The sequence below is a fragment of the Novosphingobium sp. CF614 genome (genome assembly GCF_900113255.1).
Classification (GTDB): Bacteria; Pseudomonadota; Alphaproteobacteria; order Sphingomonadales; family Sphingomonadaceae; genus Novosphingobium.
On the sequence record NZ_FOOR01000022.1, the window covers coordinates 1 to 43,733 of the forward strand.

Consider the following 43,733-nt stretch of genomic DNA (forward strand, 5'->3'; position numbering starts at 1 on the left):
TATCCATCGCAACATATGCCATAGAATGTTCCACGGCTCGTCTCCCATGCATGAGGATAGGACCAGTTACAGGTCAACCCTCGATACTGCATGCCGGAGACGAGCTACCTACTGCGAACATGGCGTCTCAGCTATTCTCGTCCGGTCGCATGAGTTCGCGCACGAAGCCGATCAGTCCGGTCTGGCGTGCGCGGCGCATCCGTTCGGCCTCGAGGATCTTGGTCACTTTTTCGAAGCAGGTCCGGATATCGTCATTGACCACCACATAGTCGTAGCCGTCCCAGTGGCTGATCTCCGAACGGGCGCGTTCCATGCGTCCGGCGATCACTTCGGGGCTGTCGGTGCCGCGCCCGGTCAGGCGGCGGCGCAGTTCATCGATGCTGGGGGGCAGCAGGAATACGCGCACCACGTCGCGTTCCAGCTTCTGGTAGAGCTGCTGGGTGCCTTGCCAGTCGATGTCGAAGAGATAGTCCAGTCCCTCCTTGAGGCCGGCCTTCACTTGCGCCTTGGGCGTGCCGTAGCAATGGCCGAAGACTTGCGCCCATTCGAGGAATTCTTCCTCCCCCACCATGCGATCGAATTCGGCCTGGCTGACGAAGTGATAGTCCTTGCCGTCAACTTCGCCCGGGCGCGGCGGGCGGGTCGTCACGGAAACCGAGATGCAGATATGCGGATCATGCTCGAGCAGCATGCGCGAGATCGTCGTCTTGCCCGCGCCCGAGGGGGAGGACATGATGAACATCAGGCCGCGCCGGGCGAGCGTGCCGGTGGCTTCCGGCGAAGGGCCCTGCGAAGGAACGGGCGAGGGGGCGGACTTGGGCATGCATACCCGATGGCGGGCCGGGCCGATCAAATCAACCCGGACCCACTCGCGGCATGTGGGAAAATAGCGGTCGAAGCGGCCGGTTCAGTCCGCTTCGCCCTTCCTGGCCATGTCATCGAGCCTGGCCTCGCCCTCGCGCTTGGCGTCGCGCGCCTTGGCGCGGTCATAGAGCGTCTTGGCGACGAGCGCCCCGCCGACCAGGATGGCGCCGGGCACGGAGCGCAGCGCCATGCGCGCGAGCGCGCCGTGTACCAGGGTTTCGCTCCAGGTGCGGCCCTTCAGGATCTTGCGGGCCTTGTTGGGTGCGTAAGTGCGCCCGAGGAATGCCCGTTCGACCGCGTGGCGGGCAAGGATGGACCCGCCGCGCAGGGCAATGTCGGCGATGGCGAGATTGGTCGCGATGTTGGGGCTGGGGCCGTGCAATTGATCCGCCAGGGCCTGGGTCCCGGCCTTTTTCCCGGCTTGCTTCGCGGGCAAATCGTCCCCCGGGCCGGATTCGTCGGGGCCAAATTCGTCAGGGCTGGGCCCGGTCACTTCTTCTTGCCGAAATCCACCGAGACGACGTTCGAGCCGTCTTCGCTGGGAACGACGCGCGAAGCCAGGTCCCGATCCACCTGGTCGTTGCCGACGGGCCCTGCGATCTCATCTTCCCCATCGTCGGCCATGGCCTGGAACTGCAGGCCGAAGTCGACCGCCGGATCGACGAAGGCGGTGATCGCGGAGAACGGAATGTTCAGTTTTGCCGGCATTTGGTTGAAGCTGAGACCGACCGAGAAACCTTGATCCGATACCGAGAGATCCCAGAACTTGTTCTGCAGGACGATCGTCATCTCATCGGGAAAACGGGCCTTCAGGTCCGCCGGAATGTTCACGCCGGGGGCGGCGGTCTTGAAGGTTATATAGAAGTGATGGCTTCCCGGAAGCACGCCGTTGGCGGCTTCCACTTGGCCGAGCACGCGCCCGACCACGGCGCGCAAGGCTTCCTGCACGATTTCATCGTAGGGGATCAGGCTGTCTGGCGTTGTATCGTTCATCGCGCCCTAGGTGCGCATCGTTCAAGGGACGGTCAAGCCGTTACGGCAGTGAATTTACGTCGTTTCGATCGTTTTACCAAGGAAATCGACGTGCGTTCACCAGGCACGCCTGCTTGCGAGCCCCAGACCGAGCATGGACCAAGCATGGACCAAGCATGGACCAAGCATGGACCAAGCATGGACCGCGCGCGATTGATTCCCGCACGCACAGGTCTATAGGCGCTTGCCATGCGTACCGCTTCGATCGCCCGCAAGACTCATGAAACCGACATTTCCGTCGAAGTGAACCTCGATGGTTGCGGGACTTACGACGTCTCCACCGGCATCGGCTTCCTCGATCACATGATCGAGCAGTTCTCGCGCCATTCGCTGATCGACATCCGCTGCCGGATCGTCGGCGACCTGCACGTAGACCAGCATCACACCACCGAGGACAGCGCCATCGCCATCGGCCAGGCCATAGCCCAGGCGCTGGGCGACAAGGCGGGGATCGGCCGCTACGGTTCCGCCTATTCGCCGATGGACGAGGCGCTCGTGCGCGTTGCGCTCGATATTTCCGGGCGGCCCTATTTCGTGTGGAAGGCCGATTTCACCCAGGAGAAACTGGGCGAGCTCGATACCGAGCTGGTCGAGCATTGGTTCCATTCCATCGGCCAGGCGGTGGGCATCACGCTGCACGTCGAGCTGCTCTACGGCACCAACAACCATCACGTCTGCGAGGCGATCTTCAAGGGCTTTGCCCGCGCCATGCGCAGTGCGGTCGAACGCGATCCGCGCAAGGGCGGGGCGATCCCTTCGACCAAGGGCCAACTCGGGGGCTGAGGCGCGCAGCATGGCGGAAGTCCTGGCCTTGATCGACTACGGCGCCGGCAACCTCCATTCGGTTGCCAACGCGCTCAAGGCGGCGGGCGCGCCCGATGTGGCGGTGACGGCCGATCCCGAGGTGGTGCGCGCGGCGGACCGCATCGTCCTTCCCGGCGTCGGCTCGTTCAAGGCCTGTGCTGAGGGGCTCTGGAGCATTCCCGGGATGGTCGCGGCGATGACCGAACGCGTCCACGTCGGCGGCGCGCCGTTCCTGGGCATTTGCGTCGGCATGCAACTGCTCGCCACGCGCGGGCTGGAACATGGCGTGACCGAGGGCCTGGACTGGATCGCGGGCGAAGTGCGGCTGATCGAGCGTACCGATCCCGCCATCAAGATCCCGCACATGGGTTGGAACGATGTCGCGCTCGGCCGCAATGATCCGGCCTGCGGCCTGGTCGAGCCGGGCGAGGCCTATTTCCTGCATTCCTACCACTTCGCGCCGGAGGATGGCCGCACCGTGGCGGCGATGACCGACCACGGCGGCGGCTTGGTCGCGGCGGTGGGCCGGGACAACGTGGTGGGCGTGCAGTTCCACCCGGAGAAGAGCCAGGCCTACGGCCTTTCGCTGTTGGCGCGGTTTCTGGAGTGGAAGCCGTGATCGCCACGCGGCCCCGCAATCCCAAACTCCGTCGCCATCCCGGTGATGGGAATCTGGAATGGGAGATTTTCGCAATGACCCTCTGCGCCGGGCCGGCCCTGGCATGATCGTATTTCCCGCCATCGACCTCAAGCAGGGCCAGGTCGTGCGTCTTGCCGAAGGCGACATGGCGCGGGCCACCGTCTATGGCGACAACCCGGCCGCGCAGGCCCTGCTGTTCGCCGAAGCCGGCTCGCAGTTCCTCCACGTCGTCGATCTGGATGGCTCCTTCGCGGGACGGGCCGAGAACCGCGAGGCGGTGGAGGCGATTATCGAGGTCTTCCCCGGCCATGTGCAGCTTGGCGGCGGCATCCGCACGCCGGAGGCGGTCGCGGGCTGGTTCGATCTGGGGGTGTCGCGCATCGTCATGGGCACCGCCGCGCTCAAGGACCCGCGGTTCGTCAAGGACATGGCGCGCGAATATCCCGGCGGCATCGTCGTTGCGGTGGACGCGCGCGACGGCATGGTCGCGACCGAGGGCTGGGCGGAAGTGTCGGACGTCTCGATCGTCGACATGGCGCGCCGGTTCGAGGACGCGGGCGTCGCCAGCCTGCTGTTCACCGACATCGGCCGCGACGGCCTGCTCAAGGGCTGCAACATCGATGCGACCGTGGAACTGGCCCGCCGGACCGACCTGCCGGTGATCGCCTCGGGCGGGGTGAAGGGCCTGGACGACATCCGCATGCTGGCGCTCCATGCCCAGGACGGGATTGAGGGCGTGATTACCGGGCGGGCGCTTTACGACGGGCGGCTTGACCTTGCCGCCGCGATCGCGATGGCGGCGAAATCATGACCGTCCGCGTCCGCGTCATTCCCTGTCTCGACGTTGCCAATGGCCGCGTCGTCAAGGGCGTGAACTTCGTCGACCTCAAGGATGCCGGCGATCCGGTCGAACAGGCGCGGGCCTATGATGCGGCTGGGGCGGACGAGCTGTGTTTCCTCGACATCTCGGCCAGCCACGAAGGGCGCGGAACCCTGCTCGATATCGTCCAGCGTACCGCCGAGGTCTGCTTCATGCCGCTCACCGTCGGCGGCGGGGTGCGGACGGTGGAAGACGCGCGGGCGCTGCTGCTGGCCGGGGCCGACAAGGTCGCGGTCAATTCGGCCGCGGTCTCGCGCCCGGAAGTGGTGGCGGACATTGCCGGGAAATTCGGCTCTCAGTGTATCGTCGCCTCGGTCGATGCGCGGCGCACGGCGCCGGGCAAGTGGGAAATCTTCACCCACGGCGGCCGCAAGGCGACCGGGATCGACGCGCTGGAGCATGCGGTGAAACTGGCCGCTTACGGGGCCGGAGAACTGCTTGTCACCTCGATGGATGGCGACGGCACCCAGAACGGCTACGACCTTGAGCTCACGCGCGCGATCGCCGATGCGGTTTCGGTTCCGGTGATCGCCTCGGGCGGGGTCGGCACGCTCGATCACCTTGTCGCCGGTGTCACCCGGGGGCACGCCAGCGCGGTGCTGGCCGCCTCGATCTTCCACTTCGGCAAGCATTCGATCGCAGAGGCGCATTCGGCCTTGCGCGCCGCCGGATTGCCCGCGCGGGGATAGGCTCCCGGGAACAGGCGGAGTCCCGAGGGAAACGATCGGCGATCCATCTGATCCGTATCGGGACACTCGCGTAACCGCCCTTGCCGCGGTGCGGCGATCGGTCGATCGTTCATGCGAAGCCTCGATTCGCAGGAGATCCCCTTGCTCCTCCTCAGATATCTGCCGGCCATGGTGCCGGCCCTCCTCGTGGCTGTCCCGGCTCATGCGTCGGGAGGCACGCCACTTCCCGAACCCAGCAGCTTGTTCCTGCTGGGCATGGGTATCGTCGGTGTGATCGTCGGCCGCCGGTTCTCGTCCAAGGACAGCCAGGACTGATTCGATAGGTTCCCTTGACCGGAACCCACGCCCTCGCCCTTCCATGGGCCCGGGGCGCGCGGCATGGTTCGCACTTTCTAGCGCGGGATGTGCCCAGGCAGAGGCGGATCCCGCTCTATTTGTTATTTGTTTTCCGCATTTTGCGAGTTGTCCGGTGATGCCACCCGACTTCAGAATGCTCTAGCCGCGCCGTTTCCTCAGCCACAGGATCGACCAGTCGCCGTTGACCATGCGCGCGGCCAGTCGCATGCCCGCCTTGCGGCAGGCGGCACGCACTGCCGCTTCCTGCGTCTCCAGCAAGCCGGCCAGCAGCAGGTGCCCGCCTGGAACCAGCGCCGCGCCGAAGTCCGCCGCCAGCGCGACGAGCGGGGCGGCCAGGATGTTCGCCATGATGAGGTCATAGGGTCCGCGCGCGGTGAGCAGCGGGTGGTCCATGCCATCGGCCACCGTCATCACCAGCTCTCCGCCGCGCGGCCCCATGGCGACGTTGTTGGCCTTGGCATTGGCTTCGACGACTCCGGGGCAGACGGCGTCGATGTCGCTCGCGGTCGCCAGCGCGCGCGGCCATAGCGCCAGCGCCGCGAAGGCCAGCAGCCCGGTGCCGGTGCCGATATCGGCGCAATTGCGCACCATCACGCCGCGCGCCTTCATATGGGTGAGCATGGCAAGGCATCCGGCGGTGGTCGCATGCTGGCCGGTGCCGAAGGCCTGGCTGGCGGGAATCGCGAAATCGATCACGCCCGGCTCGTCGCTGGCGGGATGATCGGGCGTATGGACATGGAAACGACCGGCGCGAATCGGTTCGAGTCCCTGCTGGCTTACGACCAGCCAGTCCGCCTCGGGCAGTTCCTCGATCTCGAAGCGCGGAGGCGCGCCGGCGAACAGCGCGGCGATCGCCGCCTCGTCGGTTGGTGTCGGCTCGTGGGTGAGCCAGGCTTCCAGCCGCCAGTCCTCGGGGCGATTCTCGGCGATCTCGCTGCCCGACAGGACGATCTCGGGATCCCAGTCGAGCGCGTCCTCGTGCGCGACCAGCGCGGCCTGGATCACCGGGCGCGGCGCCAGGGCGGTCATTTTCCAGCTCACGGGCGCGGTTCCGTCGCTTCAAGATCGAGCCGGGCGGCGAAGCGCTGCCGCGCCGCTTCGGCATAGTCGCGGCAGGCCGAGGCATTGACGAGGGGGGCCTTGCCGGCGAAGCGATCCATCATGTCGCTGGCGGCCGGGTGCGGCGTCAGCAGCAGGTCGCACGGAAGTGCGCCGATTCGCACCAGGCCCAGGCGTACCTGGGCGATGCGGTCCCGGTGGTCGGAAAAACGGTAGGCGTCGGCCGAGATCGTGGACGCGCTGTCGGCATAGGCGATCATCCGGCAGCTGAAGTCCGGGGTGCAGGACTGCCAGGTCCAGCTGGTCGAGCCGGGGGCATGGACGGGGGTGGCGTGGACGGTGATGGCGATGCGCCCGACAACGAGGCTGTTGCCCTCGGCCAGTACGCGGTCGACCACAGTGGGCTCGAACCCGTGGATGGAGCCGTATTGCGGATCGGCGGGGTCTGGCTGCCCGGATCGCAGGACCGCCGCCGCCGGGACGAGCGCGGCGACTTTGGCGCCTGTCGCGCGCCGCAGCGCGGCCAGCGCGCCGACATGGTCGAAATGCTCGTGGCTGGAGACGATCCAGCGCACGTCCTCGGGCCGGAAGCCCAGCTTGCGGATATTGTCCAGCACCAGTCCAGCCGCCTCGGCCGGGCCGCCGTCGATCAGCACGTGGCCGTCGTCCCCGGTAATCAGGATCGCCGTGATGCCGCAGGTGCCGACATACCATGTATTGCCGAATATCTGCGCGGGCGGCGCCGGGTCGGACCATCCGTCATGGCCAGCGCAGGCTTCCGCAAGCTGCCGGCTGGAAGGCGGGGCGGCGGCTGGGGCGGGGGTCGGGGCAGCGGTTGGGGCAGGGGGCGGAGTGGTGTCGGCCGCCGTGGGCCCCGCGGTCAGCAAGGCGGCCAGGAACATGGTCCGGAATATGCGAGTCATGTCTCCGCTTTAGTCCTGGCCGGCAAGATAGGCCAGCAGTGCCGCACGATCTCGCGTTGCGGAACTTGCACCAGTCGGCGATTTGGCTAAGGGGACTTCGACGAGGGCAGTCTGCCGCGCTGCCGCAGGCAAGGGATTCGCAAGAGCATGGCAACCGCTAGCACCAGGAACCGACCGCTTTCGCCCCACCTCCAGATCTGGCGCTGGGGCCCGCACATGTTCGTTTCGATCCTGCACCGCTTGACCGGTGACGGCATGGCCTTCGCCGGGCTCGGTGTGCTGCTGTGGTGGCTTGGCGCTCTCGCCGGCGGCCCCAAGTCCTACGAGACTTTCGCCTGGGCGATGACGACGCCGGTCGGCTATATCGTCCTGGTCGGTATTTCCTGGGCTTTCTTCACGCATATGATGAGCGGCCTCAGGCACTTCGCGCTGGACGTTGGCGCCGGCTTCGAGTTGAACACCAACCGCTTCTGGTCGATCCTCTCGCCGATCCTGGGCGTGGCGCTCACCGCCGCGTTCTGGGCGCTGCTGCTGCTTCGCTGAAGGTAAGGGAAACATGGGTAACGGAACTTCGATCGGCCGCGTGCGCGGCCTCGGCTCGGCGAAGACGGGCGCGCACCACTGGCTGCTCCAGCGCTTCACCGCCATCGGCAACCTGCTGCTGGTGCTGTGGCTGGCGGTCTCGCTCGTGCTTCTGCCCGACTTCGGCTATGCCTCCGTCGCCGAATGGATCGCCCGGCCGATTCCGGCCACGGCGATGGCGCTGCTCGTCGTCTCCACGTTCTGGCACGCTCGGCTCGGCCTGCAAGTGCTGATCGAGGACTATGTTCACGAACATGGCAACAAGTTCGCCTGCATCGCCGCGCTGAACCTTGCCGCCTTCGCCGGCGCCGCCTTCGGCGTCTTCTGCGTCGTCCGCCTCGCGCTGGGAGCCCACGCCTGATGTCCCAAAATTCCTCGGGCCCTGCCTACAAGATCATCGATCACACTTATGATACCGTCGTCGTCGGCGCCGGCGGCTCGGGCCTGCGCGCGACGATGGGCTCGGCCGAAGCCGGCCTGAAGACCGCGTGCATCACCAAGGTCTTCCCGACGCGGTCGCACACGGTGGCGGCGCAGGGCGGCATCGCGGCTTCGCTGTGCAACAACACGCCCGATCACTGGACCTGGCACATGTACGACACCGTCAAGGGGTCCGACTGGCTGGGCGACCAGGACGCCATCGAATACATGGTGCGCGAAGCCCCGCAGGCGGTCTACGAACTGGAGCACGCCGGCGTGCCCTTCAGCCGCAATGCCGACGGCACGATCTATCAGCGCCCGTTCGGCGGCCACATGCAGAACATGGGTGAAGGCCCGCCGGTGCAGCGCACTTGCGCGGCGGCGGACCGTACTGGCCATGCCATGCTGCACGCGCTCTACCAGCAGAGCCTGAAGTACGCCGCGGACTTCTACATCGAATACTTCGCGATCGATCTCATCATGGAAGGCGGCAAGTGCGTCGGCGTGATCGCGCTGTGCCTTGACGACGGCTCGATCCACCGCTTCCGCTCGCAGGCCGTGGTGCTGGCGACCGGCGGCTACGGGCGCTGCTACTTCACCGCCACTTCGGCGCATACCTGCACTGGCGACGGCGGCGGCATGGTGCTGCGCGCGGGGCTGCCGCTGCAGGACATGGAGTTCGTGCAGTTCCACCCCACCGGCATCTACGGCGCCGGCGTGCTCATCACCGAAGGCGCGCGCGGGGAGGGCGGCTACCTCACCAATTCCGAGGGCGAGCGTTTCATGGAACGCTATGCGCCCTCCGCGAAGGACCTCGCCTCGCGCGATGTCGTCAGCCGCTCGATGGCCATGGAAATCCGTGAAGGTCGCGGCGTCGGCCCGAACAAGGACCATATCTACCTGCACCTCGATCACATCGATCCCAAGGTGCTGGCCGAGCGCCTGCCGGGCATTACCGAAAGCGGCAAGATCTTCGCCGGCGTCGACCTGACCCGCCAGCCGCTGCCGGTGGTCCCCACCGTCCACTACAACATGGGCGGCATTCCGACGAACTACCACGGCGAAGTCGTCACCATCGGGGCAGACGGCAATCCGGAAACGGTCGTCCCTGGCCTGTTCGCGGTTGGCGAGGCGGCCTGCGTTTCGGTTCACGGCGCCAACCGCCTCGGCTCGAACTCGCTGATCGACCTCGTGGTGTTCGGCCGCGCCACCGGCCACCGTCTCAAGGAACTGCTCGAACCCGGCGCCAAGCAGCCCGAACTGCCGAAGGATTCGGCCGACCTGGCGCTTACCCGCCTCGATCATTTCCGTAATGCGAAGGGCGGCTCGCCCACGGCCGAGGTCCGCGTCGAGATGCAGCGCACGATGTCGCAGCATGCCGCCGTATTCCGCACCGACGAGCTTATGGTCGAAGGCAAGGACAAGCTCGCCAGGACTTATGCGCGCATGCAGGACATCAACGTGTCCGATCGCGGCCTGATCTGGAACTCCGACCTCATCGAGACGATGGAGCTGGACAACCTCATCTCGCAGGCCAGCGTCACCCTGCACGGCGCCCAGAACCGCAAGGAAAGCCGCGGCGCCCACGCGCACGAGGACTTCCCGAGCCGCGACGACACGAACTGGATGAAGCACACCGCCGCGTGGTTCAACGGCTGGGGCGGCAAGGGCGGCGAAGTGCGCCTGGACTACCGCCCGGTGCACGAATACACGCTGACGGACGATGTGGAGTACATCAAGCCGAAGGCGCGGGTCTATTGAGGCGGCGAGGCCAAGCGTGTCCGGCGCCTTGGCCTCGCATCATGGTCCTGCAAGGTAATTATCGTCTCCCTGTCGGCAACATTACGTCTTCGCTCTGCATCGATCTTACTCTAGACATGTCTGGAGCAGAGGACGGCAGCCAGGGAAGGACATGCGATGCGCGCCACCCCCCCATTCGATTTCGCGCTGGGCGAATCCGCGGAAATGATCCGCGAGACCGTGTCGCGCTTTGCCGACGAGCGGATCGCGCCGCTGGCCGCCAGGGTCGATGCCGAGGACTGGTTCCCGCGCGCGCTGTGGCCGGCGATGGGCGAACTGGGGCTGCACGGGATTACCGTGGAGGAGGAATGGGGCGGTATCGGCCTCGGCTATCTTGAACACGTCATCGCCGTGGAGGAGGTCAGCCGCGTCTCGGCCTCGGTGGGCCTCAGCTATGGGGCGCATTCGAACTTGTGCGTCAACCAGATCCGCCGCTGGGGCAGCGATGCGCAGAAGGCCAAGTACCTTCCCCGGCTGATCTCGGGCGAACATCTCGGCAGCCTCGCGATGTCGGAGGCGGGGGCGGGCTCGGACGTGGTGGGCATGAAGCTGAAGGCCGATGGGGTTGCCGGCGGCTTCCGCCTCGACGGCACCAAGTTCTGGATCACCAACGGGACTTATGCCGATACCCTGGTGGTCTACGCTAGGACCGGAGAAGGCTCGAAAGGGATCACCGCCTTCCTGATCGAGAAAGGCATGGCGGGATTCTCGATCGGCCAGAAGATCGACAAGATGGGCATGCGCGGCTCGCCCACGTGCGAGCTGGTGTTCGACGATTGCTTCGTGCCGGAAGAAAACGTCATGGGCCCGCTGCACGGCGGCGTGGGCGTGCTGATGAGTGGGCTCGACTATGAGCGGGTGGTGCTGGCCGGGCTGCAGCTGGGGATCATGCAGGCCTGCCTCGACACGGTGATTCCCTATGTTCGCGAGCGGAAGCAGTTCGGCCGGCCCATCGGCGGATTCCAGCTGATGCAGGCCAAGGTCGCGGACATGTACGTCGCGCTGCAATCGGCGCGTGCCTATGTCTATGCGGTGGCCCGGGCCTGCGATGCCGGACGGACCACACGCTTCGACGCCGCCGGCGCGATCCTGCTCGCCAGCGAAAGCGCCTTTCGCGTCGCGGGAGAGGCCGTGCAGGCGCTGGGCGGCGCCGGGTATACCAAGGACTGGCCGGTCGAGCGCTATTTGCGCGATGCCAAGCTGCTGGATATCGGCGCGGGCACCAACGAGATCCGCCGCATGCTGATCGGGCGGGAACTCATCGGCGCCGGCTGAGCACGCTCAGGCCTGGATCGCCGTGCTGCCGTCGCGATCAGAGTGGCCTGCCGCAGGCTTGGTTTGGAAGAGCAAGGCCGGGTTCGGCAAGAAAGCTCTGATCCGTCAGCGTTTCCATGAATGCCCCGAGCGTGTCGACATCGGATGTCCGTATCGCGGCGAAGGCTGCGTGCGCCTGGATGGCATCGCTGATCGTGGTGGCCGAACCGTCGTGCAGGTAGGGCGCTGTCACGCCGAGGTTGCGCAAGCTCGGCGTGCGGAACTTGCCTGTGTCGGAACGGTCGCCCGAGACTTCGGCGAGGCCGGCATCGGTGGACGGCGGCACATTCTCCGGCGCGATCCGGTGATAGGCTGCGTCGGTCAAATCGGGGCCGGCATGGCAGGAAGCGCAATCCCGCTGGAAGATCTGCAGACCTTGCCGAGCCAGCGGTGTCATCGCGTCGACGTTGCCGCGAACGAACCGATCGTAGGGTGAGTCCCGCGAGACCAGGGTTCGCTCGAAGGCGGCAATCGCCTTGGCGACATGGAGATAGTCGATCATGCCGCGATCGCCGGGGAAGGCGCGGCGGAACATCTCGACATAGCAGGGATCGCGCTCCAGCCGCCGGGCGATCTCGGCCTCGTGGTCTTTCATGCCCATCTCGATCGGATGTTCGCCAAACACCGGTACGGCGATCTGCGCTTCCAGGCTGGTCTGGCGCGGATCGGCCCAGGTCAGTCTGGGAAACCACGCGACATTGGCAAGGCCCGGCACATTGCGACGTCCGGGATCGTCGAGCGCGCCAGGATGCGCGCGGTTGCCGTCGGCAAAGCCGTGCTTCTGCTCGTGGCAGGTAGCGCAGGACATGGTGCCGTTCACGGAAAGATCGGCATCGTAGAACAGCCGGCGGCCCAACTCGACCTTGTCCCGCATCATCGGATTGTCCGTTGGGACCGGCGGATTGCCGTGCAAGGTTCCAGCCGCCGCCGCGATACCGAAGAGCACGACGGCGATACCGGCAAGAACCGCAATGCAGCGTTTCATGCGCCGGTCAGGGAAGTCGGGTTACGAGCAGCGGCATGCTGTTCGAAGCATTCGCCGAGATCTGCAGGACATAGCGCCCCGGTGTGAGAGCGAAGTCCACCATCTTGCGAATGCCCGAGCAATCCGGACCATGGCCATGCGCGCTGGAGGGGACGGCCTTGCCGCCATGCGCCAGATCGATCCAGGCCGCCGATCCCAGCGCGATCCGATAGGTTCCCGGTTCCTTGATGTTCAATGCATAGAGGCCGCCGAAACTGACCGATCCGCCCGGCTTTTCAGGTCGAAAAGCATAGCGGATATCGGGCGTGGGAGAAAGGCCGGCATCGATCGCATGGCCGGGGGCAATCCGCGCACCCCCGAGTTTGGAGAAATCGGTTCCCGCTTTCAATCCGGTGCGGTCCGGCCATGCCGCGAGTTCCGCAGGCAAGGCGGCCGCGCCGTTCGGACATGCGGATTGATCTTGGTTTTCCAGTGCCTGCACATCCGCGCCCGGCACCGTCATGGTGAGCGCGACAAGCCCCATTGCCACTGACAATCGCAAACTGATTACCCCCCTTTTCGGGATTCGAGACAAACTATATACAAAGAAATATAGTGAGTCGCCAGACCGGTGATCGCATAAATTTCAGGGGGTAGTTCATGCGTCTATCGACCGCACTTGCGGCCAGTCTTTCCTGCATCCTCGCAACGCCGGCATTGGCGCAGGATGACGGTGCACCGGGCAAAAGCGATACGTTCACCCTGGGCCAGATCATCGTCACGACGCCATCTGAAAAGGGGCCGACGATCAGCACCTCGACGCTCGATGCAGAGGCCATCCGCCTGTTCCAGCGAGGCAGCCTGGACGATGCCGCGAACCTCATGCCGGGCGTTTCGGCCTCCAACAGCGGCGGGTCGCGCAACGAGCGACTGATCTACGTGCGCGGGTTCGACCGTTTCCAGGTGCCGCTCTCGATCGATGGCATCCGCGTCTACCTGCCTGCCGACGGCCGGCTCGACTACGGCCGCTTTCTTACCGCCGACATCGCGCAAGTGCAGGTCGCGAAAGGCTATGCCTCCGTGCTCGATGGCCCAGGCGCGATGGGCGGCGCGGTGAACCTCGTGACTCGCAAGCCGACGGAACCGCTGGAAGCCGAAGCGCGCGGCACGCTGACCCTCGGCCGGGATGCCGAATACACCGGCTACAACCTCTTCGCTCTGCTCGGAACCCGGCACGACGCGTGGTACGCGCAGGCTAGCTACACCCGCAATTTCCAGGATCACTGGGATCTGCCGGACGGCTACACCCCCGTGACCGGATCGGCCGAGGACGGTGGGCATCGCGGTTTCTCGCGCGCGGGCGATTGGCGTCTCAATGCCAAGCTAGGCTTCACCCCCAACGCCACCGACGAATATTCGCTCAGCTACACCCGGCAGGAAGGTTCCAAGAACGCGCCCTTGCACGTCATCGACAGTGCCTCCACCCAGCGCAACTGGACCTGGCCTTACTGGAACATAGACAGCATCTATTTCCTGTCGACCACCGCACTCGGCGACCAGGCCACACTCAAGACGCGCGTTTACCGCAACGGCTTCGACAATCTGCTGCGGGCGTTCGACGATGCCGCTCAGACGACGCAGACGAAGGGCCGCGCCTTCAACAGTTATTATGCCGACACCGCCTGGGGCGGATCGGCGCAGTTGGAGGTGAAAGTGAGCGATGCCGATCAGCTTAGCCTCGCCGCGCATTACCGGCGCGACAAACACACTGAATGGCAGCAGAGCTTCCCCTCCGGCTCCACCGAACCGAAGCAGACCAGCATCGAGGACACTTACAGCATCGCCGCCGAAAACCGCCTGACGCTGACGCCTGAGCTTTCGCTGGCCGCCGGGGCCAGTTTCGACTGGCGCGATCTAAAGCGGGCCGAAGACTACGCCAGCGGGGCACTCATCGCATATCCGCTGTACAACGGTAGCGCCTTCAATGCGCAAGGCCAACTGGTCTGGAGGCCCGATGCCGAAATCAGCCTGCACGCCGGCATCTCGTCACGCGCGCGCTTTCCGACCCTGTTCGAGCGGTTCAGCTCGCGCTTCGGCGGCGCGGTCTCCAATCCGGCGCTCAAGGCCGAGCGGGCGACGAATTACGAAATCGGTGGCACGCACGATTTTGGGCCGCTCCATGCCGAAGCTACGGTATTCTATTCGCACCTGGACGACGTGATCGTGTCCTTCCCGTTCCTTTACCAGGGGCAGTCGGTCAGCCAGAGTCGCAATCTCGGCAGCGGCGACTATTACGGTGCGGAACTCTCGCTGACGGTGCGGGTCGGCAACTCGCTGAATCTTGGCGGCAATTACACTTATACCCATCGTGATCTCAAGGATCCCTCCAACACCGCCTTCGAGCCGACCGGAGTGCCGACGCACAAGGCGTTCGTCTGGGCCGACTGGGCGCCCATGGATGGACTGCACATCCTGCCCAATGCCGACATCGCCTCAAGCCGCTGGACGGTGAACACGGCGGGCACGCTCTACTACCGCACGGGCAGCTATGTGCTGGCCAACCTGACCGTGAACTACGAACTGCGCGAAGGGATCGAGGTCGGCGCGGGCGCGCGCAACCTGTTTGACGACTATTACGTGCTCGCGGACGGCTTCCCTGAGCCTGGGCGCAGCTTCTTCCTGAGCTTCCGGTACGGATTCTGACAGCAGCAAGCGGGGCTCTGGTTCCCTTCTCTACGTCATCAATTGCGCGCCGTCGAAGGCGCAAGCACAACCGCCCTGGATTGCCGCACCGCCCACGGCGGCTCACAATGACGAAAGGAACGGATCTATCTTAGGAACCGTCGTGCGGGGATGAGCCGCTATGCACTATCCTTCGACGTTAAAATCCTTGAACGCCCTGGCCTCGGGGGCAGGCCCGTTTCACCAGGAGAAGCGGGCTCGTCACACCAGCTTGCCGGGATTGAGCAGCCCCTGCGGATCGAGCGCGTGCTTGACGGCGCGCAGCATCGAGAGCGCGACCGGATCGCCGAGCCGCGCCAGTTCCTCGCGTTTGAGCTGGCCGATGCCGTGCTCGGCGGAGATCGAACCACCCCATTGGGTGACGAGGTCATGCACGCGCCGGCTGATCGCCTTGCCTTCGTTCTGCTGCCAGGCAAGCCCGTCGGCCACGTCCGGGGCGATGATATGGTAGTGGACGTTGCCGTCGCCCAGGTGCCCGAACGCGACCGCTTCGGTGCCCGGCCACTCCGCCTCGATCATCGGTGCGGTGGCCTCGACGAATTCCGGCATCTTCTCGACCGGGACGGAGATGTCGTGCTGGACCGCCGGTCCACGCTCGCGTTCGGCGGGGGCCACCGATTCCCGCAGCAGCCAGAAGGCCTCGGCCTGCGCCTCGCTGGCGGACATCGCCGCGTCTTCGAGCAGGCCCTTCTCGAAGGCTTCCGCCATCATCGCCTCGCAGCGCTCGCGCAAGGTGGCGACCGTGGAACGATCGGCGACGACTTCGATCAGGGCATACCACGCGTGGCTTCCCGCCAGCGGCGATCGCGCCGCGGGCAAGTGATGCAGGACGGCTTCGAGGCTGGCCCGCGGCATCACCTCGAAGCCTTCGAGCGCATCGCCCGCCATATCCTCGCAGTGGAGCAACAGGGCGCGGGCCGCTCCGAGCGAGGGGATGCCCGCCCAGATCACCACCCGCTCGGCGACCGCCGGCAGCAGCTTGAGCGTGGCGGCGGTGACGATGCCCAGGGTGCCTTCCGAGCCGATCAGCAATTGCTTGAGGTCGAAGCCGCGATTGTCCTTCTTGAGCGGGGTCAGCGTCGAGAACACCTGCCCGTCGGCCAGCACTGCCTCCAGCCCGAGCACGAGCGCGCGCATCGAGCCGTGGCGCAGGACCTGCGAGCCGCCGGCATTGGTGGAGATGAGCCCGCCCACGGTCGCCGAACCCTTGCCGCCCAGGGTCAGCGGAAAGCGCAGATCCCGGGCTTCGACCGCTTCGTGCAGGGTCTGGAGGACCACGCCGGCCTCGCAAGTGACCCGGCGCGCCTCGCCGTCGATCTCGCGGATCGCGTTCATCCGCCGCAGGGAGAGCAGCACCGCATCGCCCGATTCGTCGGGCGTCGCTCCGCCGGACATGCCGCTGTTGCCGCCCTGGGGGACGATCGGCACGCCGTGCGCGGCGCAGAGGCGGACGAGCTCGGCGAGTTCCCCGGTGCTGCCCGGCGATGCCATGGCGCAGGCGCGCCCGGTGAAGCGGCCGCGCCAATCGGTGAGCCAGGGGGCGATCAGGTCGGGATCGCGCGTCAGGCCGCGCGGCCCGAGGCGAGCGGCGGCTTCGTCGAGAAAGGCGGCGGAAGTGGTCATCCCCGAAGCTATGGCACAGCCGGCGACCGGTTTCATCCTCCAGCTTCAGAATTGGAGGCTGGCAATAGCAGGCCGGCAGGCGCAGGCCGGCAGGCGCGGGTGGGCGGTTTGCCGAGTTAAGCGGTGGTTCAAGGTCTTGCGGTAAGGGAACAGGTTCGCCATGGCTGCGTTCCGGGGAACCGCTCCAGTATGAATTTCGTTTCGGCATTGCTCTATCCGATTGCCCTGCTGCTTCCGGCGGCGAGCGGGATCGAGAGCGATTCGAGGGCGGACGCGGCGATGGAACGGGCCGGGGCGCCGCAAGCCTATGCCTGGCCCGCGATGCCGCCGCGGGTGCCGATGCCGGGCTGGCCTGTCGCGACAGGAGCATTCCAGAACGGGGAGCCCGAGGCGGGTTGGCAAGTGCGCATCGAACAGCGCATGCAGATTCGCATTACGCCGCGCGCCTCGTTGCCGATGCCGCCGGACATGTTCGTCGGCATACCCGATGACGACTTCGGCGTGCACTTCAGCGAGCGCAAGATCGGGAACTGCCTGTCGATCGCGGAGATCGGCGGTGTCCAGCCCGATCGCGGCACGCGCCTGTTGCTCTACATGCGGGACCGGCGGCTGGTGGCCGCCGAACTGGAGCGTTCATGCCGCGCGCGGGATTTCTATTCCGGGTTCTACCTCGCGCGGACCCCGGACGGGCAGCTGTGCATCGATCGCGACACCCTGCTTTCGCGCAGCGGAATGAACTGCAAGCTGACGCGTATCCGCCAGCTTGTCGAAAGCGATCGCTGAGCGGTTGATCGCCGGCAGGGCGAGCCGGGCCGGAATTCCTTGACTTTGGCGCCCTTTCGCGCAAAGGGCGCGCTGTCGCGCAAACGGTAAGCGACGGGGCGTCAAGTCCCGTCCCGGACCAGTTTGGCGCAGATACCCTGAATCTTCCGGAAAATCTTTCGCCTATGAGCTTTGCCGACCTCGGCCTGTCTGATGAATTGCTGCAAGCGGTCGAGACCGCGGGCTATACGGAGCCGACTCCGATCCAGGAGCAGGCGATCCCGTCGGTCCTGATGATGAAGGACCTTATCGGCATCGCCCAGACCGGCACCGGTAAGACCGCCAGCTTCGTGCTGCCGATGATCGATATCCTTGCGCACGGCCGCCGGCGGGCGCTGATGCCGCGTTCGCTGATCCTGGAGCCGACTCGCGAACTGGCGGCGCAAGTCGCCGAGAATTTCGAGAAGTACGGCAAGAACCACGATCTGAAGATGGTGCTGCTGATCGGCGGCGTGCAGATGGGCGATCAGCTCAAGGCCTTGTCCGAGGGCGTCGACGTGCTGATCGCCACGCCGGGCCGCCTGATGGACCTGTTCGAGCGCGGCAAGATCCTGCTCACCGGCTGCGAGATGCTCGTCATCGACGAAGCGGACCGCATGCTCGACATGGGCTTCATTCCGGACATCGAGAACATCTGCTCGAAGCTGCCGACCAATCGGCAGACGCTGCTGTTTTCGGCGACGATGCCGCCGCCGATCAAGAAGCTGGCCGACCGCTTCCTTTCGAACCCGAAATACATCGAGGCTGCACGGCCGGCGACGGCCAATGTCAACATCGCCCAGCACAAGGTCGCGGTGCCGGCCAGGAAGAAGCGCGAGGTGCTGCGTCAGTTGCTGCGCACCGACAACGTGTCGACCGCGATCGTCTTCTGCAATCGCAAGACCACCGTGCGCGAACTGGCCAAGAGCCTCAAGGGCCACGGTTTTGCCGCCGGCGAGATTCACGGCGACATGGACCAGTCCTCGCGCATTGCCGAGCTTGACCGCTTCAAGGCCGGCGACATCAACATCCTGGTCGCGTCCGACGTCGCTGCGCGCGGGCTCGACGTGAAGGGCGTGTCCCACGTCTTCAACTTCGACACGCCCTGGCACCCGGACGACTACATCCACCGCATCGGCCGCACCGGGCGTGCCGGCGCCACCGGCCGCGCGTTCACTTTCGTCGCGCCCGAGGATGCCGAGGCGATCGCCAATGTCGAGAAGCTGACCGGCGGCAAGATCCCGGTCTATGCCCTGGCGCTCGATGATGCCGGTGAGGAGCGGATCGAACGGCCGGGCCGGGAAGACGAGCCCCAACCCAGACGGGGAGGGCGCGAAAAGCGACAGGAGCGCACCGAACGCGCGCCCCGCCGCGAAGCGCCCGTCAAAGAATCACCCCGCGAAGCGCGAGTCGAGGAACCACGCAGCGAAGCGCGCGTCGAAGAGCCGCGCCGCGAGACGCGTGCCGAAGAGCCACGTCGCGAACGCCGCCCGCGCCGGTCCGAACCGGCGCCTGTAGGCGAGGGCTGGAACGGTCCGGTTCCCGACTTCCTGAGTGTTTCCGCGCTTGCCTGAATTCGGGGGCCTGAATTCGGGGGCCTGAATTTAGGGGCCTGAATTCGGGCGCGCTCAAATCCGCTGGCGTCGCTGGGCAGGACGCGGCGCGGCGGCCGCGCGCCGGGCGGAGGTGGGTTGTGCGGTAAGCGGAATTCCATGCGGATTGGTCGCGGCGTGCCGCATCAGCAGGTGCGCCACCGCGCCGCGATCCACCCCGCGCGAGAAATGGAAGCCCTGGCCAAGTTCGCATCCCAGTTTCCGCAGCCGGGCAGCCTGCTCGGCCGTCTCCACGCCCTCCGCCGTGACCGCCGCGCCAAGCTTGCGGGCGATGGCGACCAGGCCGGCAATGATCGTCCCGCTGACATCGTCTTCGGGGAGCCTGGCGGTGAAGGACTGGTCGATCTTGATGAAGTCGACCGGAAGGTCCAGCAGATGGGTCAGCGATGCGAAGCCGGTGCCGAAGTCGTCGAGCGCGATGCGCACGCCGTTTTCCCGGAGCGCCGTCACCGCGTCGATCACCGGCCTGTCGCGATGGCCGATGTAGACGGTCTCGGTCACTTCCAGGACGAGGCGGTCGAACAGCGAGTCATCGACGAATATTTCGTTCAACGCGGCCTGCAACCGCCCGCCTCGCAAGTCCACGGCGGTGACGTTGACGCTGACGTGGCCGAAATCGATTCCCAGGTTGAGCCAGCTTCGCATGTCGTCACAGACTACCGAGAACATGCGGTGCGTCAGTACGGACGCGATGCGCGCATCGCTCGTCGCTTCGGCGAAGGTGGCGGCGGACAGGATGTCTCCAGTGGGCGAAGTCATCCGGCAGAGCGCTTCCAGGCCGACGATCCGCTGATCGTCCAGGCGAACGATCGGCTGATACCAGGCATCGATGCGACCTTCCTTGAGCGCCGCGTCGAGGCTTTCTATCGATGAGAGCCGGGCGGCCATCCGCGTATCGATGCCGGGCCGATAACGCATGAAGCCGCCGCGATTGGTTTCCTTGGCATGGTAGAGTGCAAGATCGGCGTAGCGGTGCACGAGGTTGGGACTGTTTTCACCTCCCGCCACCACCGCCGCGCCCATGGTGGCTTCGGGGACGATCGAAAAAAGCTTGAAATCGATCGGGGGGGCAAGGACATCGTATACCGCGTGGGCCGTCCGCGTAAGGTCCCGCAGCCGCTCGGGATCCTTTATCAGGATGACGAATTCGTCTCCGCCGATACGGAACGCGCTGTCCGGGATGGCGAACCGGGCAAGGCGGGAGGCCACTTCCTGCAGCAGCCTGTCGCCCGCGCTGTGACCGAAAGTGTCGTTGATCGTCTTCAGATTGTCGAGATCGATCACCAGCAGCGCCCAACTGCCGGGTTCCTCGCAGTTCAAGTGGGCCAGGGCCCTGGCGAAGCTGCCGCGGTTGGGCAATCGCGTCAGCGCGTCGGTATTCGCGCGGTGCTCGCGATCGGTCACGCGCTGGTGGCGCGCGAATGCCAGATCGGACAAGTGAAGGCATATGTCCACCATCTGGCGCTCTTCGTCCGTGGGGCCGCGCGGCTCCCGGAAATAAAGCGCGAACGTGGCAAGGACGATGCCCGATGCGTCGACCAGCGGCGATGACCAGCAAGCCTTGAGCCCCTGGGCGAGCACCGCTTGCTGGAAGGCGGGGAATGGCGTCCAGCGCGGATCGGTCGCTATGTCGGTTACCGCGACGGGCTGGCCGATATAGGCGGCCGTTCCGCAGGAACCGACGTTGGGGCCGATCGCCAGGTTGTCCAGCGATCGCGAATAGGCTTCGGACAAGCTTGGCGCGGACAGGGAACGAACCGTGCCGCTTCGATCGACGGTCAGGACCGAGCAGACAACGCCCTGAAAGCGCGCTTCGATCTGCAGGCAGATGTGATCCATCACTTCTGCCAGAGATGCGCCTTTCGCAATCAATTCAAGTATCGCTACCTTGAATTTGAGCACGCCTCATCCAATCCGTTTTGACGGTATAGGCGATGCATCCTAAAGGACCGAGGTTAATCGACTCCTTAGATAGTCCCGTATCTTTGAACGATACGGCGCGAAAAAGCATGTCGTCTGACGATTCCCACCAGCCTGGCAGCGGTTGTATCGTGGGTGGACGCCCGTCCGATCAGGCCGGGCGTCCTAATTTCAGGCCGGGTTCACGGCCCGCCGCCGGTCAGAATCCGGCGGAAAGCGAGAACAGCACCGTCGATCCCGCGATCGAGGAGCCGTCCTTGGTCGAGGAGAAGTTGGGCTGCAGGTAAGCGGCATCCGACTTCGAGATATCGGTGTCCACATAGGCCACGCCCAGCGTCACCGGCCCAAGCGCGAGATCGGCGCCGAGCATCCAGTCCAGGTATTCGCCGGTCGGCGCGACGCTGGTGCCGTTGGGGCCCAGGCCCGGGTTGCCGTTCGAATAGCCGAGGTGCGCCTTCAACGTGATCGGAGTGCTCGGCACCCCGCCGCTGAGGTCGGTCCACAAGTAGAGGTTGTCCTGCTTCTGGCCTGCGCTCTCGGGAGTGTTAGAGAAGTTGCCCAGCGCTTCCTGCTTGGGGGCGTAGGCGACGCCGACCAGCGCCTTGACCGGGCCCAGGGTGCCGGATGCCTTCACGTAGGGCTCGGCGAAGTCGGTGGTGTCGGCACCGCCCGGATACATATACCAGGTCAGGCCCACGTCGAGCGTCACGCCGCTCGCCACTTCGGTGGAATAGCCGCCGTAGAGGTCGAGTTCCATGTTGGAGCCGCCGAACGTGCCCCAGCCGGCAAGGTTCGAGGCCCAGGTGCCGGCATAGAAGCCGCTGGCGTGCGTGACGGAGAGGCCGGCCTGCACGGCCATTTCCTTGTCGGACTGCGAAACGCCGCGAAAGCGGTAGTCGGAAACCAGGGCTGCACTGCCCGCGACGGTGAATTCGTCCGGTGCTTCCTCCTGCGCCAGCGCGGGGCTGGAAAAGGCGAGGCACATGGCGGCAAGTCCGGCCCCAAGACAGGAACGGCCGGAGAGAAGACGAGTTTTCATTATCGGAACACCCTCATGATGCTGTGGCAAGTTGTCGTGCCGTGTTGCTGTGGTTGTCTGTTCCGTCCTGCGGCCGGAATGCCGGGCGCCGCTGCGTGGCGCGCCCGTTTCATGCCGGCCTTCACCCGATACGGACGCCACTTGTCCGCGGGCTTGCGGCTTGGTGACGAAGTGTTGCCGAAAGTCGAAGATGCCGCCGATACAAGGCCGGGCGGATGCGCAAGGCATCCGCCCGGCAGGTGCGGAAACCGGATGTGAGGGTATCCGGCTTCCAGGCGAAGTTGTCAGTCGATCGCAGGCAAGGCGCGCAGGATCGTCTCGGACCCGGTGACGCGATCCCGGCGCCCCGATTGGCGGCGGCGTGCGATCCACTCGGAAAGGGTTTCCGCGGTGGTGTGGTCCATCGCCTTGACGCGGTTGAGGTCGAGGTGGACCGGCCGGTGGTCGGGCTGCTTTTCCAGCACCGCGTTCAACCGCGTGAGGCCGACGAAAGTCGCGGCCCCGTCCAGCTCGACGCGGGTTTCCTCGTCCTCTTGATGTTCACGCACCTTGAGGCGCAAGTGCCTGAAGTGCGGCAGCAGTTCCACCACCGAGAGCGCCAGGCCGACGAGAACGCCGGTCAGCAGGTCGGCCGTAAGCACCAGCACGAAAGTCACCGCCCAGATTATCGCCGGCAAGTGGCCATGCGCCTTGAACAGGTGCCGAACGTGCTTGAGGCTGACCAGGCGCCAGCCGGTCACCACCAGGACGCCGCCCAGCGCCGCCATCGGCACTTCGCGCAGCAGCCACGGCAGCAGCGCCACGAAGCCGAGGATCCACACGCCGTGCAGGATCGTCGAGAGCCGGGTCCTGGCCCCCGCCTGCACGTTTGCAGAACTGCGCACGATGACGCCGGTCATCGGCAGGGCGCCGAACAGGCCGCACAGCAAGTTGCCGACGCCCTGCGCGCCCAGCTCCTTGTCGTACTTCGTGCGCACGCCGTCGTGCATGCGGTCGACCGCGGCGGCGGAGAGCAGTGTTTCGGCGCTGGCGATGAAAGCGATGGCGAGCGCGGCGACGATCAGCGAGGGGCTCGCCAGCGGCGCGAACCATTCCAGGCTCGTGGGCAGGGCGAAGGCGGCGCCGATCGATTCGGGCACCTGGATCCGCGCTACGTCGAGGCCGGTGCCCCAGGCGGCCACGGTCGCCGCGACGACGCCGAGCAGGGCACCGGGAACGAGCGCCATCGATTTCGGCCGCAGCTTTTCCCATCCCAGCATGACCGCGATGGTCAATACGCCGAGCGCGAGGGCGAATTCGGTCGCGGCGATATTGCCGAAGTCGAGGCCCAGGATGCGCGCGGGGATCATGGCCATATTATCGAGGCCGCTGGACAGCGGCTTCTCGTCGAACAGGATGTGGAACTGTCCGATCACGATCAGCGCGCCGATGCCCGCGAGCATGCCGTGGACCACCGCCGGGCTGATCGCGCGGAACAGGCCACCCAGCTTCAGGGCGCCGGCGATGACCTGGAACAGCCCGGCCAGCAGCAGCACCGGGCCAAGCGCCTCCAGGCCGTTTTCGCGCACGAACTCGAAGACGATGACGGCGAGACCGGCGGCGGGACCGCTGACCTGGAGCGGCGAGCCGGCCAGCAGGCCGACCACAATGCCGCCGATGATTCCGGTGACGAGCCCCTTTTCCGGCGGCACGCCAGAGGCGATGGCGATGCCCATGCATAGCGGCATCGCCACCAGGAACACGACGATGGAGGCGGTGAAGTCACGCCCGAAATGCGCGAAGGGGCCGCTTCGTTCCAGGCCCTCGGCGGCACGCGTGCTTGCGCCCGTACTTGCCATGGCCCCGCTCATTCGGCGGCCTCGGCATATTCAACGGCAATCCGGACGCGGGGGGAAACCGCGACCGGCAGATCCCGATCCTCGCGCAGCGGCACGAATTCGCCGGTGTCGCCGTGAAGTCCGAGCACCTGGCCGGCATGGATGTCCACGAACCAGCCGTGCAGTGTCATCTCACCGCGCGCGACCGCGGCGGCCACCGCCGGGTGCGTGCGCAAGTGGCTGATCTGGGTGATGATGTTCTCAAGGCTGATCGCGCGGACGCGCTCCTTGTCGCCGAGGTCGCCGTGGCAGGTGCTCACGACATGCTCGGCCGCCGCGCCGTGGCGCAGCCAGGCCGCCACGTTGGGCATGGCTTCGAGGCCGGCGGGATCGCTGAGCGCCTTCATCGCGCCGCAGTCCGAATGGCCGCAGACGATGATGTCGCGCACGCCCAATGCGATCACGGCGTATTCGACCGTGGAGGTCACGCCGCCGTTCATGGTCGAATAGGGGGGGACGATGTTGCCCGCGTTGCGGCACACGAACAGGTCGCCGGGCTGTGCCTGCATGATCTGTTCGGGCACGATGCGCGAATCCGCGCAGGAAATCATCAGCGCCTTGGGCGCCTGCCCATGCGCGGTGAGTTTGCCAAAAAGCTCACCATGGGCGGGGAAAATCGACTTCTCGAAATGGAAGACGCGGCCGATCAGCTCGTTCACCTTGGTCACCTTTCTCATGGTCTGTGTGTCCCGGCGGCTCACGGCCGCCGGGCATGACCAAGAGCTAGGTGTTCCGATTGTCCCTCGTTCGTCGCGAACGTGACGAAGTTTTGCTGCGGCGCAGCGAAACTTCAGTCCGCCGTGAGCGGCAGCCGGATCGTGGCGCGGAGGCCGCCTTGCGGCCGGTTGCGCAAGTCGAGCGTGCCGTTCTCCATGCGCACCGCCTTGCGCACGATCGGCAGGCCAAGGCCCATGCCCGCGGTATCGCGCGTCCGCGCCGTATCGAGCCGGACGAACGGCTGGAGGGCGTCGGCGATGCGGTCTTCGGGAATGCCGGGGCCGTCGTCCTCGACGATGATTTCCGCCGCGCCGCCGTCCCGGCGCACGAAGACCCTGGCATTGCCGCCGTAGTGGACCGCGTTCTCGATCAGGTTCGACAGCGCCCGGCGGATCGCAACCGGCCGGGCCCGGACTTCGAGGCTGGAAGCACCCGAATAGGCCACGTCGGCGCCGTGGTCCGCCGCGGTATCGACGAGCGTTTCGGCCATGACCGCGATGTCTATGCGTTCGGCGGGGATGTTGCGCCCGTCACTGTCGACATAGGCCTGAATCGATTCGAGCAGCATGCGCATCTCGTCGATGTCGTGCGAAAGGCCTTCGCGCACTTCGGGATCGACGCTGTCGTCGTCGAGGCGGAGGCGCATGCGCGAAAGCGGGGTCTTGAGGTCATGGCCGATCGCCAGCATGGTCTGGGTGCGGTCCACCAGCGACTGGTGGATGCGCTGCTGCATTTCGTTGAGCGCGCGGATCAGGCTGCGCAGTTCGTCGGGGCCGCGTTCGGGCACCGGTTGCGGTGGTTCGGAACCCAGGTGCCGGGTGGCGCCGATCAGGTTGCGCAAGGGCTTGAGCGTGGTGCGCAGCAGCACCCAGGCCAGCACGATCAGCAGCAGCGTGGGCAGCAGCAGGCTGGCGACGCGTCCCACCGTCAGTTTCCAGGCGGCGTTGGCATGGGTATGAAAACGCACGACGCTGCGGTCCGAAAGCCGGATCGATCCGCCGATGTTCCCCGCGCCGGGAAGCTCCTCCAGGTGCAGTTCAAGGTCGCCGAGGGCCAGTTCCGGTTCGATCTCGACCACCTGGGCGCGCAGATTGGCAAGGCCGAGCGACCCCCGCTTGCGTTCTCCTGGTGCCACCCAGTCCAGGGTGAAGCGCCTGGTGCTCAATGCCTCCGCCATGGCATCGCGCGCACGCGGTTCGGCGCGTTCCAGCGTGCGCCGGGCAAGCACCAGGTTCTCGGCAATGCGCTCGGCATCGTCACGTCGCAGTTTGAACGAATTCACGCGATCGAACAGGAACGAATTGGCTGTGACATCAACGATGATGACCAGCAGCAGCACGGCCAGCAGCCGTTCGGGCAACCCCAGGCGCCGAAACAGGGAAACAAGCCCGCCGGCAGCCATCAGGTGCGCGTCACTTCCGCCTTGAACATGTATCCGACGCCTCGCACGGTGATGATCGGCGATTCGCTGCCTTCGGCCTGCAGCTTGCGGCGCAGGCGGCTTACCAGCACATCGATGCTGCGGTCGGAACTGTCGCCGATGCGCGAACGGGATAGCTCCATCAGCCGCTCGCGCCCCAGCACGCGCTGCGGATAGCCGAGAAAGGTCGAAAGCAGATCGAATTCGGCGCCGGTAAGGTCAATGATCGCCCCGCTTGGCGAGCGCAGCTCCCGGCGCGCCAGCGAGACCTGCCAGCCCGCGAAGAATATCGCGTCCGGCGCCCGGCCGTCCGCCGCGATCTCGCCGCCGTTGTCGTAGCCGCCGCCCCGCCGCAGGACGGCACTGACACGCGCCGCCAGCTCGCGCGTGCTGAACGGCTTGGCGAGGTAGTCATCGGCGCCAAGCTCCAGCCCCAGCACGCGGTCTTCCTCGCTGCCACGCGCGCTGACGAATATCACCGGCACGTCGCTTTCGCGTCGCAGCCGGCGGAACAGATCGAAGCCGCTGGTTCCGGGAAGCATGATGTCGAGCACGACGAGCTGGACGGCGGTTTCCCGCAGGGTGACCCACATTTCCGCGCCGGTCGCGGCCGTGAGCACGTTGAAGCCGCTCTGGCGGAGGGCCCGCGCCGTGAGCGTCCGCAACGCGCCGTCGTCCTCGACAAGAAGGATAGTGGGGGGGGCGGTCATCATGTCGTGGGGGAATCTGAACCGGGGGGCGACTGTCATCGTCTCTTGGCTGTCATTGCGGTGATATAGGTACTTGGGCGCGATCCGGCAATCCAGATGGTCGCGAACGGGCGGCGTCGCGGCGCGCCGGCGGGGAATCAGCCACCGGCGAGCCGTTCGCCGCGGACTTGCGCGACCGCCTTGAGCAGTCCGGCGGCCTCGGCCGGGGCAAGGCCGCTGGTGATCGAGCCGCCGTTCACGTCCTTGAAGCGCAGCCGCCAGGGGGCGCGGCTGTCCGGCCGGTAGGCGGCGGCGATCTCCTGCATGGCGCGGTCCGGAATCTCGAACACGAAGCGCGCGTACCTGTTGCAGGATATCTCGGCGGCGTCGACGCCGGGGCAATCGTCTTGCCATTGTTCGGCAACGACGAGGCCGGCCCGCTGGAGGCGGCCGTCGACGCGGTAGTTCACGCCGACCATCTCGCGCGCGGCGCTATCGTAGACCAGCTCGTGCCAGACCTGCCAGCGCACCGCTCCGCTTTCGCGATCGACCAGCGCCCGCAGATGAACGTCGCTGGCGTGGGCGCCTTCGATCCGGCGCCCGCGATCCCAGGCCTTCTGGGTCGAGACGACGATGTGCGGTTCGAGCACCTCGTCGTCCACCCGGATGCGGTCGACCACTTCGGCGGGCGTGAGTTTCGCGAGTCCGCGCGGCAATTCGTCATAGGCGGCCGCGGAGCCGGTCCAGCCGAGGGCCAGGCAGGCCGCCACCAGTCCGCGCCAGGGCATTTTCACCGCGCCGTCTCCCGGGGCGCTGTCCCGTCGGCCTCGGTCCGGGCCAGCAGCTCGCGGCTGGTCTCATCCGCCTGGGCCTGGCGATGGCGGCAGACGCGGCCCTTGCCCGGATCAGGATGGCACGCGGCATTCGCGGTTTTGCGCGCCTGGTTTGCGGGGGCTGCGGGAAGCGAGGGATGCCCCTTGAGGTGTCTGATCGTATCGGAAGCATAGGCCGCATCCGGTGCTGCGGCCGGACCGGAAAGCGTGGCGAGGGCGAGAAGAAACGCGGAAATCATTGATGTCTCCAATCTGGCATCGTGATGTGGCTAGATTGGGGAGCCTTCGTTTCCCACCTTCTGCGAAACGGTGACGAAGTGTTGCCAGTGTCGTTGCGAGGCGGCGAACCGGGGGCAAGCGTTCCGACCGTGCAATTCGGATCGGTGGGTTGCGCGGCAAAATGGATGGACCCGGTTCGGCATGAAGAGCCTGGGGGGAAGGATCGCCTTATGCGATCGTCCGCAAAGATACGTTTGCTGACACTGCCGGGCCCTGATATTCGCGGTGGGATGAGAGGCCTGCGTCTCCAGATCCTGATTCTCTTCGCGGTGCTCTGCGCAGCGCTGCATGCGCCTGCCATGGCGCATGCCGGCCATGACGAGCATGGGGAGAGCGGCGCCCTGGTGGTGGATGCCGATCAGGCCCCAATGGATCAGGCCCCAGTGGATCAAGCCGGCGCTGACGACGGATCTTCGCGGGATTCGTCCTCCGATGCATCACAGGAATTCTTCCACCATCACCATTGCCCCATGGCGATGACCGCGGAATGCGCGCAAGGCGCCGATGATGTCCTGGCGAACCGCGACATGCTTCGCCCGGGCGAAGCGGCGGTTCTCGTCTCGCGGACCTCGGCGCCGCCGGTGGAGCCGCCCCTAGCCTGAAACGCGCCGCGTTGGCGGGAGGATGATCCCGCCACGATACCTCACGCGTTTCGGGAGCAATTTCATGTCTTTGACAATGCGCACCGGCATTCTGGCCGGGTTGCTGCTGGCCTTGCCGGCGGCTGCGGGCGCCGAATCCATAAGCCTCGAGGAGGCCGTTCGCCGGGCCGTCGCGGCATCGCCCGCGCTTGCGGCTGGAGAAGCCGGTATCCGATCGGCACGAGCGGGGCGGAGCCAGGCCGATGCCCGTCCCAATCCCGTCCTGTCGGTGGAAGCGGAGAATATCGCCGGCACCGGCGCCTATGACGTGTTCCGGCAGGCCGAAACGACGGTGACGTATTCCCAGACCATCGAGCGCGGCGGCAAGCGCGATGCGCGCATCGCCTATGCCGAACGCGATGTCGCGGTTGCCGAGGCATCGGCGCGGCAGGCCCGGCTCGACCTTGCCGAAGCGGTGCAGCGCACTTTCATCGACTTGCAGGTCGCGGGGGAAGTCCTGTGGCTGGCGCAGCGGCGCCTGGAGACGGAACGCGCGATGCAGGCCGAAGCCTTGCGCCGGGTGCGCGGCTACAAGGATCCGCTGTTCGTGGAAACCCGCGCCGATGCCCGCGTGGCCCACGCCCGGCTGGCGCTCGACGAGGCCGGCGCCCGCCGCGATGCCGTGCGGGCCAGGCTCGCCTCGTTCTGGGGCGGCAAGCCGGAAGACCTCGAGGTCCCGCGCGGGATCGAGAAGCCGGACGAGCACGATCACCAGCTGGCCAGCGCCGACAGCGCCCTGGTTTCCGCATCGGTGGAACGGGCGCGGGCCGCAGTCGCGGTGGAGCAGGCGCGCGGGGTGCAGGACTACACCGTGAGCGGCGGCGTCCGGCACTTGCGGCAGAGCGGCGACGTCGCGCTGGTGGCCGGGATTTCGATCCCGCTCGGCCGCTTCGACCGCAACCGGGGCAATATCGAGCGGGCCCAGGCCGAACGGCAGCGGATCGAACTGGCAGCCGAGGCGGCCCGTCTCGATCGCCTGCGCCAGCTGGCCTCGCTGCGGGCTGACGCGGAAGCCGCCCGGATGCGCGCCGATGGCATCATGCAGGATGTCTATCCCAAGGCTACGCACGCGCTTCAGCAGGTGCGCGAAGGCTACAATCGCGGCGGCTTCCGCTTCGCCGACGTGCAGGATGCCGCCGACGCCATCATCGAAATCCAGTCGCAGTGGGTCGAAGCGATGACCCGCTACCGCGATGTTCTGTCCCAGATCGATCGGCTGACCGGGCGCTTCGAGGCCCTCGCCGGAGAGGAAATGCCATGAGGAATATCCGTAACGCCGCCGCGATCGCGCTGCTCGCCCTTGTCGTTCCGCTGGCCGCCTGCGGGTCCGACCCGGTGCCGGCGGAGCACGGGGAAGAGGCGGCCGAAGTCGAAAAGGGCCCGCACGGCGGGCGCCTGCTCAAGGACGGCGATTTCGTCCTTGAAGTAACGATCTTCGAGACCGGGCAGGAACCGCAGTTCCGCGTCTATGCCACGCGCGGGGCCACGCGCGGGGGCGAGCCGGTCGATCCGGGGACCGTGCGGCTGGCGATGACGCTGCGGCGGCTGGGAGGCGAGGTGGATACGTTCGCGTTCAAGCCCGAGGGCAAGTTCCTGGCCGGGCAAGGCACGGTGGAGGAACCGCACAGCTTCGACGTGGAAGTCCTCGCGCTCGAGAACGGAAGGCGTCACGCCTGGAAATACGCCAGCCCCGAAGGACGCACGCGCATCGCGGCCGCAGCGGCGAAGGCGGGCGGGATCGAGATCGCGGCCGCCGGCCCGGCCACGATCGGCGAGACGCGCGAGCTGTTCGGCACCGTCGAACTGGCGCCATCGGCGCGTTCGGAAATCCGGGGGCAATTCCCGGGGCGCATCGTCAGCGTGACCAAGGCGGTGGGCGACTATGTCCGGCGCGGCGAACTGCTCGCCCGGATCGAATCGAGCGAAAGCCTGCAAGTCTACCCGGTGCACGCCACCGTCACCGGCGTGGTGGCCGAGCGCGGCGGCAATCCCGGCGACGTGACGGGCGACAGGGCACTCTACGTCATCACCGATCCCAGGCTGACTTCGGTTGTCTTCAACATCTTCCCCAAGGACCTGGCGGCGATCCGGCCCGGCATGCGGGTGGAGATCGAGGCCATGGACGGCACCCCGATCGCCGCCAGCCGGCTGGGCGACTACCTGCCCGAAGGCAATGCCGAGGCGGGGACCGCGCTGGTCCGCGCGCCGGTTTCCAATCGTGCGGGCTGGCTGCGCGCCGGCATGGCGCTGCGCGGGAAAGTGACGGTGAACGCGGTGCCGGTTCCGCTCGCGGTGCGCACCGAAGCCATCCAGTCCTTTCGCGACTTCAAGGTGGTCTTCGCCAATTACGGGCAGGACTACGAAGTGCGGATGCTCGAACTGGGCCGTTCCTCGCCCGAATGGACCGAAGTGCGGGGCGGCCTGAAACCGGGCACGCCTTATGTGACCAAGGGTTCCTTCCTGGTTCGCGCCGACATCGAAAAGTCGGGCGCGAGCCACGATCACTGAGCGGGAGGGGATAGATCATGCTTGCCCGCATCATCGGCTTTTCGATCCGCCAGCGCTGGTTCGTGCTGGCGGCGGCCACCCTGCTGTGCGCCATCGGCGTGTGGAGCGCGGTGAAGTTGCCGATCGACGCCGTGCCGGACATCACCAATGTCCAGGTCCAGATCAACACCGAGGCGGAAGGCTATTCCCCGCTCGAATCCGAACAGCGCGTCACCTTTCCGATCGAAACCGCCATCGCCGGCATCCCCGGTCTTTCCTACACCCGTTCGATCTCGCGCTATGGCCTGAGCCAGGTCACCGTGGTGTTCGACGACGGCACCGACACGTATTTCGCGCGCCAGCAGGTCAACGAGCGATTGCAGGCGGTCAGGTCGCAGCTGCCGGCCGGGATCGAGCCCCAGATGGGGCCGATCGCCACCGGGCTGGGCGAAATCTTCATGTTCGCCATCGAACCGAAGCCGGGAGGCGCCAGGCCCGACGGCAGCCCCTGGACGGCGACCGACCTCAGGACCTTGTCCGACTGGGTGGTGCGCCCGCAGATGCGCGCCATTCCCGGCGTGGCCGAAGTCAACACCATCGGCGGCTACGAACGGCAGTACCACGTCACGCCCAATCCGGCGCAGCTGGCGGCGCTCGACTTGTCGCTGAACGATCTGGTCGAGGCGCTGGAGCGCAACAACGCCAATCGCGGCGCCGGCTATGTCGAGCGTGGCGGCGAGCAGATCCTGATCCGGGTGCCGGGGCAGGCCGCCAACGAAGGCGACCTGTCGCGGATCGTGGTGGCCACGCGCGGCGACGTGCCGATCCTTGTGGGGGACCTGGCGGAAGTCGTGATCGGATCGCAGCTGCGTACCGGGGCCGCGACCGAGAACGGCAAGGAAATCGTGCTTGGCACCATTTTCATGCGCACCGGCGAAAACCCCCGGGTGGTCGCGCAGGCGGCGGCGGAAAAGCTCAGGCAGGTGACCGCTTCGCTTCCCGCCGGGGTGGTCGCGCATCCGCTCTACGATCGCACCGAACTGGTCGACCGGACGATCGCGACGGTCGAGAAGAACCTGGCCGAAGGCGCGCTGCTCGTGGTCGTGGTGCTGTTCCTCCTGCTCGGCAATTTCCACGCCGCGCTCATCACCGCGGCGGTCATCCCCATCGCGATGCTGATGACCCTGACGGGCATGCTCGCCACGCGGACGTCGGCCAACCTGATGAGCCTGGGGGCGCTCGATTTCGGGCTGATCGTGGACGGGGCGGTCATCATCGTCGAGAACTGCCTGAGGCGGCTTGGCGAGGCGCAGCATCGCGCCGGGCGCCTGCTCGACCGGGACGAGCGCTTCGGTCTGGTCGCCAAGGCCGGCGCCGAAGTCATCCGGCCCTCGATCTTCGGCATCGTCATCATCACGGCGGTCTACCTGCCGATCTTCGCCCTGGAAGGGATCGAGGGGAAGACCTTCCATCCCATGGCGATCACCGTGGTGCTGGCGCTGACGGCGGCGCTGCTGCTGTCGCTGACGCTGGTGCCGGCGGCGGTGGCACTGTTCGTCACCGGCAAGGTGGAGGAGAAGGAAAACCGCGTCATGCGCTGGATCGGCGCGGGCTATGCGCCGCTGCTCGACAAAGTGCTGACGCGGCCGAAACGGGCACTGGCGATCGCCGTGCTGCTTGTCGCGGCGAGCGGCGCCGGCGCCACGCGCCTGGGTTCGGAATTCATTCCCAACCTCGATGAAGGCGACATCGCCATGCATGCGCTGCGCATCCCGGGAACCAGCCTGAGCCAGGCGGTGCGGATGCAGGAGGCGCTGGAGAAGCGCATCCGACAATTCCCGGAAGTGGAACGGGTCTTCGCGAAGATCGGCACCGCCGATGTCGCGACCGACCCGATGCCGCCCTCGGTCGCGGACAACTTCATCATGCTCAAGGATCGGAGCCGGTGGCCCGATCCCCGCAAGCCGCGCGTCCAGCTCGTGGCCGAACTCGACAAGGCGGTATCGGAGATCCCCGGCAACAACTATGAATTCACCCAGCCGGTGCAGATGCGCATGAACGAGCTGATCGCGGGGGTCCGCGCCGACGTGGCGATCAAGCTGTTCGGCGACGATCTCGATCAGCTGCTCGAAAGCGGCGATGCCGTCAACGACGTGGCGGCGTCCATTGCGGGCGCGCAGGACGTGAAGCTGGAACAGGTCACCGGCCTGCCGATGCTCTCGGTCACGCCGCGCCGCGACATGCTGGCGCGCTACGGCATCAGCATGGCCGATGTCCAGGATGCCGTCGCCACCGCCACCGGCGGCAGCAAGGCCGGCGAGGTGTTCGAAGGCGATCGGCGTTTCGCCGTCGTCGTGCGCCTGCCCGAAGCCTTGCGCACCAATCTCGATGCGCTCGGCAACCTGCCGGTGCGGGTGGCCGGCGGCACGGCGGTGCCGCTGGCGCAGCTGGCCGATATCGCGCTCGCGGCCGGACCCAACCAGGTCAGCCGCGAGAACGGCAAGCGCCGCGCGGTCATCACCGCCAATGTGCGCGGGCGCGATCTGGGCTCGTTCATGGCCGAACTGCGCGAAAAGGTGGCTGGCGAGGTGGCGCTTCCGGCGGGGTACTACATCGAATACGGCGGCACTTTCGAACAGCTCCAGTCCGCCAGGACGCGGCTGGCGATCGTGGTGCCGCTGGTGCTGGTGCTGATCTTCGGGCTGCTGTTCACCTTGTTCGGATCGATGAAGGACGCCGCGATCGTCTTTTCCGGCGTGCCGCTCGCCCTTACCGGCGGCGTGGCGGCTTTGGCACTGCGGGGGATTCCGATGTCGATTTCGGCGGGCATAGGGTTCATCGCGCTGTCCGGGGTGGCGGTGCTCAACGGCGTGGTCATGCTGTCCTTCATTCGCGAACTGCGGGAGCGCGGCGCCGGATTGCTGGAAGCGGTGCGCGAAGGCGCGCTCACCCGCCTGAGGCCGGTCATGATGACTGCGCTGGTGGCATCGCTCGGCTTCGTGCCCATGGCGCTGAATGTCGGCGCTGGATCGGAAGTCCAGCGCCCCCTGGCGACGGTGGTGATCGGCGGCATCATCTCCTCGACGATCCTGACCCTGCTGGTGCTGCCCGCGCTATACGCGCTGGTCCACCGGCGCGAGGAGGAGGTGGAGGGGCGGCTCGAAACACCCGAAGCTAACGGTTGCTCATCCTAGCTGTCTGGTTGCGACACATCATTGGCATAATAAAGGATGCGGTCTACTTCAGCGACGAGAACCTGCTGGTTTGCGGGAGGCTTGGAGAGGCGCAATAATTGCTTGCCGGATTCTGGGCAGGCTCGGCTGTGGCGGCAGCCTGGCGATTCTTTTCCCCCCTTTGGCCTGCTTGAGCCGAAGGAACTGAAGGAAAGCAAAGGCGAGCATGGACACCAGCGCGTGTCGGTGCAGGCCTTTTCATGACCGGCCTTCGAAGTGGTCGAGGCCCAGATCTTCAAGCATGGCTTTTCGTCTTTGGAGAACCGAGCACGGCAGGAACCCCAAGGCGAGCGACCGGGCTGACTTCCTCGAACTGGTGTCAGAGTGCTTAGACGCTCTGAGAGGGAAAAAGCCGGGGAGCGGCTACGACACAGCAAGCTGGTCGATTGATTGCGCACCAATCAGTCACTTTTAGGATGGTGGGTGTTTAGAAGGGCTTGGTCGCAGCCTGAGTAGAATTTCTCGCGTTTCCAAGTGCATGGAAATGAAATTGGCTCCCCGAGTAGGATTCGAACCTACGGCCATTCGATTAACAGTCGAATGCTCTACCGCTGAGCTATCGGGGAGCAGCCTTGCGATGTCTCCACCGTTGGGCAGGGGTGCGCCTATAGCAGTGCCGCCGTGATTGGCAACCCCCGTTGCGGTGGAAAATTCCACCAAGTTCCTTCCTTCCCGTGGGCGAGGGGGTCAGACTTGGAACTGCTCGGCGAAGATGCGTTCTTCCAGCGTGAAGCCGGGGTCGAACAGCAGCGTCAGTTCCTTCTCGGGCGTGGCGACGATGCGGACCGTGGATACGTCGCGCACTTCCTTCTGGTCGGCGACGGCGGCGACCGGGCGCTTGCCGGGTTCGCGGACGCGGAATTCGACTTCCGCGCTTTCGGGCAGGATCGCCCCTTTCCACCGGCGCGGGCGGAAGGGGCTGAGCGGTGTCAGCGCCAGCATGCGGCAGCCCAGCGGCAGGATCGGCCCGTTGGCCGACAGGTTGTAGGCGGTGGAGCCGACCGGGGTGGCGATCAGGATGCCGTCGCCGGCCAGTTCCTCCATGCGCACTTTCCCGTTGATGCGCACTTCCAGCTTGGCGGTCTGGCGCGTTTCGCGCAGCAGCGAGACTTCGTTGATCGCGTAATAGCTGAATTCCCTGCCGTCCTGCGTGGTCGCGTGCATGCACAGCGGGCGGACCGGTACGCGGTGGGCTTCGGCCACGCGCCGGGCGATGGGAACGCGCCCGTGCGCCTGGGCATCATCGTGCTGCCCGTTCATCAGGAAGCCGACCGTTCCCAGATTCATGCCGTAGACCGGCTTGAGTTCCTGCCAGTCCAGCATTTCGTGCAGGACATGGAGCAGGAATCCGTCGCCGCCCAGCACCACCAGCACATCGGCATCCTGCGGCGAGACCCACGGATGCGAATCCCGCAGCACCTGCGCACCGGCCTGCGCCTTGACGCTGTCCGACACGATGAGAGCCAGCTTCGGATCGTCGCTCATCAAATCTCCGGGCCACCGTGGATCTTTTGCGGCTGGGCTGTCGAATTTTGAACGGTTTGGCAAGGCCTTTGGGCTAAAGCCCTGGGCATGGGCGCATCACAGCAAGAACATGTTCAGAGCCATCCCAAAGGGATCGAGGATCGACTGACCGGCATTCCGGGGATCGAGGCGGTGCACGATCGCATGGCCGATTGGCGATCCGATCCCGCCATCGCGCCCCGCCATGCCCATGTCCATGCGATGATGCTGGGACTGCGCCGCCTCGACACCATCAACGCGGCATATGGCGCGGCGGCCGGGGATGGCGCGCTGGAGGAAGTGGCGGCCCGTATTGCTCACTTCGCGGCGGATGAACTCGACGGGCCCTGGCAGCTCGCAAGGGCGGGCGGCGGGCGCTTCCTGCTCGTTGCCAACGAAGCCTGCAGCCGCGAGCGCTGGCAGCTGGTCGCGGATCAGCTTGCCGACCTGATCGCGCGCCCGATCGCGGTGCCTTTGGGAATACTGCGACTGTCCCCGCGCGTGGCACTGATCCGGGCGCTGACCGACGAAAGCGTGGAATCCATGCTGGATCGCCTCGGGCATGCCTTGCAGCAGGCGAGCGAGCAGCAGGGCGAGCGACTGGCCTGGGCGGACGGCGAAGTGACCCCGCCGGGGCGATCGAGCGCGCAGCTCGAGGCGGACCTGCTGGTCGCGATCGATCGCGACGAGATCGAGATCCTGTTTCAACCGCAGTTCAGCCTTGCAGACGACGCGCTGACGGGGGCAGAGGCCCTGGCGCGCTGGAATCATCCCGAACTCGGCCGGATCGGTGCCGGCGCCCTGTTCGCCATCGCCGAGCGCGCCGACCATATCGGGCCGCTTTCGCGTCACATCGCCCGCAAGGCGCTGTGGGCCGCGTGCGAGTGGCCGGGCGAACTGCGTCTTTCCATCAACGTCACCCCCGCCGATCTCGCCTTCGGCAGCTACGTGCGCCAGATGCTCGACCTCGTGCGGGAGAGCGGCTTCCCGCCGCGCCGCCTGACCTTGGAGGTGACCGAGCAGGCGCTTATCAGCGACGTCGCGCTGGCGGCGCAGACAATGGCCGAATTTTCCGCGCAGGGCATCCGCATCGCCCTCGACGACTTCGGGGCGGGGTTCTGCAACTTCCGCTACCTCAAGGTGCTGCCGATGCATTACCTCAAGCTCGACCGTTCGATGATCGAGGGGGTGGCCAGCGACAAGCGCGACGTGGCGGTGCTGCGTGCGATCGTGGCGATGGCGGCGGCGCTGGATCTCCAGGTGATCGCGGAAGGGATCGAGGACGAGGGGCAGCGCGCGGTCGCGGCCCATGAGGGCTGCGCATATTACCAGGGCTTCCTGCGCGCGCAGCCGATGAGCGCGGCGATGTTCGCCAAGCTGGCGGCGGCTTGACGGTTCAGCGCGGAACGATACGTCGGACGACACGGGGAATGCGGCCGTCGGGCCAGCATATTTTCGCCGCCTGCGCCCGCGAGGGCTTGTCCACGCGGGTGAGCCGGCCGTGCTCTTCCATGAACCGTACCGCTTCGCCAGGCGAAGGCAGTGCGAGACCATCGGCTTCGACGGTGGCCACCGCCGCCTCGTCGCACCAGGCGGGCAGGCGTTTCATGGCCGCCGCGTGCGCCCCGCTGCCGCGATAGGCGCGCATCGCCTCCCGCGTTTCCCAGTGCGAGACGGTCCAGAACGTCCATTTCCAGTTGGACGCAAGGTAGCCGCCGGTAAAGCCCGGCATGCCCTCCAGCTGCGCCGTGCTCGCATTGGCATGGCGCAGAAATGCGGGCAGGAACCAGAACCGGCGCAGCTTGAGGCGGGTAAGCGAAACGATGGCCATCTATGCTCACCTTTCAGGACGGCATTGGCGAGCCGGGGGCAATCAACTCATGCCAACCGTCTCATGCCTTGACCTTTTCCGTCGTCTATCAGCTGGCCTTGCGCGCCACAACCGATAGCCCCTTGGTCAGCTGGAACAGGCCGTTGAGGCGGCTCTTGGGGTCGCCCCAGGCGCGGGTCAGGACCAGCTTGTTGTCGGGACGCAGCTTGACGGTGCCCTGCAACCGCTCGGCATAGGCGATGAGGCCCATGGGATTGGGGAAACTGTCGTTGTGGAAGCTGACCAGCGCGCCGCGCGGGCCGACGTCGATCTTGGCGATATGCGCCTCGATCGCCTGGCGCTTGATCTCGATAAGCCTGACGAGATTGGCGGTTGCGTCGGGCAGGGGGCCGAAGCGATCGATCATCTCTGCCGATAGCGATTCTATCTCCGCCTGGCTGTCGGCGTCGTTGAGGCGGCGATAGAGCGCCATGCGCACCGCGAGGTCGGGCACGTATTCCTCGGGGATCATGATCGGAGCCTCGACCGTGATCTGCGGGGAAAGGCCCGAGGTGTTCTTCTCCAGGCCGACACCGCCGGCGCGCGCGGCCATGATCGCGTCTTCCAGCATCGACTGGTAGAGTTCGAAGCCGACTTCGCGGATATGGCCGGACTGCTCGTCGCCCAGGAGGTTGCCCGCGCCGCGAATGTCGAGGTCGTGGCTGGCGAGCTGGAACCCCGCGCCCAGCGAATCGAGATCGCCCAGCACCTTGAGCCGCTTCTCCGCGACTTCGGAAAGCTGGGTGTTGGCCGGCGTCGTCAGATAGGCATAGGCGCGCAGCTTGGCGCGACCGACGCGGCCGCGCAGCTGGTAGAGCTGGGCCAGGCCGAAGCGGTCCGCGCGGTGGATGATGATCGTGTTGGCGCGCGGGATGTCCAGGCCGGATTCGACGATCGTGGTTGAAAGCAGGACTTCGTACCGGCCTTCGTAGAAGGCGCTCATCCGCTCTTCCACTTCGCCGGCGCCCATCTGGCCGTGCGCGGTGATGACCTTCACTTCGGGCACGTGCTTGTGGAGCCACTGTTCGACGTCGGGCATGTCGGCGATGCGGGGCACGACGATGAAGCTCTGGCCGCCGCGATGGTGCTCGCGCAGCAGGGCCTCGCGCATGACCATGTCGTCCCATTCCATCACGTAAGTGCGGACGGCCAGGCGGTCTACCGGCGGGGTCTGGATGGTCGACAGTTCGCGCAGCCCCGACATCGCCATTTGCAGGGTGCGCGGGATCGGCGTGGCCGTGAGCGTCAGGACGTGGACGTCGGCGCGAAGCTGCTTGAGCCGTTCCTTGTGGTTGACGCCGAAGCGCTGCTCCTCGTCGACGATGACGAGCCCGAGGCGCTTGAAGCTGACGCTCTTGGCCAGGATCGCGTGGGTGCCGCAGACCACGTCGACGGTGCCGCTGGCAAGGCCGTCGCGCGTGGCCCTGGCTTCCTTTTCGGGGACGAGGCGCGAGAGCCGGCCGACGTTGAGCGGGAAGCTGGCGAACCGCTCGGCGAAACCGGCGTAGTGCTGGCGGGCGAGCAGGGTGGTCGGCGCGACCACGGCGACCTGCTGTCCGGCCATGGCGGCGACGAAGGCGGCGCGCAGCGCCACTTCGGTCTTGCCGAAGCCGACATCGCCGCAGACCAGGCGGTCCATCGGCTTGCCTTCGGACAAGTCGCCCAGCACATCGGAAATGGCCGCTTCCTGGTCCTCGGTTTCTTGCCAGGGGAAACGGTCGACGAACTGGTCATAGGCCGAACTTTCGGGCAGCAGCACCGGGGCCTGGCGCAAGGCGCGCGCGGCGGCGGTCTTCATCAACTCGCCGGCGATTTCGTTGATGCGCTCCTTGAGGCGGGCGCGGCGCTTCTGCCAGGCCTCGCCGCCCAGCTTGTCGAGCGCCACGCCCTCGCTCTCGGAGCCATAGCGCGAGAGGACGTCGAGGTTCTCGACCGGGATGTAGAGCTTGTCGCCGCCCGCGTATGTCAGCATCACGCAGTCGTGCGGCGACTGGCCGACCGGGATCGACTGCAAGCCTTCGTAGCGACCGATGCCGTGATCCATGTGGACGATCAGGTCGCCCGGGGTCAGCGCCGCCAGTTCGGCAAGGAAGGCGTCGGAATCCTTCTTGCGCTTCTTGCGGCGCACGAGACGGTCGCCGAGAATGTCCTGCTCGGTAAGAACCTCTATCGCGTCGTTCGCGAAACCGGTTTCGAGCGGCAATACCAGCGCGGCGGAGCGTCCCTGCACGGCCAGGCCAAGCGCTTCCTGCCAGGTATCGGCCAGGCGGGGTTCGGGTCCTTTCGCTTCCCCCAGGATCGAGACGAGCCGGGCGCGGCTACCGACGGAATAAGCGGCGAGGATCGGTTTGCGTCCGCCCTTGCCGATCGCGTGGAGGTGCTTGGCGGCGGCTTCGTAGGCATTGTCGCCGCGGGCGCGTTCCGGCGCGAAATCGCGGCCATTGGCGAAGCCGAAGTCGATGACCTTGGCGCTCTCCGGCTGGGCGAAGGGATCGGCGCGGTGGACCGGGAAGCTGGCCAGCGTCCGCTCGAACTCCTGGTCGCCGAGATACAGGGCATCGACGGCGAGCGGGCGGTAGCTGCCGGCCTTCTGACCGGAAGTCTCGACGCGCGCCTTGTGGTAGTCGGCAATATCGCCGAGCCGTTCCTGCGCCGCGCCGATGGCGGATGTGTCCGCAATGAGAAGATCGTCCTTGGCAAGGTGATCGAACAGGGTGACCAGCCGTTCCTCGAACAAGGGCAGCCAGTGTTCCATGCCGGCAAGGCGCCGCCCGTCGCTGACCGCCTGATAGATCGGATCGGCGGTGGCGCCTGCACCGAATATCTCGCGGTAGCGGCCCCGGAAGCGCTTGACCGTTTCCTCGTCGAGCAGGGCCTCGCTGGCGGGCAGCAGCAGGTGCTCGGGAATCGTGCCGGTCGAACGCTGGGTGCCGGTGTCGAACAGGCGCAGCGTTTCCAGTTCGTCTCCGAAGAAATCGAGCCGCAGGCCCGCGTCGAGGCCGGAAGGCACGATATCGAAGATCGAACCGCGCACCGCGAATTCGCCGGCATCGATGGCGGTATCGCTGCGCTGGTAGCCCTGGCGGCGCAGCAGGGCGATCAGGCTTTCGTGGCCGATCTCCATGCCCGGCTTGATGCTGCGCACCGATTCGCGGATGCGAAACGGCGTCAGGACGCGCTGAAGAATCGCGTTCGCGGTGGTGACGAGCAGTTGCGGGCCGCTTCGCTTCGCTTGCAGCCGGTACAGCGCGGCGAGCCGCTGGGCGCTGACCGACAGCGCCGGGCTCGCGCGGTCATAGGGCAGGCAGTCCCACGCCGGGAATTCGATCACGTCGAGTTCGGGCGCGAAGAACCGGGCCGCCTCGGCGATCGCGCTCATCGCGGCGTCGTTGTCGGCGATGAAGACGGCGCGGCCTTTCGCCGCGCGGGCAAGATCGGCCATGACCAGCGGCTGGCTGCCGCGTGCCACCGAAGCCAGTGTCACCGGCGTCCTGGCGGAAAGGATGCGTTGGATGGCGTTTGGGACGAAGGACATCGTCAACGCGGAATCTCCACGTAATCCAGCAATTTCATCCGCTCCATCAGGGCACCCTGGAAGCGTTCCGGCACGATCTGGGTGCCCAGCGCCCAGGCCATGACATCAACGTCCTCCTCCTCCAGCAAGTCCTCGAACCAGCGGATGTCCTCTTCGGACCAGGCTTGGTGGAAGCGGTCGAAGAAGCAGCCGATCATATAGTCGGCCTCCCGCGTGCCGCGATGCCAGGCGCGGAACTTGAGGCGGGCGAGGCGGGGAGGGAGTTCGGACATGGCCGCGCGCGGTAAGCCAGCACGCGCGGCATGGCAAGCCGCCGCCGAGCGCGCTAAGAGCCTCACCATGCGGCCCGATGCGCTCAATTCGCTGTTCGTGGAAATCGACGCGCTCGACGGTGTCGGGCCGAAACTGCGCCGGCCGCTGGAAAAGCTCGGCCTCGCGCGGATCAAGGATCTCGCCTATCACTTGCCGGACCGCTTCGTGGAACGGCGCGCCGTCGCCAACCTGGACGAAGCGAGCGTGGGCGAGAACATCATCGTGGCGCTGACGGTGCGCGAGCATCGCGCTTCTTCCGGACGCGGCCCGTTCCGCGTCGTGACCGAGGATGCGATCGGCAATTACTGCACCCTGACTTACTTCGGCCGGGCGTCCTACACCGCGAAGAAGCAGCTTCCGGCAGGCGAGCGCCGCTGGATCGCCGGACGGCTCGACCAGTACGGGCAGATGCTCCAGATCGTACATCCCGAGCATGTCTCGGAAGACGCCTCCACCCCGCTCGGGCAGCTGCGCGAGGCGGTCTATCCGCTGTCGGAGGGCCTGACCCAGGGCCGCGTCGCCGCGCTGGTGCAGCAGGCGCTCAAGGCATTGCCCGAACTTCCCGAGTGGATCGAACCAGGCCTGCTCGCGCGCATGAAGTGGCCGGACTGGCGCGAGGCCTTGCGTGAGGCGCACAAGGGCACGCATGCGGCCGCGCGCGATCGGCTCGCCTACGACGAGTTGCTCGCCAACGCGCTGGCGTTGATGCTGGTGCGCGAGAGCAACCGCTCGCAGCGCGGCACTCCGCTCTCCGGTGACGGTTCGCTGCGGGCGAAGCTGCGGCTGCCTTTCGATCTCACCGGCGCGCAGAAGCGTTCGATCGGCGAGATCGAGGGGGACATGGCGCAAGCCGCGCCGATGCTGCGGCTGCTGCAGGGCGATGTCGGTTCGGGAAAGACGGTGGTGGCGCTGTCGACGATGATGATCGCCGTCGAAGCCGGCGCGCAGGCGGCGCTGCTGGCACCGACGGAGATCCTGGCCCGCCAGCATTTCGAGACGCTCTCTCGCATCGCGCAGGGGACCGGCGCCGAGATCGCGCTGCTGACCGGACGAGACAAGGGCAGGGCGCGCGAATCGATCCTGATGGGCCTTGTCGACGGCTCGATCGACATCGTGGTGGGCACCCACGCGATCTTTCAGGATAGCGTGGCCTACAGGAACCTCGCGCTGGTGGTGATCGACGAACAGCATCGCTTCGGCGTGGGCCAGCGGCTGATGCTGGCGCGCAAGGGGCGCCGCGCACCGCATACGCTGGCGATGACGGCAACGCCCATCCCGCGCACGCTGACGCTGGCGCAGTACGGCGAGATGGACGTCTCGCGGCTTGACGAGCTGCCGCCTGGCAGGCAGGCGATCGACACACGCGTGGTCTCGGTCGAGCGCATGGGCGATGTCGTCGGCGCTCTCGCCCGCCACATCGAGGCGGGGCAGCAGGCATACTGGGTCTGCCCGATGGTGCGCGAGAGCGAGAGCGACGATCTTGCCGCCGCCGAGGCCCGCTATGCGGCGCTGAAGGAACGCTTCGGCCAGGATGTCGCGCTTGTCCACGGTCAGCTGCGGCCCGAGGCGAAGGACGCCGCGATGGAGCGTTTCGCCGCCGGTCAGGCAAAGCTGCTGGTCGCCACCACCGTGATCGAGGTGGGTGTCGATGTTCCTAACGCGACGCTGATGGTCATCGAGCAGGCCGAGCGCTTCGGCCTCGCCCAGCTGCACCAGCTGCGCGGCCGGGTCGGGCGCGGCAGCGCGAAGTCGACCTGCCTGCTGCTGCGCGGTCCCGCACTATCCGAAACCGCGCGCCAGCGCCTGGCCCTGATGCGCGAGACTCAGGACGGTTTCAGGCTGGCCGAGGAAGATCTGGAACTGCGCGGTGGCGGCGAACTGCTCGGCACGCGCCAGTCCGGCGACACGCCGTTCCGCATCGCCAGCCTGGAGCAGATCCAGAAACTGCTGCCGCTCGCCCACGATGACGCCCGGCTGCTGATCGAACGCGACGGCGGCCTCGCCGGCCCACGCGGAACGGCGGCGCGGCTGCTGCTCTATCTTTTCGAGCGGGACTGGGGCGTGCAGTTGCTGCGAGGCGGGTAAAGGTGTGGCTTGCGTGACCAGCACGAATACGCAAGGCGATCAGCGGTTTCGATCGCACGCTTGCGATCAGGGCCCGAGCTCACATTTATATTAAATCCCAAAGGTAATCCCCCGGCTATGCCGGGGAGACCATCATAGTTTGACGTATCCGGGAACCCATCGCGACATTTGCTTTCGTGAGCCGCC

General features: G+C 66.4%; 38 protein-coding genes, 1 tRNA gene and 1 pseudogene. 18 read left to right on the forward strand and 22 right to left on the reverse strand.

The annotated features are described in order from the left end of the window. Nucleotides 1-127: 127 nt before the first annotated feature. From gmk to BM052_RS16470, 3 genes are all read right to left on the reverse strand, one after another. On the reverse strand, nt 128-823 hold the full coding sequence (gene gmk / locus BM052_RS16460; RefSeq protein WP_369821551.1) for a guanylate kinase: 696 nt from the start codon (nt 821-823) through the stop codon (nt 128-130). Nucleotides 824-907: 84 nt separating this feature from the next. Next, nucleotides 908-1,300, reverse strand: a complete 393-nt coding sequence (locus BM052_RS16465; RefSeq protein ID WP_091148710.1) for a hypothetical protein — start codon at nt 1,298-1,300, stop codon at nt 908-910. Between the two features lie 53 nt (nt 1,301-1,353). Further along, nucleotides 1,354-1,857 (reverse strand): SspB family protein, encoded by a 504-nt coding sequence (locus tag BM052_RS16470; protein WP_091148657.1) that lies wholly within the window; start codon nt 1,855-1,857, stop codon nt 1,354-1,356. 228 nt (nt 1,858-2,085) lie between these two features. Between BM052_RS16470 and hisB the strand changes: the two genes are divergently transcribed. The 5 genes from hisB (at nt 2,086) to BM052_RS16495 (ending at nt 5,224) form a co-directional block, all read left to right on the forward strand. Further along, the gene (gene hisB, locus BM052_RS16475; RefSeq protein WP_091148658.1) at nt 2,086-2,679 is read left to right on the forward strand and encodes an imidazoleglycerol-phosphate dehydratase HisB; all 594 of its coding nucleotides are present in this window, start codon (nt 2,086-2,088) and stop codon (nt 2,677-2,679) included. Nucleotides 2,680-2,689: 10 nt separating this feature from the next. Then, nucleotides 2,690-3,319, forward strand: coding sequence for an imidazole glycerol phosphate synthase subunit HisH (gene hisH, locus BM052_RS16480; RefSeq protein WP_091148660.1), 630 nt, complete (start codon nt 2,690-2,692; stop codon nt 3,317-3,319). A 103-nt stretch (nt 3,320-3,422) separates the two neighbouring features. Then, nucleotides 3,423-4,151, forward strand: coding sequence for a 1-(5-phosphoribosyl)-5-[(5-phosphoribosylamino)methylideneamino]imidazole-4-carboxamide isomerase (gene hisA, locus BM052_RS16485; protein ID WP_091148661.1), 729 nt, complete (start codon nt 3,423-3,425; stop codon nt 4,149-4,151). After that, complete coding sequence (gene hisF, locus BM052_RS16490) at nt 4,148-4,909, forward strand: imidazole glycerol phosphate synthase subunit HisF (protein WP_091148663.1); 762 nt, start codon at nt 4,148-4,150, stop codon at nt 4,907-4,909. The genes hisA and hisF overlap by 4 nt, the downstream gene beginning before the upstream one ends. Before the next feature lie 141 nt (nt 4,910-5,050). Beyond that, nucleotides 5,051-5,224: a PEP-CTERM sorting domain-containing protein gene (locus BM052_RS16495; protein WP_091148712.1), complete on the forward strand. Its 174-nt coding sequence runs from the start codon at nt 5,051-5,053 to the stop codon at nt 5,222-5,224. A 180-nt stretch (nt 5,225-5,404) separates the two neighbouring features. Here the strand turns inward: BM052_RS16495 and BM052_RS16500 are convergent, their stop codons facing one another. Together BM052_RS16500 and bla are read right to left on the reverse strand one after the other, a co-directional pair. Further along, nucleotides 5,405-6,307, reverse strand: coding sequence for a 50S ribosomal protein L11 methyltransferase (locus BM052_RS16500; RefSeq protein ID WP_091148664.1), 903 nt, complete (start codon nt 6,305-6,307; stop codon nt 5,405-5,407). Next, the gene (gene bla / locus BM052_RS16505; RefSeq protein ID WP_091148666.1) at nt 6,304-7,248 is read right to left on the reverse strand and encodes a subclass B3 metallo-beta-lactamase; all 945 of its coding nucleotides are present in this window, start codon (nt 7,246-7,248) and stop codon (nt 6,304-6,306) included. Before bla ends, BM052_RS16500 begins: the two co-directional genes overlap by 4 nt. Nucleotides 7,249-7,395: 147 nt before the next feature. Here bla and sdhC point away from each other — a divergent pair, with 147 nt between their 5' ends. The 4 genes from sdhC to BM052_RS16525 all read left to right on the forward strand — a co-directional run bounded on the left by sdhC (nt 7,396) and on the right by BM052_RS16525 (nt 11,325). Further along, complete coding sequence (gene sdhC / locus BM052_RS16510) at nt 7,396-7,791, forward strand: succinate dehydrogenase, cytochrome b556 subunit (protein ID WP_091148667.1); 396 nt, start codon at nt 7,396-7,398, stop codon at nt 7,789-7,791. Nucleotides 7,792-7,804: 13 nt separating this feature from the next. Continuing rightward, nucleotides 7,805-8,191, forward strand: a complete 387-nt coding sequence (sdhD, locus tag BM052_RS16515) for a succinate dehydrogenase, hydrophobic membrane anchor protein (protein WP_091148669.1) — start codon at nt 7,805-7,807, stop codon at nt 8,189-8,191. After that, complete coding sequence (gene sdhA, locus BM052_RS16520; protein ID WP_091148670.1) at nt 8,191-10,011, forward strand: succinate dehydrogenase flavoprotein subunit; 1,821 nt, start codon at nt 8,191-8,193, stop codon at nt 10,009-10,011. Before sdhD ends, sdhA begins: the two co-directional genes overlap by 1 nt. A 156-nt stretch (nt 10,012-10,167) precedes the next feature. Next, nucleotides 10,168-11,325, forward strand: a complete 1,158-nt coding sequence (locus BM052_RS16525; protein WP_091148671.1) for an acyl-CoA dehydrogenase family protein — start codon at nt 10,168-10,170, stop codon at nt 11,323-11,325. Between the two features lie 37 nt (nt 11,326-11,362). On the opposite strand, the gene BM052_RS16530 is transcribed toward BM052_RS16525, so the two are convergent. Continuing rightward, nucleotides 11,363-12,349: a cytochrome-c peroxidase gene (locus BM052_RS16530; RefSeq protein WP_091148673.1), complete on the reverse strand. Its 987-nt coding sequence runs from the start codon at nt 12,347-12,349 to the stop codon at nt 11,363-11,365. 7 nt (nt 12,350-12,356) lie between these two features. Then, entirely contained in the window at nt 12,357-12,872 is a 516-nt protein-coding gene (locus BM052_RS16535) for a homogentisate 1,2-dioxygenase (RefSeq protein WP_091148675.1), read from the reverse strand. A 116-nt stretch (nt 12,873-12,988) separates the two neighbouring features. On the opposite strand from BM052_RS16535, the gene BM052_RS16540 reads away from it, so the two are divergent. Beyond that, the gene (locus tag BM052_RS16540; RefSeq protein WP_091148677.1) at nt 12,989-15,031 is read left to right on the forward strand and encodes a TonB-dependent receptor plug domain-containing protein; all 2,043 of its coding nucleotides are present in this window, start codon (nt 12,989-12,991) and stop codon (nt 15,029-15,031) included. A gap of 240 nt (nt 15,032-15,271) precedes the next feature. Here the strand turns inward: BM052_RS16540 and BM052_RS16545 are convergent, their stop codons facing one another. Continuing rightward, nucleotides 15,272-16,693, reverse strand: a complete 1,422-nt coding sequence (locus tag BM052_RS16545) for an FAD-binding oxidoreductase (protein WP_091148678.1) — start codon at nt 16,691-16,693, stop codon at nt 15,272-15,274. A 189-nt stretch (nt 16,694-16,882) separates the two neighbouring features. Here BM052_RS16545 and BM052_RS16550 point away from each other — a divergent pair, with 189 nt between their 5' ends. Next, nucleotides 16,883-17,476, forward strand: coding sequence for a hypothetical protein (locus tag BM052_RS16550; protein ID WP_091148680.1), 594 nt, complete (start codon nt 16,883-16,885; stop codon nt 17,474-17,476). Nucleotides 17,477-17,640: 164 nt separating this feature from the next. Then, nucleotides 17,641-19,068, forward strand: coding sequence for a DEAD/DEAH box helicase (locus BM052_RS16555; RefSeq protein WP_091148682.1), 1,428 nt, complete (start codon nt 17,641-17,643; stop codon nt 19,066-19,068). Nucleotides 19,069-19,122: 54 nt separating this feature from the next. Here the strand turns inward: BM052_RS16555 and BM052_RS16560 are convergent, their stop codons facing one another. The 8 genes from BM052_RS16560 to BM052_RS16595 form a co-directional block, all read right to left on the reverse strand. Next, complete coding sequence (locus tag BM052_RS16560) at nt 19,123-21,009, reverse strand: putative bifunctional diguanylate cyclase/phosphodiesterase (protein WP_255406217.1); 1,887 nt, start codon at nt 21,007-21,009, stop codon at nt 19,123-19,125. Between the two features lie 217 nt (nt 21,010-21,226). Next, nucleotides 21,227-22,066: a TorF family putative porin gene (locus tag BM052_RS16565; protein ID WP_091148685.1), complete on the reverse strand. Its 840-nt coding sequence runs from the start codon at nt 22,064-22,066 to the stop codon at nt 21,227-21,229. A gap of 284 nt (nt 22,067-22,350) precedes the next feature. After that, the gene (locus BM052_RS16570) at nt 22,351-23,904 is read right to left on the reverse strand and encodes a SulP family inorganic anion transporter (RefSeq protein WP_091148713.1); all 1,554 of its coding nucleotides are present in this window, start codon (nt 23,902-23,904) and stop codon (nt 22,351-22,353) included. An 8-nt stretch (nt 23,905-23,912) separates the two neighbouring features. Continuing rightward, nucleotides 23,913-24,602: a carbonic anhydrase gene (locus tag BM052_RS16575; RefSeq protein ID WP_091148715.1), complete on the reverse strand. Its 690-nt coding sequence runs from the start codon at nt 24,600-24,602 to the stop codon at nt 23,913-23,915. 131 nt (nt 24,603-24,733) lie between these two features. Then, a complete protein-coding gene (locus tag BM052_RS16580) occupies nt 24,734-26,062 on the reverse strand; it encodes an ATP-binding protein (protein ID WP_091148686.1) in 1,329 nt (442 codons plus the stop codon). Then, on the reverse strand, nt 26,062-26,790 hold the full coding sequence (locus BM052_RS16585) for a response regulator transcription factor (RefSeq protein ID WP_177198522.1): 729 nt from the start codon (nt 26,788-26,790) through the stop codon (nt 26,062-26,064). Before BM052_RS16585 ends, BM052_RS16580 begins: the two co-directional genes overlap by 1 nt. A gap of 137 nt (nt 26,791-26,927) precedes the next feature. Further along, complete coding sequence (locus tag BM052_RS16590) at nt 26,928-27,557, reverse strand: hypothetical protein (RefSeq protein WP_091148690.1); 630 nt, start codon at nt 27,555-27,557, stop codon at nt 26,928-26,930. Nucleotides 27,558-27,559: 2 nt separating this feature from the next. Continuing rightward, complete coding sequence (locus BM052_RS16595) at nt 27,560-27,841, reverse strand: hypothetical protein (RefSeq protein WP_091148691.1); 282 nt, start codon at nt 27,839-27,841, stop codon at nt 27,560-27,562. A 129-nt stretch (nt 27,842-27,970) separates the two neighbouring features. Here BM052_RS16595 and BM052_RS16600 point away from each other — a divergent pair, with 129 nt between their 5' ends. From BM052_RS16600 to BM052_RS16615, 4 genes are all read left to right on the forward strand, one after another. After that, a complete protein-coding gene (locus BM052_RS16600; protein ID WP_177198523.1) occupies nt 27,971-28,483 on the forward strand; it encodes a hypothetical protein in 513 nt (170 codons plus the stop codon). Between the two features lie 64 nt (nt 28,484-28,547). After that, on the forward strand, nt 28,548-29,783 hold the full coding sequence (locus BM052_RS16605) for a TolC family protein (protein ID WP_091148694.1): 1,236 nt from the start codon (nt 28,548-28,550) through the stop codon (nt 29,781-29,783). Continuing rightward, nucleotides 29,780-31,030 (forward strand): efflux RND transporter periplasmic adaptor subunit, encoded by a 1,251-nt coding sequence (locus BM052_RS16610; RefSeq protein WP_091148696.1) that lies wholly within the window; start codon nt 29,780-29,782, stop codon nt 31,028-31,030. The genes BM052_RS16605 and BM052_RS16610 overlap by 4 nt, the downstream gene beginning before the upstream one ends. A 17-nt stretch (nt 31,031-31,047) precedes the next feature. Continuing rightward, nucleotides 31,048-34,203 (forward strand): efflux RND transporter permease subunit, encoded by a 3,156-nt coding sequence (locus BM052_RS16615; RefSeq protein ID WP_091148698.1) that lies wholly within the window; start codon nt 31,048-31,050, stop codon nt 34,201-34,203. Nucleotides 34,204-34,338: 135 nt separating this feature from the next. Here the strand turns inward: BM052_RS16615 and BM052_RS20310 are convergent. The 3 genes and pseudogenes from BM052_RS20310 to BM052_RS16625 form a co-directional block, all read right to left on the reverse strand. Next, nucleotides 34,339-34,479, reverse strand: a pseudogene (locus BM052_RS20310) (IS701 family transposase); the annotation flags it as partial. Nucleotides 34,480-34,733: 254 nt separating this feature from the next. Then, nucleotides 34,734-34,808 (reverse strand) — tRNA-Asn (locus tag BM052_RS16620). Between the two features lie 121 nt (nt 34,809-34,929). After that, on the reverse strand, nt 34,930-35,727 hold the full coding sequence (locus BM052_RS16625) for an NAD kinase (RefSeq protein ID WP_091148700.1): 798 nt from the start codon (nt 35,725-35,727) through the stop codon (nt 34,930-34,932). Nucleotides 35,728-35,814: 87 nt separating this feature from the next. Between BM052_RS16625 and BM052_RS16630 the strand changes: the two genes are divergently transcribed. Further along, complete coding sequence (locus BM052_RS16630) at nt 35,815-37,137, forward strand: EAL domain-containing protein (RefSeq protein WP_091148702.1); 1,323 nt, start codon at nt 35,815-35,817, stop codon at nt 37,135-37,137. 4 nt (nt 37,138-37,141) lie between these two features. Here the strand turns inward: BM052_RS16630 and BM052_RS16635 are convergent, their stop codons facing one another. The 3 genes from BM052_RS16635 to BM052_RS16645 all read right to left on the reverse strand — a co-directional run bounded on the left by BM052_RS16635 (nt 37,142) and on the right by BM052_RS16645 (nt 41,422). Then, complete coding sequence (locus BM052_RS16635) at nt 37,142-37,576, reverse strand: antibiotic biosynthesis monooxygenase (RefSeq protein ID WP_091148703.1); 435 nt, start codon at nt 37,574-37,576, stop codon at nt 37,142-37,144. Between the two features lie 88 nt (nt 37,577-37,664). After that, nucleotides 37,665-41,150 (reverse strand): transcription-repair coupling factor, encoded by a 3,486-nt coding sequence (mfd, locus tag BM052_RS16640; RefSeq protein WP_091148704.1) that lies wholly within the window; start codon nt 41,148-41,150, stop codon nt 37,665-37,667. 2 nt (nt 41,151-41,152) lie between these two features. Further along, complete coding sequence (locus tag BM052_RS16645; RefSeq protein ID WP_091148705.1) at nt 41,153-41,422, reverse strand: FAD assembly factor SdhE; 270 nt, start codon at nt 41,420-41,422, stop codon at nt 41,153-41,155. Between BM052_RS16645 and recG the strand changes: the two genes are divergently transcribed. Beyond that, nucleotides 41,421-43,547, forward strand: coding sequence for an ATP-dependent DNA helicase RecG (gene recG / locus BM052_RS16650; protein WP_091148707.1), 2,127 nt, complete (start codon nt 41,421-41,423; stop codon nt 43,545-43,547). The two genes, BM052_RS16645 and recG, sit on opposite strands and share 2 nt — an antisense overlap. Nucleotides 43,548-43,733 lie beyond the last annotated feature (186 nt).

Bases quoted from the DNA above. Each gene is read 5' to 3' on its own strand.
- BM052_RS16540 (WP_091148677.1), top strand. From the start codon at position 12,989: ATGCGTCTATCGACCGCACTTGCGGCCAGTCTTTCCTGCATCCTCGCA.
- BM052_RS16590 (WP_091148690.1), bottom strand. From the start codon at position 27,557: ATGCCCTGGCGCGGACTGGTGGCGGCCTGCCTGGCCCTCGGCTGGACC.
- BM052_RS16585 (WP_177198522.1), bottom strand. From the start codon at position 26,790: ATGACCGCCCCCCCCACTATCCTTCTTGTCGAGGACGACGGCGCGTTG.
- BM052_RS16605 (WP_091148694.1), top strand. From the start codon at position 28,548: ATGTCTTTGACAATGCGCACCGGCATTCTGGCCGGGTTGCTGCTGGCC.
- BM052_RS16595 (WP_091148691.1), bottom strand. From the start codon at position 27,841: ATGATTTCCGCGTTTCTTCTCGCCCTCGCCACGCTTTCCGGTCCGGCC.
- BM052_RS16555 (WP_091148682.1), top strand. From the start codon at position 17,641: ATGAGCTTTGCCGACCTCGGCCTGTCTGATGAATTGCTGCAAGCGGTC.
- BM052_RS16615 (WP_091148698.1), top strand. From the start codon at position 31,048: ATGCTTGCCCGCATCATCGGCTTTTCGATCCGCCAGCGCTGGTTCGTG.
- BM052_RS16565 (WP_091148685.1), bottom strand. From the start codon at position 22,066: ATGAAAACTCGTCTTCTCTCCGGCCGTTCCTGTCTTGGGGCCGGACTT.
- hisH (WP_091148660.1), top strand. From the start codon at position 2,690: ATGGCGGAAGTCCTGGCCTTGATCGACTACGGCGCCGGCAACCTCCAT.
- sdhD (WP_091148669.1), top strand. From the start codon at position 7,805: ATGGGTAACGGAACTTCGATCGGCCGCGTGCGCGGCCTCGGCTCGGCG.
- BM052_RS16570 (WP_091148713.1), bottom strand. From the start codon at position 23,904: ATGGCAAGTACGGGCGCAAGCACGCGTGCCGCCGAGGGCCTGGAACGA.
- BM052_RS16545 (WP_091148678.1), bottom strand. From the start codon at position 16,693: ATGACCACTTCCGCCGCCTTTCTCGACGAAGCCGCCGCTCGCCTCGGG.
- BM052_RS16610 (WP_091148696.1), top strand. From the start codon at position 29,780: ATGAGGAATATCCGTAACGCCGCCGCGATCGCGCTGCTCGCCCTTGTC.
- hisF (WP_091148663.1), top strand. From the start codon at position 4,148: ATGACCGTCCGCGTCCGCGTCATTCCCTGTCTCGACGTTGCCAATGGC.
- bla (WP_091148666.1), bottom strand. From the start codon at position 7,248: ATGACTCGCATATTCCGGACCATGTTCCTGGCCGCCTTGCTGACCGCG.
- gmk (WP_369821551.1), bottom strand. From the start codon at position 823: ATGCCCAAGTCCGCCCCCTCGCCCGTTCCTTCGCAGGGCCCTTCGCCG.
- BM052_RS16580 (WP_091148686.1), bottom strand. From the start codon at position 26,062: ATGGCTGCCGGCGGGCTTGTTTCCCTGTTTCGGCGCCTGGGGTTGCCC.
- sdhA (WP_091148670.1), top strand. From the start codon at position 8,191: ATGTCCCAAAATTCCTCGGGCCCTGCCTACAAGATCATCGATCACACT.
- BM052_RS16645 (WP_091148705.1), bottom strand. From the start codon at position 41,422: ATGTCCGAACTCCCTCCCCGCCTCGCCCGCCTCAAGTTCCGCGCCTGG.
- BM052_RS16635 (WP_091148703.1), bottom strand. From the start codon at position 37,576: ATGGCCATCGTTTCGCTTACCCGCCTCAAGCTGCGCCGGTTCTGGTTC.
- mfd (WP_091148704.1), bottom strand. From the start codon at position 41,150: ATGTCCTTCGTCCCAAACGCCATCCAACGCATCCTTTCCGCCAGGACG.
- BM052_RS16470 (WP_091148657.1), bottom strand. From the start codon at position 1,857: ATGAACGATACAACGCCAGACAGCCTGATCCCCTACGATGAAATCGTG.
- BM052_RS16625 (WP_091148700.1), bottom strand. From the start codon at position 35,727: ATGAGCGACGATCCGAAGCTGGCTCTCATCGTGTCGGACAGCGTCAAG.
- recG (WP_091148707.1), top strand. From the start codon at position 41,421: ATGGCCGCGCGCGGTAAGCCAGCACGCGCGGCATGGCAAGCCGCCGCC.
- BM052_RS16535 (WP_091148675.1), bottom strand. From the start codon at position 12,872: ATGGGGCTTGTCGCGCTCACCATGACGGTGCCGGGCGCGGATGTGCAG.
- sdhC (WP_091148667.1), top strand. From the start codon at position 7,396: ATGGCAACCGCTAGCACCAGGAACCGACCGCTTTCGCCCCACCTCCAG.
- BM052_RS16550 (WP_091148680.1), top strand. From the start codon at position 16,883: ATGAATTTCGTTTCGGCATTGCTCTATCCGATTGCCCTGCTGCTTCCG.
- BM052_RS16530 (WP_091148673.1), bottom strand. From the start codon at position 12,349: ATGAAACGCTGCATTGCGGTTCTTGCCGGTATCGCCGTCGTGCTCTTC.
- hisB (WP_091148658.1), top strand. From the start codon at position 2,086: ATGCGTACCGCTTCGATCGCCCGCAAGACTCATGAAACCGACATTTCC.
- BM052_RS16630 (WP_091148702.1), top strand. From the start codon at position 35,815: ATGGGCGCATCACAGCAAGAACATGTTCAGAGCCATCCCAAAGGGATC.
- BM052_RS16525 (WP_091148671.1), top strand. From the start codon at position 10,168: ATGCGCGCCACCCCCCCATTCGATTTCGCGCTGGGCGAATCCGCGGAA.
- hisA (WP_091148661.1), top strand. From the start codon at position 3,423: ATGATCGTATTTCCCGCCATCGACCTCAAGCAGGGCCAGGTCGTGCGT.